This is a genomic window from Gordonia jacobaea (assembly GCF_001186365.1).
GTDB classification, from domain to species: domain Bacteria; phylum Actinomycetota; class Actinomycetes; order Mycobacteriales; family Mycobacteriaceae; genus Gordonia; species Gordonia jacobaea.
Genome location: NZ_LDTZ01000027.1, coordinates 1 through 51,622, shown reverse-complemented (window position 1 = coordinate 51,622; position 51,622 = coordinate 1). Strand labels below are relative to the sequence as shown.

Sequence of the window (51,622 nt, the reverse complement as noted above, 5' to 3'; positions counted from 1 at the left end):
AATCCGAACGCTCTCCATACACGCGAAACAGTTGACTGCGACATGCCGAGATGCTCAGCCATCGCCCGCGTCGACCAGTGTGTCGCATTCTTCGGAGTGGTCTCGAGAGTTGCGGTGATCAGGTCTTTGATCTGCTCGTCGTCGACGGTGCGAGGTCGCCCGGGCCGGGGTTCGTCGAGCAACCCCTCGCAGCGGTGCTCGACGAACCGGCCTCGCCATCGCCGCACGGTACCTCGGTTGAGGCCGAGTCGTTGTGCCACTTCGGTATTCGACCCGCCATCAGCGGCAGCGAGAACGATTCGTGATCGCATCGCCAAACCCGAGGCCGTCGTTCGCCGACGCGCCCACCCTTCGAGCTCACGGCGCTCGTCATCGGTCAGAACAACATCCACTGCTCGCGGACCCCGGGTTGCCATTCCCTAGCCTAACAACCGAACGAAATTAATGACTCAGGACACTAGCCACACACCGACACGGTACTCTCGTTCTCCACCGTCGCATCGGCCTCGAATTCAAGCGTTGTCGACACTCGACTCCCGTCTTGCTCTCTTCGTCCCATCCGCACACTTCTCTCCAATCAGCAGGGTTACGACCAATACTTGAGCCCGCCGCGTCGATTCCCCCATTCCATGACGGTAGGCACCGTTCTGGGCGATACTGAGAAGTGCCCCGGACCGAGTAGAGGCTAGGTACATGCAGAACTCACGCAATCCTGACGCGACAATTCTCACTGCGGCCGAACCGCATCGGATGACACTGGGACTGCCCCTACGCAAAACCCCAGGCATCCGCGGCAGCGGCACCACACGGAGATATTCTGGCCGGCCAACCCATCAGGCAGGGAGGTGATAGAGTCCAGTGGCGGGACTACCACGGTACGTCCGCACCGATCTGCCCCTCAAATATAGTAACGTTCGCCAACTTCGCCGAAACTGAAAACGACGTCGACGACCTCTCCGGCCAGCATTTCGCAGTAGGCAAACTAGCCATCGCGCGCCAGGACATCGAGCCGGTCGAATAGGTCATCGGCACACTGAACTACCGTTGGGCCGCGCCCGCGCCGCCGCGGGCGCGTGGACAGCTACACCATTAGGCTGGATTTTTGGATTACTCCACCGAGGCCGGCCGCCGTGTACACGCCTCGATCTCAGCTTCTACGCGCCGATCTTCGGTGCCGTTGTCGGCGCTCCGTTCGGCCTGCTCATGCACGCATCACAGGACAGGGCAGCCAGCGCGACTTCACCTCGTTCCCAGTCCTTACGACCATGTCCCTACACAACCACGTCACTACGAAGTCCTCGCCGACGTCGAGGTCGCGGACGAAGCCGTCCGCCTTCTCACCGGCCGGACCGATCGAAAGGAATGAATCATGGCAACTGCGGTAGGCATCGACTTGGGCACCACCAACTCGGTCATCGCAAGCTGGCAAGGCGGCGAACCGGTGGTGATCTCCAATGTCGAGGGTGCGCGGACGACGCCGTCGGTGGTCGCCTTCACTGAGAGTGGCGAGCGCCTGGTGGGTCAGCTGGCCCGACGACAGGCGATCTTGAACCCGAAGGGCACGATCTACTCGGCGAAACGCTTCATCGGGCGTCACTACGATGAGATCTCTGAGGAGGCCAAAGCGGTCAGCTTCGACGTCGTGCCGGGTGACAACGGTGAGGCGCGATTCGACGTGCGGGGCAAAAAGTACGCGCCGGAGGAGATCAGTGCACTGGTGCTGCGCAAGCTCGTCGACGACGCGAGCAGGTTCCTTGGCGAGAAGGTGAAGGAAGCGGTCATCACCGTTCCGGCCTATTTCAATGACGCGCAGCGCAACGCCACCAAGGATGCCGGCCGCATCGCTGGCCTCGAAGTTCTGCGAATCATCAACGAGCCGACCGCGGCGGCATTGGCGTACGGCATGGACAAGCAGGTCCATGAAACCGTATTGGTGTTCGACCTGGGCGGCGGCACGTTCGATGTGAGTCTGCTCGACGTCGGTGAGGGCGTAGTCGAGGTTCGGTCCACGGCCGGCGACTCCCACCTCGGCGGCGACGACTTCGACCGGCGCCTGGTGGACTACCTCGCCGACGAATTCCAGCGTGCCGAGAACATCGATCTGCGCAAGGATGCGCAGGCATTGCAGCGCCTCTTCGAGGCCGCGGAGAAGGCCAAGGTCGAGTTGTCCTCGGTGACGCAGGCGCAGGTCAACTTGCCCTTCGTCACTGCTGACGCGAACGGTCCCAAGCACCTCACCACCACGATCATGCGATCGAAGTTCGAGGATCTGACGGCGGATCTGGTGGAACGCTGCCTCGGTCCGGTGAAGCAGGCGATGAGTGACGCCAAGGTCACCGCCAACGATATCGACGAGGTGATCCTGGTCGGTGGTTCGACACGGATTCCGGCGGTGCAGGCGCTGGTTCGCCGGCTCACCGGCGGTAAGGATCCCCACATGGGCGTCAACCCGGATGAGGTCGTCGCGCTCGGTGCCGCCGTCCAGGCGGGCGTGCTCAAGGGTGAGGTTTCCGATGTGCTGTTGCTCGATGTCACCCCGCTGTCCCTCGGCGTCGAGACGCAGGGCGGGGTGATGACCAAGATCATCGAGCGCAACACGACGATCCCGGCCCGGCGCAGTGAAGTGTTCTCCACCGCGGAGGACAATCAGTCCGCCGTGGACGTCGTGGTCCTGCAGGGCGAACGCGAACGCGCCGCCGACAACCGGGTGCTGGGCCGGTTCCGGCTCGAAGACATCCGACCTGCGCCACGCGGCGAGGCGCAGGTCGAAGTCACGTTCGATATCGATGCCAACGGCATCCTCAACGTCACCGCTCGGGATAAGGACACCGGCAAGGAGCAGAGCATCACGATCAGTGAGCAGGGCAACCTGGATCAGGGTGAGGTCGAGCGGATGCTCGCGGAGGCCGAACGGAACCGGGGTGAGGACGAGGCGCTGCGCAAGGCTGTCGACGCGCGTAACGAGCTCGATTCGGTTGCCTATCAGGTGGAACGGCGACTGGCCGAACTCGGTGAGAGTGCGCCACCGCACGACAAGGCGCGCGCCGAGATGCTGGTCGCCGACGCCAGGAAAGCTGTGAAGGACGGTGCTTCACCCGCGGAGGTACAGCCACTGACCTCGGAGCTGCAGCAGCTGCTCTATGGGCTCGCCCCGGTCCAGGCCGGCGGCGGCGACGGACACCAGGCTGGCGGTGGAGACGCTGCGTCGTCGGATGACGACGACGTGATCGACGCCGAATTCGATCGAAGCTGAGGCACCTGATGGACAGATCTGCTGATCATTCGACGACCGAGCCGGCTACCGACGGTACCGACGGGGATCAGACCGAGACGGCGCCTGATCGCACCGACACGGGGGCTGAGTTCGCTCAACTCGAGGACCGCTGGCGCAGGGCCCTCGCAGATCTGGACAACCTGCGCAAGCGGTATGCCAAAGATCTCGACCGTGAACGCGCCGCGGAGACAGCGAGGGTATCGGCGGCGTGGCTGCCGGTGCTGGACAACCTGGAGCTTGCGCTGGCACATGCGGGTAGTGACCCGCAGACTGTCGTCGACGGTGTGAAGGCAATCCGGGACCAGGCGGTGCAGATACTGTCACGGCTCGGCTTCGAGCGCCACGACGAGGTCGGTGTGCCGTTCTCCCCGGAGCTCCACGAAGTGGTCAGTGTGGTGACCCAACCCGACCTTCCCTCCGGAACCGTGATCGAGGTCTTGCGGCCAGGTTACGGAGAAAACGGACAGCAGTTGCGTCCCGCCACCGTGGTCGTCAGCCGACCTGAGGAGTGAGCGCCATGGCGCGTGACTACTACGAAGCGCTCGGGGTCCCGCGCAGCGCCGACACCGACGAAATCCAGCAGGCCTACCGCCGACTTGCCCGCAAATATCACCCCGACATCAACAAAGACCCCACTGCGGAAGACAAGTTCAAAGAGATCAATGAGGCCTACCATGTGTTATCCGACCCGGACACCCGGAAACGCTACGACCGATTCGGTGACGACTTCCGGCGTGTGCCCGAGGACTACGACGAACGGGTCCGGGCAAGCGCCGGTGGGTACGGCGGCGGGTTCGGCGGCGGCGGGTACGGCGGTGGGGGGTACGGCGGTGGGGGCGGGGGCAGAAGGGTGCACTTCGGTCACGGTGTCGGTGGCGAGGGCGGCGTCGACTTCGAGGACCTCTTCGGACAGATGTTCGGCGGCGGTGGCGGGTACGGGCCGATTCCCGGCGCCGATCAGGAAGCGGAACTGGAACTGCCCCTGGAAGAGGCGTACCGGGGCGGCAAACGCACTCTCAGACTGGACGGCCGGCGATACGACGTCAACATTCCGGCCGGTGTCCTGGACGGCCAGCGAATCCGGCTGGCCGGGCAAGGAGGCCGGGGCAACGGCGACGCGCCGCCCGGGGATCTGTACCTCGTGGTCCGGATCAAACCGCATCCCCGGTTCCGCGTCCAGGGCCGGGACATCTACGTCGACCTGCCCGTCTCCCCCTGGGAAGCAGCCCTCGGCGCGACGGTCGCCGTTCCCACCCCGGGTGGCGAGGCGAAAGTCAAAGTCGTACCGGGCTCGTCGACAGGTAGGAAGCTGCGCCTGCGCGGAGAAGGAATGCCCAATCCGCGGGGCGCCAACGGCAACCTCTACGCCGAAATCAAGGTGATGGTGCCGCCGAAACCGACAGCACGCGAACGCGAGCTGTTCGAACAGTTGGCCACCGAATCGAACTTCGATCCGAGGAAACAGCCATGAGCACCCCGACCCCGGTCACCCAGTACATATTGGTTCGCCGTACCGGAATGTCGCTGGATGTCTTCGCCGAACGTACCGGGCTGCACCCCGACCTGGCACGAAAGCTTGTGGCTCTCGGCCTGCTCGACGCCCACCGCGACCCCGGCGGCGAAATATTGTTCGAACCGTCAGCAGTGGCCCACGCTGCCCGCATCCAACGGTTACGGACGGGTCTAGGCCTGAACTACTCGGCAATCGGGCTCGTGCTCGATCTGCTGGATCGAATCGAGAAACTCGAAGCAGCGTCCCACGGAAGGAAGACACCCCCATGGACACCGGCAGCCTGACTGAAAAGTCACGAGAAGCCCTGCAGGAAGCCCAGAACCTGGCGACCAGAATGGGCCACACAGAGGTCGACGGAGAGCACCTGCTGCTCGCGTTGGTCGATCAGCAGGACGGGCTGGTACCCCGACTGCTCGAGCAGGCCGGCGCGAACGTCGACGCCCTGCGATCCGATCTGGAACGTGAACTCTCGCGCAGGCCGAAGGTCAGCGGCCCCGGCGCGACGCCCGGTCAGGTGATGATCACCCAACGCCTGGCCAAGCTGCTCGACGCCGCGGAACGGGAGGCGAAGCGACTCAAGGATTCCTACGTGTCGGTGGAGCATCTCGTGATGGCTCTCTCCGAGGAGGGGTCGACCAGTGCGGCCGGACGGGTTCTCACCAGTCATGGGGTCACACGAGAGGCCTTCCTCACCGCCTTGACCACAGTGCGCGGCAATCAGCGCGTCACCTCGGCCACCCCGGAGGGTGCGTACGAGGCGCTCGAGAAGTACGGACGCGACCTCGTCTCCGAGGGGCGGGCAGGCAAACTCGATCCGGTCATCGGCCGCGATGCCGAGATCCGCAGGGTAACGCAGATCCTGAGCCGGAAGACGAAGAACAATCCGGTGCTGATCGGCGACCCCGGCGTCGGCAAGACCGCGATCGTCGAGGGCCTCGCCCAGCGGATCGTCCGCGGCGACGTGCCCGAGGGCCTACGCGACAAGACGATCTTCTCGCTCGACATGGGTTCCCTGGTGGCCGGCGCGAAGTACCGCGGCGAGTTCGAGGAGCGACTGCAGGCGGTGCTGTCCGAGGTGAAGGCGGCCGAGGGGCGCATCCTGTTGTTCGTCGACGAGTTACACACAGTGGTCGGCGCGGGATCGGTCGGCGGCGAGGGGTCTCTCGACGCCGGCAACATGCTCAAGCCGATGCTCGCCCGCGGCGAACTGCACATGATCGGTGCCACCACCCTCGACGAGTATCGCAAGCACATCGAATCCGATGCGGCACTGGAGCGACGCTTCCAGACCGTTCTCGTCGACGAGCCCGGCATCGAGGATGCGATCTCGATTCTGCGCGGACTTCGAGAACGCCTCGAGGTGTTTCACGGCGTGAAGATTCAGGACGGCGCACTGGTGGCCGCCGTGACCCTCTCGCACCGGTACATCACCGACCGTTTCCTTCCGGACAAGGCGATCGATCTGGTAGACGAGGCGTGTGCGCGGCTACGCACCGAAATCGATTCGATGCCCGCCGAACTCGACGAGCTCACCCGGAAGGTGACCCGGCTGGAGATCGAGGAGGCCGCGCTGTCCAAGGAAACGGACGCGGCCAGCAAGGCGCGTCTCGAAGAGTTGCGTAAGGAGCTGGCCGATCTGCGGGCCGAGGCCGACGCCCGGCACGCGCAGTGGGAGGCGGAGCGCCAAGCGATCCGTCGGGTGCAGGAGCTACGGGGGGAGCTGGAACGATTGCGCCACGAGGCCGAGGAGGCCGAACGCAATTACGACCTCAATCGGGCCGCCGAGCTGCGCTACGGCGAGATCACCGAACTCGAACGCAGGCTCGAGGCGGCGGAGGAGCAATTGGCCACCAGGCAAGGCCGCAATCCGTTGCTGCGTGAGGTGGTCACCGAAGACGAGATCGCAGAAATCGTGGCCGCATGGACGGGCATCCCGGTCGCCCGGCTACAGGAAGGAGAGCGGGAAAAGCTGTTGAAACTCGACGAAATCCTGCACGAGAGAGTCATCGGTCAGGACGAGGCTGTGCAACTGGTCGCAGACGCGGTCATCCGGGCGAGGTCCGGTATCCGTGATCCGCGCCGGCCGATCGGTTCGTTCATCTTCCTGGGCCCGACAGGTGTGGGGAAGACCGAGCTCGCAAAGACGCTGGCCAGTGCCCTCTTCGACAGCGAAGACAACATGGTGCGCCTGGACATGAGCGAGTACCAGGAGCGGCACACGGTGAGTAGGCTCATCGGTGCACCCCCCGGGTACATCGGGTACGACGAGGGTGGCCAGCTCACCGAGGCGGTGCGCCGCAAGCCGTACTCCGTGGTGCTCTTCGACGAGATCGAGAAGGCCCACGCCGACGTCTTCAATACCCTGCTGCAGGTGCTCGATGACGGCCGGATCACCGATTCTCAAGGCAGGCAAGTCGATTTCCGGAACACGGTGATCATCATGACCTCCAACATCGGATCCCAGCATCTCCTCGAGGGAGTCACAGCCGACGGCGAGATCAAGCCGGACGCCCGGGAGCGGGTGCTGGCGGAACTGCGCGGGCACTTCCGTCCCGAGTTCCTCAACCGGGTCGACGACATCGTGTTGTTCACCCCGCTCACGCTGCCCCAGATCGAGCACATCGTCGAGCTGCAGCTCGCCGATCTTCGGAACAGGTTGTCGGAGCGCCAGATACACCTGGATATCACGCCGGAAGCACGCCGGCTCATCGCCGAACACGGTTTCGACCCGGTCTACGGTGCGCGGCCGCTGCGGCGGTATATCGCCCATGAGGTCGAAACCAGGATAGGTCGTGCGCTGTTGCGCGGCGAAATCGAACCGGGCGGCACCATCAGTGTCACGGTGGACGGCGGCGAGCTCGCCGTCGCATATACGGAACCCGCCATCGCGGCCTGAGAAGAGGTGTCGTCATGGGATCCGACAAGGTGAAGTGCCCACACTGCGGCAAGGTCAACAAGGTGCCGGCGGCCGGGGACGGGAGACCCCGCTGCGGGAACTGCCACGAGCCGCTGCCCTGGATCGCCTCGGCAGGGGACGGCGACTTCGCGGAGGTCGCCGAGAAATCCTCGGTGCCTGTACTCGTTGACCTCTGGGCGACGTGGTGCGCTCCGTGCCGCATGGTCAGCCCCGCGCTCGCGCAGCTCGCCACAGAACGCGCAGGTCAGATCAAGCTGGTCAAGGTCGACGTGGACGCTGCGCCCCAGACGGCCGAACGGTTCACCGTCCGCGCCGTACCGACTCTGCTGGTGATGGACCGAGGTGAGGTACTCGCTCGTCAGGCGGGCGCAGCTCCGGTACCCCAGCTGCGCACGTGGCTCGATCAGGCGCTCTCGGAAAATGCAGGCAAGAAGGCGAAGCCATGACCTCGGTCCATGCCGACCCGCACGTGACCGCGATCCGGGCCGTGGTGCCCCGCACTCCACAGGGTTGCGAGGAATGTCTTCGCCTCGGCACCCCGTGGGTACATCTGAGGCTGTGCCTGACGTGCGGACACGTCGGTTGCTGCGACTCCTCGCCGGGCAAGCACGCGAGCGCACACGCTCACACCATCGGCCATCCGATCGTCCAGTCGATGGAACCCGGTGAAGATTGGCGCTGGTGTTATGTCGACCAGAACTTCGTCTGAGGACGCCCCACGCCTCGGCGACGGTCAGCTCGTCGACGACGAGACCCCGGATACAGTCGGAGCATTCCCGCGGCTGACGGACGACCAGATCACGACGCTCGAGGTCGGTGGCACGCGTCGATCGGTTCACGCCGGCGAGGTGCTGATCCGAGCGGGCGCGCCCAGCAACGACTTCTTCGTCATCCTCACCGGCAAGGTCGCGGTCATCGACGAGGGCGCCGAGGACGGCGAACGCCGGATACTGCGCGTGCACGGTCCGGGCCGATTCCTGGGCGAGCTCGGACTGCTGGAAGGCCAGGTGGCGTTCTTCACCGCCGAAGCGATCGAGAACGGCGAGGTCCTCGTCGTCCCGGCCGAGCGGGTGCGCGAGCTCGTCGCCCACGACCTCGTGCTCAGCGATCTGATCCTGCGCGCCTACCTGATCCGCCGGCACCTGCTGATCGGGCTCGGCGCGGGGTTCCGGATCATCGGCTCCTGCTATTCCCCGGACACGTTGCGGCTTCGCGAATTCGCCATACGAAACCGGCTGCCCCACAGGTGGATCGATCTGGAGCAAGACGAACGGGCGGAGCAGCTGCTGCAAAGCCTGGGTGTCGCCCCCGAGGACACTCCCGTCGTGATCTGGCACGGCGAGAAAGTGCTGCGCAATCCGACGAACGCCGAACTCGCCCGCATCGTCGGGCTCCCGGTCCCAGACTCGGTCCCGGACGCAGCCCAGGACGTGTGCGACCTCGTCGTCGTAGGTGCCGGACCGGCGGGTCTGGCCGCGTCCGTGTACGGCTCATCCGACGGGTTGAACACGGTGACACTGGAGTCGATCGCTGCAGGTGGGCAGGCTAGCACCTCCTCCCGGATCGAGAACTACCTGGGCTTCCCGGCGGGGATCTCCGGCGCCGAATTGGCCGAGCGCGCCCTAATCCAGGCCGGGAAATTCGGTACCCGCCTTCTCGTGTCGGCGGAGGTGACCGGTTTGGGATCCGAGGGCGGGCACCATGTGCTCCGGCTGGCGGACGGCGGCGAGATCCGCGCCCGGGCGGTCGTGCTCGCCACCGGGGCGCGATATCGCAAGTTGGAGGTTCCGGGAATCGAGGCACTGGAGGGGAGAAGCGTGTATTACGCCGCAACCCATCAGGAAGCGCGGCTGTGCGGCACCGACCCTGTAGCCATCGTCGGCGGCGGAAACTCCGCCGGCCAGGCCACCGTCTTCCTCGCAGACCATGTCTCCCACGTTCACCTCCTCATCCGCGGCCACGACCTCGGAAAGAGCATGTCCCGATACCTGGTCGACCAGATCGAACGGCATCCGCGGGTGACCGTGCACCGGAACACCGAGATTCGTCAGGTCCACGGCGACAAGCACCTCGAAGAGATTGTGGTCGAGGACAATCGCACGGGCGACCAGGACACGATCCGGGTGCACGCCCTGTTCGTCTTCATCGGGGCGACGCCGCACACCGGGTGGCTGGCCGACACGATCGCACTCGACGACCACGGCTTCGTCCTCACCGGCATGGACGCGGTCCACGCCCGAGGAGACGGCAACCGGCCGATCAGCGCCGGGCTGTCCAGGACGCTCGAAACCAGCCGGTCCGGCCTGTTCGCGGCGGGCGACGTCCGCAGCGGCTCGGTGAAACGGGTCGCATCCGCAGTCGGTGAAGGAGCGATGGCGGTACGCCAAATCCATGAATACTTCGAAAGGAGCTGACGACATGCCAGTGATGGGCACCGTCAAATTCCAGCGGTTCTTCCGGGCAGCGGCCGGACTACAGGTCGACCGGAACGACCTCAAGCGCTATACGGATTTCATCGACGACAAGATCTACGACCTGATCCTGATCGGCAAGGCCTCGGCAAAGGCAAACCTGCGGGACGTGATCGAACCGTGGGACCTGCCGATCACCAAGGGGCTGCAGGAGAGCATCCACCGGTTCGAGAAGCTGGACGAGGAGATCGAACTACAACCTCTGCTCGACCAACTGGCGGCCCGGCCATCCTTGGACGTGGCTCTCTCCGAGGAGACCGAGCAACGACTGCCGCTGATCGCCGGAGGCCTGAGCGTGGCGCTGGCGCATACCTTCGTCACGGTCGAGCCGGACCGCAAGAACCCCGGGACCGCCGAATGGAGCGTCGCCCTCGACATCTTCCATCAACTCCTCTGAACCCAGCCAGCGACCGGGCACTGATGGCGGACAAACGTGCCATCCTTGGCTTCGCCGAAAGGCACTGTCGTCATGCATTCAGCCTAGCCGCTAGACTGGCCAGAAACTAGCCATATGTTTAGCCGATAATAGCGATTATGTCAGGTTGAGCAGTTCGTGGGTGTTGAAGGGGAATTCGGACCCGGCCCTGCGAGGATTGGTAGGCCCTATATCAATCAGACGCACGCCTGATTGATGCGGCGCCTTGGCGCCCACGCAGATGATTTCGATTCCTATATCGAGCAGTTCGCGAGCCGAGTCCCAGCGCTCCTGGCGTATCCGGTGTCGGCAATCTGGTGATTCGACGAGATTCTCCGCCACTACTGTGAGTGCGGTACCGGCAACCAGATTCCACACTGTCGCCGATGTCGCGCGTGCTACCGGCGGTGTAGTCCCTGCTTCGACGAAGGCACTCGCTAACCAAGCCAGGCTTTGCTCCGACTCTGGAGATGCTGCGGTGCGGGGCGACGCTAGGGCCAGCACGAGCCACTGATGACGGTTGTAGAGAGCCCAGTCTATTTCCACGGCCGTCAGAACTCGTTGATACCATGGCGTTTCGGAAATTCTTGGATAGGGATGTCTGCGCGTGATCTCGAGCGTCATTGCTTGGATGAGCATGCCCTTGTCGTCGACGTATCGGTAGAGCGACATGGCGCCAACTCCTAACTCGTCGGCAAGCGAACGCATCGTCAACGCGTCCAGTCCGCCGGCGTCGGCAATCTCGATTGCCGCCTCGACGATCAAGGCGTACGACAGCCTGGTTCGGTTGTTCGGATTCGGCATGATCGGCGGGCTCACCCTTCAACGCAGCTCAATGGGACGCCCGGCGCAACGCCCGTCGAGTGCACAGACATACAACCACCGGCCTTCTGTCACGGTTCTGTTCTCAGTGGGTCTGGATTCGATCGGTTGCGCCCAGGCGCAGTCGGAGGTCGGCCTCGATTCGCGAAGCCGTATTGGTCATCGCTGTGATCAGCTCTGTTTCGGAGTCGTTGTGGGGTGTCGATGTGTGCATGATCGATAGATTTAGAGCTGCTATCGGTCGCGGCGACCTGTCATAGACCGGCACCGCATAAGCGCAGAGACGGTCATTGAACTCCTGGTCCATTACGCACCACCCGCGATCCGATACCCCACGAATACTTTTGCGCAGCTGCGCCTTTTGGCGTGTCCCCCGTGAACCGGTCCGGTTGGTTCTAGAGTCTTGATTGCCCTGATGAGGGCGCGAAGGGACGATAGGAATCATGGCGGGACGTAAGCGTCACTCGGCCGAGGACATCGTGCGCAAGCTGCGCCGAGCTGATGAGTTGGCCGCGGAAGGTAAGACCGGTGAGGAGATCGCCGCCGACCTCGAGGTGTCGGCCGCGACGTTGTACAACTGGCGCCGCCAGTACGGCGGCATGGACGGCGACGCCGCCAAGGAACTCAAAGAGTTGCGCGATCAGAACAGTCGGCTCAAGCGACTGCTCGCCGACGCCGAGTTGGAGAAGGACGCGCTGCGGGAGATTGCGCGGGGAAAATTCTGAGCCCAACTGCCAAACGCGCCGCCATAGACATGCTCAAAGCTCGCATGAACATGTCAGAACGTAAGGCGTGCAGGGTTGTTGGGCTCGCCCGCTCCGCCTATCGGCAGCTGCCGCAAGCTCAGACACCTGCAGATTCCGACGCTGGCCTGCGTGAGCAGCTACGGACCTATGCCCGCAAGAACCCTCGTCATGGGTTCCGTCGGGCGTGGGCGTGGTTGCGTTTCGACGAGGGCGACACCGTCAACAAGAAGAAGGTGCACCGGTTGTGGAAGGAGGAAGGGCTGCAGGTACGCCGGGCGCCTCGCCGCAAGCGGGCGGGCCAGTCGTCGGTGCCGGTCGTGGTCGCTGATGCGCCGAAAGTGGTGTGGGCATTGGACTTTCAGTTCGACTCCACCGTCGATGGACACAAGATCAAGATCGCCTCGATGGTCGATGAACACACCCGGATGTCGTTGCTGAACATCGTCGATCGCTCGATCACCGCGGAGCGGTTGATCGAGGAGCTTGAGAAGGTTTTCGCGATCTGGGGTGGCCCGCCGATGGTGCTGCGTATGGACAACGGCCCCGAGTTCATTTCAGAGGCCCTCCGAGCGTTCTGTGCAGGGTCGGTGGGGATCTCCTACATTCCGCCCGGCACACCGTGGAACAACGGGTTTATCGAGTCGTTCAACAACCGGCTGCGCGACGAATGCTGACACGCCTGGGAATCTTGGAGACTCCTGACCTTGGAAACGAGGATGCAGGTATGGCCACAGGATCGCCGTCAGGGAAGAAGCCGACCAGCCGTCGGTACAGCTCAGAAGAGAAGGCTGCCGCGGTCCGCATGGTCCGTAGTTTGCGGGCCGAACTGGGCACCGAGCAGGGCACCGTCTCACGGGTAGCTCATCAACTGGGCTACGGAGTGGAATCGGTCCGCTCCTGGGTGCGCCAGGCCGATATCGATGACGGACACACCCCCGGTGTCACCACCACAGAGGCCACCAGGGTCAAAGAGCTCGAACAAGAAGTCCGAGAGCTCAAGCGAGCCAACGAGATACTGAAACGAGCAGCGTCTTTCTTCGGGGCGGAGCTCGACCGCCAACACAAGAAGTAGTCACGTTCATCGATGATCAGCGGGCAGAATTCGGGGTTGAGCCCATCCTCGCCGTCCTGCGCAGCGCAGGTGTGCGGATGGCCCCGAGTACCTACTACGACATCAAGAGCCGCCGCCCCTCGGCGCGGTCGCAACGTGACGCTGTCCTCGCCCCTGCGCTACGACAGCTGTGGGAAGACAACTACCGGGTCTACGGTGCTCGCAAGCTATGGAAAGCTGCGCGTCGCGCTGGACACGATATCGGTCGTGACCAGGTTGTTCGACTGATGCACGCACTCGGAATCGAAGGCGCGCGGCGCGGCCGGCGGGTCCGCACGACCCGCCCCGATTCCTCGATGCCGCGCCACCCGGATCTGGTCAAACGGGAGTTCACCGCGACTACACCGAATCAACTGTGGGTCACCGATCTGACCTATGTCCCGACGTGGTCGGGCGTGGCGTACGTGTGTTTTATCATCGACGCCTACTCGCGGATGATCGTGGGGTGGCGAGTGGCCTCGCATATGAGGACTGCGATGGTCCTCGATGCGATCGGGATGGCCCGATGGAATCGGGGAAACATGTTGCCGGGCTTACGGTGTCACTCTGATGCGGGCGCGCAATTCACCTCCGTGCGTTACGGGGAACGTCTCGCCGAGATCGGGGCGACACCCTCGATCGGGACCGTGGGAGACAGTTACGATAACGCTCTGGCCGAGACGGTGAACGGCTACTACAAAGCGGAATTAATTTACGGACCCGCCCGCACCGGTCCATGGAAAACGGTCGACGACGTCGAACTGGCGACCCTGGGCTGGGTGCACTGGCACAACACCGAACGCCTCCACGGCTATCTCGGCAACATCCCACCCGTCGAGTTCGAAACCATCATCTACGATCAGTCACGGGCCGACCAACACCGGGTCGGAATCCCATAACCCGAGCCTCCGGGAAACCCAGGGCGCATCATGCCTCAACCGCAACTGCTGGCCGACGTTGCTCGAGGCCCGTGTAGTCATCGCCGACTTCAAAGACGACCACAACCATCGGCACCGCCACTCGGCACTGGGCTACCAGACCCCGGCCGAGTACAGTGCCGGATGCACCCACCGGCATCACCCCGTGGGCTGCGAGATCGACTGATCAACTGCAAGTTAGGAACTGGCTCTAGAACTGACTGGACCGGTTATCGGGGACCTGCCAACTCGAGCTCGGTCACATCGTCCAAGACGCGTCCCTCCAAGAAGCTGGACAAGTATGGACACCCGGTTCTCGATGGATGGCCGCGACGCCTGGTTCTTCTGGTCCAGTACACCGTCGACTGACATTCGAGCCGTGCGTGTCGTCGTGGTCGGCGCGTCCGACCTTTGCGGGGTCTGGTCACCCTGCCCGTCGGTACGGACCACGCCTAGTCTAGGGCCGGGCGAACCTGAGTCCGCTAGCGACCGACGAACACAGACACCCAAGGACACGTTTCCCGCAGCCGCGGCCTGACCCCCCTTGTCCCTGTTGTACGCAAGTGGGCGCAAGCATTGCTGCAGTAGTTGCAACCGGCACGTTTGTCAACCGGACCCGTGCCTGGCGCCGCCGTTAACCACCGTGCCGTCCTCTCGGCTCCAACCGCTACAGGGCCTGGTAGCACCGGCACATACCGTCAGGCGTTACCTCATCGGTTGTCGACAACAGATAAGGCGACCTACTGGCTTGCGGGAAGGCCAGTAGGTCCCCATCCGGAAGCCATGAGGCGGCTGGGTTATCCGTGACCAGCGATCCGGATAGTCTTGTTTTGCACGATGATGCTGCATCGCTCGCGTCGACAGTTTCGGCACCGTGGCGCGCGGGCTGCGGCGGCGAAGCATCCGGGATGTAACCGCCCCAATAGGAATGGCACTCACGTCGCCGGACTCATCCGGACCGACACCTCAGGTAGCGGACCAGTGCCGGCCCCACCGGCACTGTTGACCCGGATCGCGCGCATCCTCACCACCGCAGCCGAGCACACAAGCAACACCGACCTGGCCGCAACGCTGCGCCGCGATGTCATGCGCGCCTCGGGCTAGTGGGTGGCGTGTAGCCGCGTAGTGAGGCTACAATCGGAGCCGCAGCCAGCCCATTGCGGTGGGTTTGGAAGTGAGCCACAGGATTACTCGCCGGACGACGAGGCCTGTGGCTCGCGGTCTTTTAGGGGCCGATGGTGTGTATTTCGACACCGGCGCCGAGTATGTCGAGATAGTCCCCGCGGCCGCACCGCTGTTGCACCACGGCACCGCACACGATGTCGGCAACCCACAGCGCCGGTTCGTGACGGCCGATAGCGTGGTCAATTCGCAGAGTCGGGGCGACGGCTTGTCGGGCGCGGAGCTTTTGCAGCATGTCCATGTCGCTTGCGTCCTGTTGGCCTCGGGATTCCAGCGTGATCGTGGCGCAAGGCATGTCGGCCAGGTGCGGCAGTAGGAACTCCATGCATTTGCATCGGTGCCAGCGATCCGAGGATTCCTTGTCGACGTGCACGACGACGAACCCTGTCAGGGGTAGTTCGGCGATCGCGGTGACGAGTTCGGTTCGTCGTTGCTCGCTGCTGCCGTGCCAGTGCACCTTCGGCTCGGCCAAGCGCAGCGCTTCCATAGCTGCGCGGAGGGTGTCGACGTCGTCTTCGTCGCAGAGGGCTGCGGACATCAGGTACGCGCCGGGGTCCATGTCCGGGCGCGACCCGCTCTCGTCTGCCCACGCCGTCAACATGATGGAACACCCTATTGGTCTGGTACGACTCGACAGGGCTCAGGGGACACACATGGACGGCTTTCTGAGCCCCTCCTCTCGCTCAAACGTCACCACTCCGCTCATGTGGCAACCGACCGCGGGGAGGGCGGCAGCGCAGCGCAGCGGAGAAGCTGTTTGTGACTATTGGAGCCGGTCGGCCTGTCCCCCGGTCTGATCGGCGTACGCCTGGGCTTCGTCGAGCTCGTTGGCGGTGTAGGTGCGGATGCCGGCGGGTTGGCCGGCCGGACGCACGATGAGCGTCAGGTCAGGCAACTCGACGCGGCCGCGTTTGGGTGCGACGCGGTTGGTGGGGCCTGCCCCCGTGTCATTGTTGTCAGTCATTGCGGTGCTGGGCCCTCTCGCGGTTGCAGTGCTTCGGGCGGCACCCACATGGTGATGGTGGCCGAGGAGACGCGGTTGGCGCTCTCGACTGGCATCTGACATATCCCGCGCCAGAGGCCGTTTGAGGTTTGGAGCCACGCTAATAGCAGTGCGGGCATGGTCGGCTCGATCCGGGCTCCGAATGCGCGGACTCGCAGTGACACTCCCCCGCCGGCCGCATAGGAGCGGCCGCACGAGGGGGCCGCGATCGCGATGTCGACAACAACGGGCTTCGGCGGGTCGAACACGCGCAGTGTTCGGGTGTCGGGGCCAGTGGTCGAACATGCACAGAGTGTCATCTCGCAAGACATCGGTGACAGTTCTGCATCAGGCCATAGGTGACAGAGTGAGGGGTCTTGGTGGTGACACTTCTTCATTTGGTTTCCGCCACGCACCGCTATGTGCCTTGCGTTGCGTGGCGCGGTTGCCTATGAGGGGGGCCTGACGCAGGTGCTCAACTGACCGCGCCTGCGACGGTTCAGCAGCACCCCGTGATGGCGCTGAGAACGCTGCGCAGCGCTTCCAACGACTCTGGCCGGGCACGGTAGTAGACGGGTGATAGAGCTGCAGCCTTGTTGATCGCGCTGATCGTGGAGGGGGTCAAATCGATTCTCGGAACAGCCTGGGCGGCGATCCGCGCGGTAGCCGCCTGAACTTTCTTCGAGGAGTCGGTACTATCGCTCTCCGACGGACTCATGTCGCCCCCTTCAGTAGCCCTCCTGACTAGCCTACTGGGCAGTTCCGCCACACCCGGAGATTATGTGCGCCGCTGGCGATGCTTGCCACGCCTGCCTCGTCGGTGAGGTCGATTCTGGTGGCACCGATCCGCTCGCAGAGAGTCTCGACGTCGGGACAGCCGTCCCAGATCAGGTAGTAGCACTCGTCAGGGGTGGTGGTGTGACGGGTCAGATGTGTCATCGCGACACCGATCTGCCAGATCTCTGAGGGGCCGGGCTCGCCGAAGTCAGGGATGTGCGCCTCACTTTCCTTCTGACCTATGACCGGGGCCGACAGAACGCAAACGGCTCGATGCGGACTGGCAGTCTCTGTATCGTCGATCGAGGTTTCGCAGCGTTAGCCGACTGCGTGTCAGCCTGCCCCATGTTTTCTCAGGCGATCGGAGGGTTGTCGATCAATGACTGCTGCAGCGCGCTTCTGGGCAGTTGATCTGCACGTTCACACGCCCGGTTCTAGCGACGCCAAGGACGAGCATTACGGCACGCCCGGAGACATTGTCGAGGCCGCGCTTGCCGCCGGCCTTGACGCTATCGCCATCACAGACCACAACACGGTCTCCTGGTGTAGTCACATCGCCGACGCAGCGGTCGGCACTCCACTCGTCGTCCTGCCCGGGGTCGAGATCAGCACCAACGAGGGCCATCTGCTCGCCATCTGGGAGCAAGGAACTGACCCGGCGCTGATCGAAGAGGTCCTGGTGAAGCTCAACATCGGCCAAGCAGACCGCGGCAAATTGGACATCAGCGCCAACGCTGGCTTCGCCGACGCCGCGACGAAGATCGCAGCCTCCGGTGGGTTGGCCATACCTGCCCACATCGAGAAGGACAAAGGGCTGATGCGGTTGACGGTTCCGGCTCACGTCAGGGAGATCTTGCTGCACGACGACGTCTGCGCCGTTGAGATCGTTCACCTCGACACCGCAGACGACGTCCGTAACAAACTCGGCGAGCAACGAAACATGGCCTTCGTCCGCGGATCGGACACCTGGGACAAGGACGAAAGCCATCATGCGCTGTCCGGAATCGGTGCGCGCCGCACCTGGATAAAGGCCAGCCGCCCGGATCTGATTGGACTCCGCCACGCGCTCGCCGACCCGCAGTTGCGCGTCTTGCTGCAGCAGCCAGCTCCGACCACCTACACCCGCATCGAAGACATTGAGTTCCTGGGTGGATTCCTCGGCGGCGAACGCATCCGCTTCTCGCCAGACTTAAATTGCCTTCTTGGCGGCACGGGGGCGGGCAAGTCTTTGGTACTGGAGGCGATTCGATTCGTTCTGAGCCAGCAGGTCGACGCCATCGCTTTTCCTCACATTCGAACCGAGATCGACTCGCGGATGGACAAGGCGCTGATGAACAACAGCACGGTCGTCGTGCATGTCGCCGGCGACGGCGTGCGATACCGGATGGAGCGGACGTACAACGCCGGCGGATCGCCAGCTGCCCGCGTCCTGCAACAGACCGGAAGCGACTGGGCTGAAATCAACGACGACCCCGCCCTCATCTGCCCGATCGCGGCGTTCTCGCAAGGAGAGATCCTCGAGTACTCCCGAGAGCCGGTTGGTCGCATGGCCCTGGTTGACGCGTCGATCGACCTGGAGGCGGTCAACGCCTCCATCGAAGCCGCGATCGGGGGCCTGCGGGTCAACGCCGGAAAACTGATCGCGGCTCGGCAACGCGTCCAGCGATTAGAATCCGAGACCGCTGGCGGGGCGGAACTTGGCGAACAAGTTCGCCAACTCGAGGAACTGTTCAAAACCGAGACGGTGAAGGAGCAGTCGGGGTGGACCGCAGAGCAGACCAGCTTGCACGGCACACGGAACGACCTCGCCGACCTCGACGCGCCCGCGTTCAATCTGCCCGAAGCCGAATTGCACGAGTCAGTGGGCGAGAACGCTGGCTTGTTCCTCGAAGCCAATGCCGTGCTGGCACTTCTACGCGAACGCCTCGACACGGGACGCACGCAGATTCTCGAAGCGATCGCCGAGGCTGCGAAGGCCATGGCGCGCATTGAGGGTCAGTGGAGAACGCGGTTCGACGAGTTCAAGATCCGCCTCGATGAAGAACTCGACAAGATTGATCCGGAAGCATCTCTTACGGCTTTGCGCGCGAGCCTCGAACAGTTGCAGTCCAAACTCACTCAACTCCAGGCTGCCAGGGCCGCGCTTGAACATCGCGCTCGGCCCGATCTGGCTCGACTGGAGCAGGAAAGACATGACCTCACCGACGCCCTTCACGCTGCGCGACGCACACGGCGGGACATGCGCCGGGCGCGGGTCATAGACCTCAACGCGAAGGCGGCTGGCTTCGTCAAGCTCGACGTTCCCAACCAAGGGGACCAGTCTGAGTTTCGCCGTGCGCTCGACCTGATCAAGGTGGGCTCACGGGTCAGGGAGGACTTCCTGAATGAACTCGCGCTTCGGACGCATCCGCTGAGGTTCGTCCGCTCAATGTGGTCGCATAACCTCGCCGAACTCGTAGATATCGATCATGGAATCGACATGGCGAGTCTCGCCAAGCTGCTCACGAACATCGACGAACGCAATTTGTGGGAGGACCTACTGAATCTGCAGGCCATCGACCGTCCCGATGTCCTCACCATCAAGTTCAAGAAGCCCGGCGACCAAACCTACACGGCGATCGAACAACTCGCTCATGGCCAGCGATGCACGGCCATCCTGGTCATTTTGCTCGCCGACGGTGACACACCGGTGCTCGTCGATCAACCAGAGGATGCGCTGCACGCCCCGTGGATCGAGGAGTACCTCGTCGATCGTCTACGTTCGCTGCGCAGCAGCCGCCAATATCTGTTTGCCACCCGCAGTCCGGGCATAGTCGTGAGCGGCGATGCGGAGCAGATCGTGACGATGAAAGCAACCGCCGGACATGGCCAGATCGAAGCGGTGGGTTCACTCGAGCGGTACGAACTTAACGCCTTGGCGTTGGAACACCTTGAGGGAGGCCGGGTCCCATTCAGTAGACGTACGTTGAAGTTGAAAGTGTCCGTCGACCCACCAACGCCCTAAAGCGACCGTGCCCCGTCGAACTCGACCGGTTGCACCACGTCGATGCGTTCGATCCCGTGATTCCGGCACACTTTCGTCACTGGTGACGAAACATATTGCAGTGCAAAGCAATTCGCCGATAACGTATCTTATGTCAAGTAAGCCCCTGCATATTGCATCAGATGCAACACGTGGCCTGAGATCCGTCATTTGGATGTCAGTTGGCGACCTGGGGATTCGTCACTCGTGTCAGTAGCGCTCGTCACCGGAGTCATCTACCCGTGCGTATCTCGAGCGCGCACCGCCACCCTGACTCTCGATCTGTAGATCAGCGGATGCCTTCGGCCGCCAGGCCCTCGCGCTGCTGGGTGGCGTCGATGCTGAATGCGCCGCCGTGGATCAGCTCACCGAGGCCACTACCGAGGCATTCCAGCAGTACCCCGACTACGCGGTGATCACCAGTTTTCCTGGCCTGGCTGACCTCTCCGGCGCTCGGGTGCTCGGCGAGATCGGCGACGACCGCGAGCGGTTCACCGACGCCCGTTCGCTGAAGGACCTACGCCGGTTCTGTGCTGATCACGCGGGCCTCCGGGCGCAGCATCTCGATTACCCGCCGCGTGGTGAAGAACAACCGACTCAACGCTGCAGGATTCCTTTGGGCGTTCGCCGCGATGGCGAAAGCCGGCGCACCCCAAGACCATTAACGCCGAGGACGCGACCGCGGCGATCGGCACGCCGCTGCGCTTCGGCACCTCTTCGACCGCTTGCTCGGGCAGCTCCACTACTGCTTGCAAACCGGTCAGCACTACGACCCGATCAAGGCGTTCGGGCCCGCTCAGGACGCGTCCTTCGAGATCGCGGCTTGACCTCTTGGTGTGATCGGAGGTCTTCTTCGGCGCGTTCAAGACCGATATCGACGCCGAACTCGCCCAGCTCGGCCCGACCGGGTACCGGCCCTTGTGGGTGCGCGACACCCTGTTCTGAGTCAGCAGCACGGCGCCTCGCCGGCCGGGTCGATGAGCGCCTCGGCCAGTGGGCGTGCGAGCTGGGTGTAGGCGTCGGCGACCGGTAGCACGGTCATCCCAGGATGCTCGGATCGCCACTGCTCGGCGGCGTCGGGAGTGGCCAGGAACATCTGCGGATTGCAGCAGGTGGCGCGGACCTGCCCGCCCCGGATCCCGGCGGGGTCGACGAAGGCCACCATCGCGGCGGCCGGTTGCAGGTCGGTGACTCCCGTGACTGGATCGACGGTCAATCGCACGGCGCTGACGGTAACCGGGCACTCGGATTCGACGTGTGCGCTCGCCCCGATCACGGCGGGGAAGACGAGCGTGTCGGGCGCACACCAGGTGTAGAGCTGATGGCCTGCGACGGTGAATCGGTGCGGGGTCGGATTCAGGGTCAATCCCCACCCGAGGACCCGGCCCTGCTCGTCGTATTCGATGTCGGCGCCGATCGGTGTCTCTTCGAGATCTCCGGCGTCGACACCGGCTGCGGCCGCCAACTCCGTGACGGTGACCGGCGCTCCGTGGGCCAGCAGCCGCAGCGCGGCCCGCAGCAGCGCCCGGTCACGGTCGGCTGGTGCGATCGTGGCGAAAACGTCGGCGGGAATGGAGTCGGTGCTCATGAGAGTCAGCCTTTCCGAGAATGCGTCGGGTGCGATGTCGATGACGGTAGGGTCTGCCCCCGGGGGCAGAGTCAAGCCCGCGTCGGGCATCGGCACGGACCTCGGTCCAGCACACATCGTCGGCGGCCCACCGCGCACGGTGGATGCTGGTGAAGTCGTCGATGCGGTCGAGGATCTGCTGGGCGTCGCTGATCCGGCGGTGCAGCCGCTGTCGCGACCGCTCCAGTAGCTCGGCCAGACGCGCGCCGACCGCTCCGTCTCCACTATCGACGGCGTCATCGGTGAGCTGGCAGATCTCGGCGATGGTGAGCCCAAGCCCGCGCAGCTCGCCGATGAACCGCACACACCACAGTGCGTCATCGGTGTACAGGCGGTAGCCGGCCGCGCTGCGCCCCAGGGTGTGGATGAGCCCGAGGTCGGTGTATTCACGCAACGCCTTCACCCTCACCCCGGTCCGCGCCGACAACACGCCGATCGTCATGTGCCCGTTCATCTCGGCCTTTCCTGGAGGAGATCGTCAGCCTGCGCAGCAGGACAGTTTCGTCACGTCGGTGGTGAAGGTCTGGGCGGTCAGTTTCAACGCTTCGGCCATGGTCAGATACGGCGCCCAGCTGTGGGCGAGCCGGTCGACGGTCATACCCGCGGTCATCGCGTATCCGGCGGCGGTGATCAGGTCTCCGGCACCCTCGGCCAGCGCGTGCACGCCCAAGATCCGGCCGGTATCGGCGTCGGCGACGATCTTGGCCAGGCCACGGGTATCGCGATTGACCAGCGCCCGCGCCACACTCGACAACGCCAGCGTCCGGCACCGGCACCGGTATCCGGCCGTCACCGCCTCGGCCTCGGTGAGCCCCACGGCGGCGATGGCGGGGCTGGTGAACGTCAGCCGCGGCACTGTGGCGTAGTCCAGGACCCGATCCGCGTCGGCGAACGCGTTGTCGGCCACCAGCGTTCCCTGCGCGGCGGCCACATACACGAACTGCGGGCCCCCGGCCACGTCCCCGGCCGCCCAGATCCGGGCATTGTCGGTGCGCTGACGGTCATCGACGATCACCGCGCCGCGCCCGTCGACACCGACCCCGACCGCCTCCAGGCCCAGCCCCGCGGTGTTCGGGCGGCGACCGGTCGCGACCAACACGTGTTCGGCCCGCAGCTCGCTGACCCTGGCCCGAGTGCGCACGCTCACCAGCTTGTGGCCGCCACCGGCCAGGACCTTCTCGACGGTGGCCGCGGTCAACACGGCGATATGCTCATCGGCGAAGACAGCCTCGATCGCGGCCGAGATTTCCGGTTCCTCGCCCGGCGCCAGCCGCCCCAGGGCCTCGATCACCGTCACCCGGGTGCCGAGGCGGGCGAACAACTGGGCTTGTTCGAGCCCGACAGTGTTGCCGCCGATCACGATCAGCGACTCCGGGAGCCGCTTCAGGTCCATGGCGGTGGTCGAGGTCAGATACCCGGCCTCGACCAGACCGTCGATCGGCGGGATCCACGGCGTCGCACCGGTCGCGATCAGGTAATGGCCAGCCTCGATCACCCGGGTCCCGCCGTCGTTCGCTCCGACCCGCAACCCCGGCGCCGCACTCGTGCCGTCGAACACTGCCGTGCCGGAGACGATCTCCCACCCGTACTCGCCCGCCAGCTCGATGTACTTGTTTGCCCGCAGCTGCGCGACCAGCGCGTCCTTACCGGCGATCAGGCCCGGAAAATCCAGCGGCACCGCAGCGGCACCCAGGCCGGGAAACCGGTCGGCGGCGGCTGCGGCGTGGCGGGCCTCCGCGGCGGCCAGCAACGTCTTCGACGGCACACACCCGACGTTCACGCAGGTGCCACCGACGGTGTCGCGCTCGATCATCACCACGGACCTGCCGTGGCCGACCGCGGCGATAGCGGCGGCGAACGCCGCCGAACCGGACCCGACGATCGCCAGATCCGGACGGGATTGTGTCGTGGCCACGCCTGCCTCCTGAGGGGTTGAGCAACCGCGTCGCCAGCCAACGGCTGCTATTCGCATTGACGAATACCTACAGGGCTCATACTATGCGCTTAAGCGAATAGTTCAAGTGGTGTGGAGGTGCCCCATGTCCCGGTCCACGACCGCCGTGCCCGGCGACGAGCTGGCGTGCACACATCTGGATACGACGGCGAAGTTCTTTCGCGCCCTGTCGGATCCGACCCGGTTGAAGCTGCTGGAATACATCCTCGCCGGCGAACGCACCTCGGCCGACTGCGTCGCCCACGCCGGCATCTCCCAGCCGCGGGTGTCGGTGCACCTGTCGTGTCTGGCCGATTGCGGATACATCGTCGCGCGCCGTGACGGCAAGAAGCTGCGGTACACGGTCGGAGACCCGCGCGTGGCCGAACTGGTGCTGCTCGCCCGGTTGCTCGCGGCCGACAACGCCGCCGCCCTGACGTGCTGCACCCGCATCGACCAGGTACCGGACGGTGACCGGACATGAACGCCCTCGACAGCCCTCACGTCTCGGCAGCCGCTCACCGTCGGCGGGTTCACCGCGGCTGGGACTGGGTGTCAAGCTCGCCGAGGTCGATGCCGAGCTCGCCGAACTCACCGCGGTCCGGCGACACCCTGGCCGCCGCGCTGGCGGCCGGACGCGAAGACCTGCTCGAGCGCAGCGAATCCCCCTGCTGCCCTGTCCCATCGACACCGAACCCAGCGCCAGGCAGCGGTGGCTCGGCGAGCTGCGGGGGAGGCCGTTGTGGCTGCTGCGACCTAGACACGCCGCTGGCGGGCTTGCATCGGGACCGCGGCACTGCTGCCTGGGCTGTTGCGCGGTGGTGCCCCGCTGCTGATCGCGGCCGTAGCACTGAGCAGCGGCACGCTGCTGGTGAGCCTGTCATGGCTCCAACCGCTCGGATTCGCCCATCGGACTCGGGCTCCTCGGACTGATCTGGTCCCGCCAATGACTCGCGCCCGCGGCTGCGATGAGGGCTGCGCAGCCACACCTTCCGGCGACGCGGGCACTCCGGCCCGCACCACCGCCGCGACCTGGCTCAGGCCGTCACCGAGTTTGGCGCCTGCGAGGCCACCACGGTGATCAGCACCGTAGCCATCAACGGCGCCATCGCCGGTGCTCACCGCGCGCCGAGACCCGCTGCCCGGTCCCGGCGCGCGGTACACCTGGGGTGAGCCACGCCAGCGTCAGTGGGATGACGATCAACACGAGGAACGCTTCCAGGAACGGTCCGGCCTCCACGAACTCGGCCAGATCCGACGTAGAGCCGCAGCTGGTGGCAGGGACACCGCTCCGCCGCGCCAGCTGGGTAATACGCATCATCACCACCCCGCGACCCTGAACCTTCGACTCGACTCGAAGGTCAGACCGGCCGTGACGGTTGCCCCCGAGGGCGGTGTGGCCCCGGCGGCCGGTCCCGTGTCCGCGACGAATCAACCTGGTCTGATCGCCGCGCTACTCAGCGGCGGCCCGTGGTGCGCGAGTGTTGGGTGGGCGAAACCTGAGGGCGGGCAGCCACCAGTTCCAGCCGCCGAGCAGGCGCATGAGGGCGGGGACGAGGACGAGGCGGATGAGGACGGCGTCGATGGCGACGGCGACGGCAAGGGCGAGTCCGAGTTGTTTGAGTTCGAGGATGTCGGCGGTGAGGAAGCTTGCGAAGATGGCGATCATGATCGCGGCGGCCGCGGTGATGGGGCGTGCGGTGTGGGTGAGCCCGGCCGCGACGGCGCGCTGGTTGTCGCCGCTGGCGTCCCAGTATTCGCGGATGCGACGAATCAGGAACACCTCGTAGTCCATCGAGAGCCCGAACAGTAGCGCGAACACCACGGTGGGTAGGTAGACCTGCACGAATCCGGGGCTGGTGAAGTCGAGGACGTTCTCGCCCAGACCCCACTGGAACACCGCGACGGTGATACCGAGGGCGGCGCCGGTGGCGAGCAGGTTCATCGCGATGGCCTTGAGGGGTAAGGCGATACTGCGGAAAGCGGCGATGAGGAAGACCAGCGAGGCGGTCAGCACCAGGGCTACGACCAGCGGAAGTTTGGTGGTCATTTCGTCGGAGAGATCGACGAATTCGGCGGTGCTGCCGCCGATGCGGATCTCGGCTCCGGCTGCGCCGGCGGCTGTGTTGCGCAGGTCGCGGACGAGGTCGGTGGCGGCCATCGAGTCGAAGGTGACCGAGGGGATCGCCATCGCGAGCATTCGACCGTCATTGAGCTGGGCGGGCAGGACGGTGTCGATGCGGGCGTCGCCGTCGATCTCGGTCAGGAATCGGTTGACCCGTGCTTCGGCGTCTGCGGTGAGTGGGGTGTCGCTGGGGCCGGTGGCGATGATCTCGACCGGGGAGAGTGCTCCGGGCGGGAAGTTGGTGTTCAATGCGGTGCTGGCGCGTCCGGTCGGGGTGTCGTCGAGGGCGGTGGTGCCCATGTCGAGGCCGTAGCGGATCCCGAATACCGGCAGCGCGGCGAGGACCAGCACCGCTGCGGCCGCGGTGCCGAAGAGGACGGGTCGGCGCATGACGAGATACGCCCAGCGCGCCCAGCGGCCACCGAGAACGCCGGGAGCGTCGGTGGCGCTGTCGGCAGGGCGCCAGCGGGCCGGGAGACTACCGCGGTTGACAGCCGGGCCCAAGGCGGCGAGCAGGGCGGGTAGCAGGGTGACGGCGACGGTGAGCATACTGGTGACGGCGGTGGCGACGCCGATGGCGATGCCACGGAAGATCGGTGCCTGGATGATGATCAACGCGCACAGCGAGATCATCACCACCAAGCCCGAGACCAGAATCGTTTTGCCTGCTGTGGCGAGGGAGCGACCGACGGCGCCGCTGATCGCGGCATGGTCTGGCCCGGTGTGGTGGGTGAGTTCTTCGCGGAAGCGGCTGACGATGAACATCGCGTAGTCGATACCGACGCCGAGGCCCACCATGGTGGCCATGGCCACGGTCAGCGAATCGAACGCGGTCACAGCAGTGAGGGTGAACAACACTCCGACCGCGGTCAGCATCCCGGCGATGGCCACTGCGATCGGGACCGCCGCTGCGGCCAGGGCGCCGAGGGCGAGGACGAGCAGGACCAGCGCGACCGGGATGCCGATTGCCTCGGCGCGGGCCAGGTCGGCGTTCTGCAGTTCGGTGGCCGCGTTCTGTACCGCCGAGTACCCGGTGACCCCTACGTCGATGGAATCGTCGCCGGTGGTGGCGATGGCGTCTTGCAGGTCGCGCGCGACTTTCGCGCGTTCGGCCATGTCGCCGTCCATGCCGGCGAGCGCGATCGCGACGTGACCGTCGGCCGAGATCTGGGATCAGATCCGGGCAGCCCGTCGTAGGGGCCGACGACGTCGACCACGCCCTCGACCGCGGTGGCGGCGGTGATCGTGCGAGCCACCGCTGCACGGAACTCGGCGTCGGTGGCGGTGACCGCGCCAGACTGCAGCACGATGACCGCCTGTTCCGTACCGAACTGCGGGAAGTGCCGGGCAACCAGGCGATCCACCTCGGTGGACTCCGAGCCCTCGACACCGAAATCCATCGCACCGAGCCGGTTCTCGAGCAGCGGGTAGGCCACCGCGCACACCACCAGCAGCAGTCCCCAGACCGCCAGGACCGCACGTCTGCGCCGGGCCATCAGAACGCCCCACCGATATAGCACTCCGGGCGAGCCCGGCGGCGATGGTTGCTGAGGCGAGTTCTCGACGACGGCGGACTTCTGCTGGTTCACGCGTTCTCCCTCCGTAGCGACCACGAATTGATCGCCATATCACGATGTAATCGTTGAAACGAGATTAATCACACTCTCACTCGATATCAATAGCTTTCGCCGCTATCATCGCTTTATGGCGATTAATGACGGCGGGGGTTGCCTCGTCGAGACGCAGGGGTTGGATCCGGCGGTGGCCCTGTTCCACAGCCTCTCCGATGCGACACGGTTGGCGATCGTGCACCGGCTGGCGTGCGGGGAAGCGCGGGTCTTGGACCTGATGGCCGGGCTCGGACTGGCTCAGTCAACGGTATCGGCGCACGTAGCGTGCCTGCGCGACTGCGGGCTGGTCGTGGGCCGCCCGCAAGGGCGGCAGGTGTTCTACAGCCTGGCCCGCCCGGAGTTGATGGACCTACTCGCCTCGGCAGAGTCCTTGCTCGCGGCGACAGGCAATGCGGTGGCGTTGTGCCCGAACTACGGCACCGACTCCACCACCGAGACGGAGAGCGCGGAGGTACGAGCATGAGCGACGCATGCGGCTGCGGCCACGACGAACCCGCCGGTGACGGCGAGGCCGAGGAACGCGAACCCGAAAAGCTCTGGGAAGTCAGTGAACTGCGCGTCGCCGCGGTCGCCGGAGTGCTGCTGGTCGCGGCACTGATCGTCGGCTGGACCGGCGGCCCACGCGCCGTCGAGTTGGGGTTGGAGATCGCCGCACTGCTCGTCGGTGCATACACCTTCGTCCCCTCCACGCTCAAACGGCTGGCCAAGGGCAAGATCGGTGTCGGCACGCTGATGACGATCGCCGCGATCGGCGCGGTGATCCTCGGCGAGGTCGGCGAAGCCGCCATGCTGGCGTTCCTGTTCTCCATCAGCGAGGGCCTCGAGGAGTACGCGGTCGCGCGCACCCGCCGCGGGCTGCGCGCCCTGTTGAACCTGGTACCGGACCGGGCCACCGTGCTACGCGACGGCACCGAAACCGTCATCGCCCCTGCCGAGCTGCGCGTCGGGGATCGGATGCTGGTGCGCCCCGGTGAGCGGGTCGCGACCGACGGGGTGATCGTCGACGGGCGTAGCGCGCTGGATGTTTCGGCGATCACCGGCGAATCGGTACCGGTGGAAGCCGGGCCGGGCGCGGAGGTGTTCGCCGGGGCGATCAACGGCACCGGTGTGCTGACCGTCGAGGTCACCACGACCGCCGAGGACAACTCCCTGGCACGGATCGTGCGGATCGTGGAGGCCGAGCAGGCCCGCAAGGGCGACGCTCAACGCTTGGCCGACAAGATCGCCAAACCGCTGGTGCCCGGCATCATGATCGCCGCCACAGCCATCGCGGTGATTGGCGCGCTCTTCGGGGATCCGGTCACCTGGATCGAACGTGCGCTGGTGGTGCTGGTCGCCGCCTCACCGTGCGCGCTGGCGATCTCGGTGCCGGTGACCGTGGTCGCCGCGATCGGTGCGGCGAGCAAGCTGGGTGTGCTGGTCAAGGGCGGTGCCGCACTCGAGGCGATGGGCCGGGTGCGCGAGGTCGCGCTGGACAAGACCGGCACGCTGACGGCGAACAAGCCTGCCGTCGTCGAGATCGCCGCCACCGGCGGTGTGCACGGGGACCGGGTGCTGGCGGTCGCGGCCGCGCTGGAATCGCGCAGTGAACATCCCCTCGCCCGCGCCATCCTCGCCGCCGTCGACACCGTCACTCCCGCCACCGACGTCGAGGCGGTCACCGGTGCCGGGTTGACCGGCCGCGTCGACGGACGCCGGGCGCGGCTGGGCCGTCCGGGCTGGATCGAACCGGGTGTTCTGGCCGCCGATGTGGAACGGATGCAGCACGCGGGGGCGACCGCGGTGCTGATCGAGCTCGACGGCCAGGTGATCGGTGCGATCGCTGTGCGCGACGAACTGCGGCCCGAGGCACACGAGGTCATCGACCGATTGCACGCGCTGGGAATCCGGGTCTCGATGCTCACCGGTGACAACGCCCGCACCGCCGCCGCTCTGGCCGCTGAGGCGGGGATCGAGGACGTGCACGCGGATCTGCGCCCGGAGGACAAGGCCCACATCGTGGGCGAACTGCGCAGCGACCGGTTCACCGCGATGGTCGGCGACGGCGTCAACGACGCCCCCGCACTGGCAACCGCCGACCTCGGTGTGGCGATGGGCGCGATGGGCACCGATGTCGCTATCGAAACCGCGGATGTGGCGTTGATGGGTGAGGACCTGCGGCACCTGCCGCGGGCTCTCGAGCACGCTCGTCGGGCTCGCCGGATCATGTTGCAAAACGTCGGTTTGTCGTTGGGGTTGATCACGATCTTGATCCCGCTCGCGCTGTTCGGGATTCTCGGGTTGGCGGCGGTGGTGCTGGTGCACGAACTCGCCGAGATCGTCGTCATCGCCAACGGTGTCCGCGCCGGACGCACCAAACCCCTGGCCTCGCTGACCGATTCGGCGGCAAAGCCCGCACCGGTACTGGCCGGAGCGCCCGCGTGACCGCCACCGCGTCGTCTGCTCCCACCGTGTCGCGGTGGGGGCGGCGACTGCGGTGGGTCGCTGCCGCGGCCGCGCTGGCCGGTATCGACCTCACGCTCAAAGCGTGGGCGCAGACCACGCTGGCCGGGGCCCCGATCGAGGCGGGTCCGGTGGACCTTAAGTTGGCGTTCAACCCGGGAGCGGCGTTCTCGATCGCCGCCGACGCACCGAGCTGGGTGATGCTCACGCTCACCACGGTGATCACCACCGCGGTCGCGGTCGGCGGATGGGTGGTCGCGCCGCGCGCGAACCTGCTCACCCGCGTCGCGCTCGCCGCGATCCTGGGCGGTGCCGCCGCCAACGTCATCGACCGGGCCCCCGACGGTGTGGTCACCGACTACCTGCACACCGGCTGGTGGCCCACCTTCAACCTCGCCGACACCTTCATCGTGCTCGGCGCGACCGCCCTCATCATCGCCACTCTGATCGGAAACTCCGATGAGCGAGAACCACTCTCACCCGAACACCACGCCGACGACCGGGACTGAGCCGGGCCCGTCACGTCGGTGGGCAGGGCTGGCGGCGCTGGTCGTCGCCCTGCTCACCGTCGGGCTGGACCTGATGGTTCTCAACGTCGCCCTGCCCACCCTGGCCCAAGACCTCGGCGCGAGCACCACCCAGTTGCAGTGGATCGTCAACGCCTACACCCTGGTCTTCGCCGCGCTCATGCTGCCCGCCAGCGGCTTCGGTGACCGCTACGGTCGCAAACGGCTGCTGCTGATAGGTTTGGTCGCCTTCGTCGCCGCCTCGGCCTGGGCCGCTTTCAGCGGGTCCACCGGCTCGCTGATCGCCGCCCGCGCGGTCATGGGCATCGGGGCCGCGATCATCGTGCCGCTGTCGCTGGGGATCCTGCCGACCCTGTTCGGCCCCGACCAGCGTCGCCGCGCGATCGCGGTGTGGGTCGGTGCACTGGGTGTCGGGTTGCCGCTGGGGCCGATCGTCGGTGGCTGGCTGCTGCAGCATTTCTGGTGGGGCTCGGTGTTTCTGATCAACGTCCCGGTCGGTGTCGCCGCCCTGGTTGCCTGTGTGGTGCTGTTGCCCGAATCGGTCGACCCGCATGCACCGGCGTTGGACTGGCTCGGGATCCTCACCGCCGTGCCCGGTACGGCGGCGCTGGTATTCGGCATCATCCAGGCTCCCGCGTACGGGTGGACCGATCCCGTCGTGCTCGCGGCTCTGGCGGCCGGTGTGTGGCTGATCGCGGGATTTCTGGTGTGGGAAAGCCGTGCCCGCGACCCATTGGTCGATCTGGCACTGTTCACCAATCCGGCCTTCACCTGGCCCACCCTGGCCGCAACCGCGGGCACCTTCACCCTGGTCGGCGTGCTGTTCGTGCTGCCGCAATACCTGCAGATACTGCGCTACCACGACGCCTTCGGCACCGGCCTGCGCTTGGTGCCTCTGGTGCTGGCGATCATCGTCGCCGCAGCCGCTGTGGACAAGATCGTGACCCGACTCGGCGCCAAAATCCCGATCGCCACCGGCATGGTGATCGCCGCGGCCGGATTCGTGCTCGCATCCCGCATCACCGTCGACTCCGGCTACGGCTTCGTCGCGGTGTGCCTGGCGACCGTGGGCCTGGGAGCCGGGCTGGCGTTGGCGCCGGCTGTCGACGCGGTCATGGCGAGCCTGCCCGAGCATCGCAGCGCCGCAGGAGCTGGGTTGCTGATGGCCATTCGACAGGTCGGTGCCGCGTTCAGCGTCGCGATCCTGGGCACCCTGCTCACCGTCGTTTACACCCGCGACCTCGACCCCCACCTGAGCGGCCTGCCCGAACCAGTGGTCAGCGCGGCGCGTGACAACATCGCCGGAGCGCAACTTGCCGCGACCCAGATTCCCGGCCCAGCGGGCGCCGATCTGGCCGCGTCCAGCGCCCACGCCTACAGCCACGCCATGTCCGCAGTGTTCCTTGCCAGCGCCGCCATCAGCGCACTACTGGCCGCGGCCATCGCCGCCAAACTCCCCAACCACACTCCTGCGCCCGCGCCGACATCACCGGCGCGTGATCGAAACTGAAATAGCCACTCCCATGACAGCGGCTACGGCACGCGACACAACTGCGTGTCAGCCGAGCAGCAGTGCACTCCCAGAGAAAGGGCATCCGCCGGAATGGTTACCTCGATCCTGCAGGCCATCGGACTCTTCCTGGTGACCAACATCGACGACATCATCGTGCTTTCGCTGTTCTTCGCCCGCGGCGCGGGAACCCGCGGAACAACGGCCGCCATCGCGACCGGACAATATCTCGGTTTCGGAGCGATCCTCGCCGCGTCGGTCCTCGTAGCGCTGGGAGTCACGGCGCTGCTGCCCGAAGAAGCCATCGCCTACTTCGGGCTCATTCCTCTGCTGCTCGGTCTGCTCGCCGCCTGGAGAGCATGGCGCAACAACGGCGACGACGATGAACGGTTCGAGGGCAAGAAGGTCGCGGTCTGGACGGTGGCGGCGGTGACCTTCGCCAACGGCGGCGACAACATCGGCGTCTACGTCCCGGTCTTCGCGACCGTGGGTACAGCGGCGATCGTCGCCTACTCGGTCGTGTTCCTGCTCTTGGTCGCCGTGCTGGTGTTCACCGCGAAGTTCCTCACCACCCGCAAGGCCATCGCCGAGATCTTGGAACGGTGGGAACACATCCTGTTCCCGCTCGTGCTGATCGTTCTCGGAATCGTCATCCTCGTCAGCGGCGGCGCATTCGGCCTCTGACCGTCGTCCCGGTCTGCACGGCCCAGATCACGGAGGACAGCGGCGATCGGCTCCAAAGAATGAAGTGCTATTCGAGGCCGTAACCGGTAGACAGCCGTCCTTCGGTTGGTCCATGGTTGTGCTCAGGGGCGCTGCACCGTTGTGGCACTACTACCACTGTGGCACTACTACCATCGACGTAGTTCAAGGCCTCCGGCAACGTGGGGCTTCTACCGCGCCTAGCGGCGGCCGAACGATGATCGTCGTCGGCCGTCGGCCGAGATTGTCGGCTGGTTGTTGCGGTGCGATTGCGCCAGCCGGTCCAGTTCCGCGGTGTCGACCTGGACCGATCCGGTGCAGTGGGCGCGGGTGCCCTCAGCGTCCCTCGAGGACCTCGCCCGGCATCGCGTGTTCGCCCCCGACAGCGACGTCGATGCCGACGATCGGCCTGAGGTCGCGGAGGCCGCACGCGCGGTGTGGCAGCGTGACCATCTCGACCCTCTCGATGTCGAGGCCGAGATCCGCGCCGCCGCGGATGCCCGCAGGGAGGCTGACGCGCGACTCGACGTCGCGGTGGCTAGGGCTCGCCGTTTGGGCCGGTCATGGGCTGACATCGGGGCAGCGGCCGGGATGACACGGCAGTCGGCGAACGAGCGCTGGAGGGACAGGGTGTGACAAGCCTTCACGGCGTCGGGCGTGGGTGGCGTGTAGCCACGTAGTGAGGCTACAATCGGAGCCGTAGCCAGCCCATTGCGGTGGGTTTGGAAGTGAGCCACAGGATTACTCGCCGGACGACGAGGCCTGTGGCTCGCGGTCTTTTAGGGGCCGATGGTGTGTATTTCGACTCCGGCGCCGAGTATGTCGAGGTAGTCCCCGCGGCCGCAGCGATGTTGCACGACGGCGCCGCACACGATATCGGCAACCCACAGGGCCGGTTCGTTACGACCGACAGCATGATCGATCCGCAGTGTCGAGGCCACGGCGCGTTGCGCGCGGAGCTTTTGCAGCATGTCCATATCGCTGGCGTCCTGTTGACCGCGTGATTCGAGAGTGATCGTGGAGCACGGCATATCAGCGAGATGTGGGAGTAGGAACTCCATACACTTTCGTCGGTGTCGCCGATCCGAGGAGTCCTTGTCAACGTGCACAACAACGAACCCGGTCAGAGGGAGCTGCGCGACCGCAGTGACGAGCTCAGTTCGGCGTTGTTCGCTGCTGCCGTGCCAGTGCACTTTAGGCTCGGCTAGGCGTAGAGCTTCCATCCTGTGACGGAGGGCGTCTACGTCTTCTTCATCGCACAGGGCGGCCGACATCAAGTACGCGCCGGGGTCCATGTCCGGCCGCGACCCGCTTTCGTCGGCCCAGGCTGTCAGCATGGGGAACAACCTTATGCGAGGGGTCCGACGCGGCCTGAAAACGTCGAGACGGCTACCGGACGTGACGACGCCACTTCTGCGGCAACCGACCGTCGAGGGAGGGCGGCAGAGCGCACCGGAGACGGGTTTACGACTTACGCGAGCCGGTCGACCCGTCCTCCGGTCTGGTCGGCGTGCGCCTGGGCCTGGGCCTGGGCCTCGTCGAGCTCATCAGCGGTGTAGTACGGAGCTCCCGGCGGGTTGGCCGGGTGGCCGCCCGCACGATGAGGGCCAGGTCGCCAGCTCGACGCGGCCGCGTTGCCGAGGTTCCCACCGCAACACGATCCCGCCGCCTCTACATCAGCTACGGATCGGCGACCGGCTCCTCGCACTGATAGCGAGTCGCGAAGCGCACCGCCGGACGCCTACATGCCCAATCCGCCGGGTTACCAACGCCGGATCGACAGAAATCTGAGATCACCTCAATGGTCTTGTCGCGAAACAAGCGACTACGCGTATCTGCAAAATCGAGGTGTGGCATCTCGCATCAGCGTCGCATAAGTGTCGCACTTAGCATCGCACTAAGTATCGCATTCCCTATGAGATGGAACGGCACCGCAATCGGCAGGCTTCCGATCCGGATTCGATAGGTTCCCGTTTCGTGGCAAGCTGACGCTCATGGACAAGCAAATTCCGGCGTCTGGATCTGGCACGGTCCCCTCGCCTCCCCCACCCGCACCGAGCCCAGGTGCGACGCGGGAGAAGTTGCTCTCTTGGTCGCCGCGCAGGTACTCAGTCAACCGGTTTGTCCTCGTCCAACAGCCTGATGAGACGAAGCCGCGGCCGAGCACGGTGGGCGTGCTGACGAAGGGTCGGCATCACCGCGCGCTGGTCCTCTATCTGCTGCTGCTGACGTGGTGGCCGTGGCTCTCCTTGCGACACACTCCGCTGGCGGCCGAGGTGTGGGTTCGCGCACTGACCGCGGAGGGGCCGGGGACAGCGAACGCGCTCACCTGGTCGCCGTCTACGTTGTCGCGAACGTGGGGCGAGCTCGAGGAACTGGGACTGGTCGAACGTAAAAGGGAAGGGCGACTGACCCGCATCGTCCCGCGTCGCGAGGACGGGAAGGACGACTACGTTGCACCGGCTGGTCAGAAGAAGGATTGGTACAACGCCTACTTCACCCTCCCTCATGAGTTCTGGACAGAGCAGCACTTCGCGACGCTGAGTCCTGCCGCCCTCGCGGTGCTGCTGATCGTCTTGAAGGAGACAACGAAGAAGCCTGACGTCGAGCTCCTCCGGGAGAAGATGCAGGACTGGTACGGGATCTCAGGCAAGACGGTGACAAAGGGTATCCAGGAGCTGATGGCCGCTGGCCTGATAGAGGAGCGACTGCGGTGGGAGGAAGACCTGTCCGCGAAGCTCGGGTACGTCAAGCATCACCACTATGGGTTGACGGGTGTTTTCAGCACCGAGGAGAGGGCGGGGCGACGACGCGTAGCGCGGCGCAAGCGCAGGTTGAACGAACGCAAGAAGTCCAAAAAGGCTGCCCAGGAGGCGAAATCATGACTGCGAGCACACCGCCACCGTGGCCGCCGCACACGTGGTCGAAGTACGCATGGAAAACGATCGGCCAGGCGATGCGGTCGACGGCCACAACCGTCCGTTTCGTGGCGATCTTGGCAGCGATCTTCGTGCTGCCCAGCGTTGCCGCTGCGATCTCGTTCGTGATCGTCCGTTCCGTGTACTTCTAGGACTGGAACCGATGACGCTGATCCGGGGTGCTGATCGAGTGAGCTGGAGAGCTTCGAATGAGTAGTTATGAGGAGCGGTTCGAGGCCGGGCTCGCGCATCTGCATCGCTACGTCGCCGCGCACGGTTCGAGCTCGCCGCCGCACGGTTCGACGATCGACGGATTTCTGATCGGGAGTTGGGTCGGCAGCCGGCGCACCGAGTACCGCAGGGGCCGGTTATCGGCCGAGCGGATCCGCCGTATCGAGACCGAGTTCCCGGACTGGCGGTGGAACGTACGGGAGGCGATGTTCGACGTCGGCCTGGCGCATCTGCGCCGCTACGTCGCCACCCATGGGACGAGCCGCGTGGGTTACGACGAGGTGGTCGACGGATTCCCGTTGGGGCAGTGGACGAGGGATCGTCGCGCCGACTTCCGCACAGGCCGACTGTCTGCGGAGCGGATCGAGGTGTTTGAGCGCGAATTCCCTGACTGGCAATGGACCCCTCAGACCGCAGTATTCGCGGCCGCGTTCGAGACCGGGATCGGGCACCTGCATCGGTATGTCGCCGCGCACGGCACCCCCAACGCCCCCCGGCGTGATGTGATCGACGGATTCCCGATCGGCACCTGGATCCAGAGCCGCCGCGCCGACTACCGCAAAGGCCGGTTGTCGGCCGAGCGGATCCGCCGTATCGAGACCGAGTTCCCGGACTGGCAGTGGACCATCCGAACCAGCTCGACTCAGGGCACGATCGGTGGCCTGTAATGGGTGGTCCTGATGACCGACGGTTCGAGGTCGGGCTCGCGCATCTGCATCGCTACGTCGCCGCACAGGGTTCGAGCTCTCCCCCGCGCGGCGCAAGGATCGACGGGTTCCCGATCGACGTGTGGGTGGCCAGCAGACGCACCGACTACCGCAAGGGCCGACTGTCGGCCGAGCGGATCGAACGGCTCGCGACCGAGTTCCCGGACTGGCAGTGGAGTGTGCGCGACGCGCAGTTCGACGTCGGCCTGGCGCATCTGCGCCGCTACGTCGCCGCACATGGGACGAGCACCGTGAGTCAGCATGAGGTGTTCGACGGATTCGCCCTCGGACAGTGGGTGACGAATCGTCGCGCCGACTACCGCAAAGGCCGACTGTCGGCGGAGCGGATCGAGGTGTTTGAGCGCGAGTTTCCTGACTGGCAGTGGTCGCCTCAGGCCACGGCGGCGGCCGCCGCATTCGAGGTCGGGATCGCGCACCTGCATCGGTATGTCGCCGCGCACGGCACCAGCAACGCCCGAAATCGGGCGGTGATCGAAGGATTCGCGATCGGACAGTGGGTCGCCAACCGCCGCGCCGACTACCGTAGAGGTCAGCTCGCCACCGAGCGGATCCGCCGCATCGAGGCCGAGTTCCCGGACTGGCAGTGGACCGCACAACGCCGCTCCTGATCCGACATACGGCGCGCGGTGAGGCAACGGATTCAAAACCCGTCCAGTGTCAGTTCGAGTCTGACCGGGGGCACCAGGGCCCTCGCAGGCAAGCGCACATCGCTCGCACCAAATTCTCCTGGGAAACCTATTGATCTCCGGCATGTGACGTGCTAAGTTTCACATCCCTCTTTCTATGAGGGCTTCCCTCCAACTCTGAGGGTCTGATTGTGGTCACAGGTCCAGGCGGAGCTATATCCGCACCCAGGGCCCACGTGGTTCAGCCACTCAGACCTTCGGAAGGGGGTGAAAATGGAAGCGATGGTCATCCTCGGGATCATCCAGATCCTCATCGCAACAGCCCATCTCGTTGTAGACATCCTCAGCTAGCCCCAGCGAGGGGGCCGGGCACTCGCCCGGCCCCTCGCCTCGCCTGGCGGCATCCTTCGTGGAAAGGCTTGCGTACCGACAAAACCCCGGGCTGCGAATCGCCCACCTGCACAACGCAACCACGATGGCCCTGTGGCAACCGACCCGCCGGGGAGGGCGGCAGCGCAGCGCCAGCGGAGTCAGCTCGTGGCTTCCCCGAGTCGTTCGACCTGTCCGCCAACCTCGTCGGCGTACGCCTGAGCCTCGGTCGCCTCATTGTCGGTGTAGACCCGGACGTCTGCCGGCCTACCGGCCGGCCGCACGATCAACGTCAGCTCCCCTATCGCGACGCGACCGCGTTTAGGTGCGACGCGATTGGTGGGCCCGGCCCCGGCATCGTTGTTCTCGGTCATCGCTCGGCGGCGTCCTGTCTCGGTTGCAGCGCCTCGGGCGGCACCCACATGGTGATCGTGGCCGAGGAGACGCGGTTGGCGCTCTCGACTGGCATCTGACATATCCCGCGCCAGAGGCCGTTTGAAGTTTGGAGCCACGCTAAGAGAAGCGCGTTCATGGTGGGTTCGATCCGGGCACCGGATGCGCGGACTCGCAGTGACACTCCCCCACCGGCGGCATACGAGCGTCCGCAGGACGGGTCAGCGATCGCCATGTCGATCAGCACGGGCCTCGGTGGGTCGACCACGCGTAGTGTTCGGGTGTCGGGCCAGTGGTCGAACATGCCATCAGTGTCATCTCGCAAGACATCGGTGACAGTTCTGCATCAGGCCATAGGTGACAGAGTGAGGGGTCTTGGTGGTGACACTTCTTCATTTGGTTTCCGCCACGCACCGCTATGTGCCTTGCGTTGCGTGGCGCGGTTGCCTATGAGGGGGGCCTGACGCAGGTGCTCAACTGACCGCGCCTGCGACGGTTCAGCAGCACCCCGTGATGGCGCTGAGAACGCTGCGCAGCGCTTCCAACGACTCTGGCCGGGCACGGTAGTAGACGTTCATCCCTCGTCGGTCAGGTGCGACCATGCCGGCCTTGCGGAGCTGCCCCAGGTGGTGGCTCGTGGTGGCCTCGGTGAGGCTGACCGCGGTCGCGAGGTCGCAGGTGCAGATCCCCTCACCGGTGTCAGTGAGCAGAATCGAGACGAGTTTGATCCGGACCGGATCGGCCAGCGCCTTGAGCCGCAGAGCGATTTCTAGGGCGGTGTCGTCATCGAGAGGGGCCGCCGACACGGGCGCACAGCAGATCGGGGCACTGATGTCGACCATCGGCAGGGCCTTCGGCATGACCCGACCATACCCTGGTACTTGACATATGTCGAAAAGGTGGCACCCTGCAGGTGTCAGTAGTTCGATATATGTCTCACAGGTGAAGGTGATGGTCATGTCCCGTATGCAGCTCGCGCTCAATGTCGATGATCTCGATACCGCGATCGAGTTCTACTCCAAGCTGTTCAACACCACCCCGGCCAAGCGCAAGCCGGGATACGCCAACTTCGCGATCGTCGAGCCGCCACTGAAGCTGGTGCTGCTGGAGAATCCCGGCCAGGGCGGCACGATCAACCATCTCGGCGTCGAGGTCGAGTCGAGCGAGAAGGTGCACGCCGAGATCGCCCGGTTGTCCGGGGAGGGTCTGTTCACCCAGGAGGAGATCAACTCCACCTGTTGTTTCGCGACGCAGGACAAGGTGTGGGTGACCGGGCCGGCGAAGGAGAAGTGGGAGGTCTACACCGTGCTGGCTGACTCCGAGACGTTCGGGACCAGCCCGAAACTGTTGGAACAGAACGCCACCGAGGACGCCGAGCAGGGTTCGGTGTGCTGCGGCGGCAACGCCGCAGACCAGGCCGAGGCGCGCACAGCCTGCTGCTGACAGCCTCGGTTCGCGTTCTCGCCTACCGCGCGATGCGGTCGGCGAGGGCGCGGATCCGGTTGGTGATGTCGTCGCGGATCAGCCGCATTCGTTCGATACCGTCGATGCCCCGTCCGGAGGGTTCGTCGGTGTCCCACACTTCGAGGGCGACGCCGTCGGGTGGGGTGACCTCGGCGGTGCCGACCACCACGACCAGGTCCACGGCTTGCATCAGTTCATCGGTGAGTTGCCGCGGCTGATGTCCGACGACGTCGGCGCCGACTTCGGCGAGTACCTGGGCGGACAGTTCGTTGACCTGGCCGCCGATTTTCGCGTTGGTGCCGGCTGAGGATGGGGTGATCCGGTCGGTGACTGTCGGTGTGAGGTGTTCGGCCATCACCGATTTGCCGCGGTTGGACACGCACACGAACAACACCTGCGGTGGTGTGCTCATTGGCCGACCTGCTGGTCGGCGGGTACCAGTTCGTCGAGGAGGTTCGCGACGAGTCCGCGGATCTGATCGCGGATGGGGCGGACCGCGTCGATGCCTTGGCCGGCTGGGTCGTCGAGAGCCCAGTCCCGGTAGCTGACGCCGGGGAACACCGGGCACGCATCGCCACAGCCCATGGTGATCACGACGTCGGAGGATTCGACGGTGTCGGGGGTGAGGATCTTCGGTGACTGTGCGGAGATGTCGATACCGACTTCAGCCATCGCCTCGACCGCGGCCGGGTTGATGGAGTCGGCGGGAGCAGATCCGGCGGAGCGGACCTCGACGCTGCCCTGGCTCAAGGCGGTGAGGAAACCGGCGGCCATCTGCGAGCGGCCAGCGTTGTGGACACACACAAATAGCACCCTAGGTCGAGATGTAGACATGAGACACAAGCCCTTTCAGCTGTGAAGGAACATCAGATACGTCACACACGTTCGGTGGTGAGTTCGGTGAGAAGACCACGAACTCGGGCGTCAAGATCGTCGCGGATCGCGCGAACCTCGTCGAGGGGACGGCCCTGGGGGTCCGCGACCGTCCAGTCCAGATAGCGTTTGCCGGGATAGATCGGACACGCGTCGCCGCAACCCATGGCTACGACCACGTCGGCGGCGGCGACTACATCGTCGGTGAGCGGTTTGGGGTACTGCGTGCCCATGTCGACGCCGATCTCGGTCATTGCTTCGACGACGGTCGGGTTGATCGAGTGCGCGGGGGCTGACCCGGCGGAGCGCACGTGTACCCGCCCGGCGGCGTGGTGGGTCAACAATCCGGCGGCCATCTGTGAGCGGCCGGCGTTCTGGACGCAGACGAACAGAACTTCGGGCACATCCTTGGGCACCGATCCATCGGACTGGGCCAGGGCGCGTAACCGATCAGCCGCGAACCTGCCCGCCAAGGTCGTCAGGTGCGCATGCACCCGGGAGGTGCGCCGTAAGGCGGTGTAGGACTCGAACACACAGCGTTCCACCGTCTGGCGAGACACCACCCCCTCATACTTGGCGGCCAGGTCAGCGGCGGTACGGGCGAGCACGGCATGGGGCATCAACAGTTCGGGCTGCGCGCGGTGTTCACTGCGACTTAGCTGCTCGTCCAACAGATCCTCAGGCATCGCGAGCCGGCTCCTTCGACACATCCGGGCTGGAGGCAGTGGTTGGGGTGGTGAAGCGTTTCCGCAGTGCCAGGGACACGTACACGAGGGCGACGAGGACGGGGACCTCGATGAGTGGTCCGATGACTCCGGCCAGGGCCTGGCCGGATGTTGCACCGTAGGTGGCGATCGCGACGGCGATGGCGAGCTCGAAGTTGTTGCCCGCGGCGGTGAACGCCAGCGTGGTGGTTCGCGCATACCCCAGCCCCATCGCGGCCCCGAGCACGAACCCACCGCCCCACATCACCGCGAAGTAGATCAGCAGCGGCAGAGCGATCCGCACGACGTCCCACGGCTGCGACGTGATCTGCTCACCTTGCAACGCGAACAGGATGACGATGGTGAACAGCAACCCGTAAAGGGCCCACGGCCCGAGACGCGGCAGGAACGAGGACTCGTACCAGTCGCGGCCTTTGGTTCGCTCGCCGATGCGGCGGGTGAGGAAGCCTGCGACCAGGGGTATACCGAGGAAGATCAGCACCGACTTCGCGATCTGCCACGGCGAGGTGTCGATGGTGGTCTGCTCCAGGCCCAGCCATCCGGGCAACACCGAGAGGTAGAACCAACCCAGCACGGCGAACATGACCACCTGGAACACCGAGTTCAGTGCGACGAGAACAGCAGCGGCTTCGCGGTCGCCGCACGCCAGGTCGTTCCAGATGATGACCATCGCGATGCATCGGGCCAGGCCGACGATGATCAGTCCGGTCCGGTACTCCGGCAGATCCGGGAGCAGGAGCCAGGCCAGCGCGAACATCAACGCCGGTCCGATGATCCAGTTCAACGCCAACGACCCGAGTAGCAGGCGACGATCACCGGTGACCGAGTCGAGTCGGTCGTAGCGCACCTTGGCCAGCACCGGATACATCATGATCAGCAATCCGAGGGCGATCGGCAGCGAGATGCCGTCGAGCTCGACCGCCGCCAAAGTGTCACCCAGGCCGGGGACGACTCGACCGAGCAGCAGTCCGGCGACCATCGCGGCGCCGATCCACACCGGCAGAAACCGGTCCAGCGTCGACAACTTGCCCGCGACCGCGGTGTCGGTGGCGGTCACTGGTCGGCCTCACACGACCGCGTTTCCCCCACGACCGTGGCGAGATCGCCCAGCAGGCCCGACAGTTGTTGCAGCGCTTCGGTGTTCACCCGGTAGTACACCCAGGTCGCGCGGCGCTCGCTGGTCACCAGACCCGCCTGGCGCAGCACCTTCAGATGGTGCGAGATCGTCGGCTGCGACAGCTCGAACGGCCCGGAGATGTCGCACACGCACGCCTCGCCGCCCGGATGCGCAGCGACCTCCGACAGCAACCGCAGTCGAACCGGATCAGCGAGTGCCTTCAACAGTGGGGTGACAGCCTCGGTCTCGTCGCTACTGAGGCCGCGGCCGGGTGGCAGCAGGAGATTCTTATTCGACACGCGTCAATATTGACACACGTCGATGCAGGCGACAAGGTGGCCGACCTGGAAGCAGGCTTGCGCTTTCGCGTTGGTGTCCACGACAAGCAACCGGTTGGGCTCCGATCGAACCGCCATCCTCGGGTCAGCTCACGTGCCGCATTCAACGCTCAGACGGTGGCTGTTAATGAACCTATCGACCCTGTCGTCCGGCTAGCTATCTCGCAGTGGCCTGATGATGCACCCCGCGGAGCGGTCTCAACATTCTGCGTCGAACACGGAATTTCTCGAAAGTCGTTCTACGAGCTGCGTAAACGCGCCAAAGTCGAGGGGCCCGCGGCAGCCCTCGAACCGCGGACCCGCCGCCCAAAGTCGAGCCCGTCAGCGCTCAGTGACGAGGTCAAGTCACAAGCGGTGGCGGTGCGCGCCGCCTTGGAAAGGTCGGGTCTGGACCACGGACCGATCAGCGTGCACGACAAGATGCGGTCGATGGGCATGGCACAGGTCCCCTCGACAGCATCGCTGGCCCGCATCTTCCGCGATGCCGGAGTAGCCCGGCGTGAACCGAAAAAGAAGCCCCGCTCGGCGTGGCGGCGGTTCGTCTATCCCGCACCGAATGCGTGCTGGCAACTCGACGGCACCGAATACGTTCTGACCGGCGGACGTACGTGCGTCATCCTGCAACTGATCGACGATCACTCTCGCTACGCCGTGGGCTCCCACGTGGCCGCCGGTGAGACCTCCGACGCCGCGATCGCGGTGTTCGACAAGGCGGTGACCGCTCACGGCGTGCCCCAGCGACTCCTCACCGACAACGGGCCCGCTTTCAACCCCTCACGCCGCGGCCGCATCGGTCAACTCGTCGAACACGCCCACGCGCTCGGAGTCGAAACAATCACCGGCAAGCCCTACAAGCCCACCACGCAGGGCAAGAACGAACGCTTCCACCAGACACTGTTCCGCTACCTGGACAAACAGCCACTTGCCGACACCCTGGCCGAGTTGCAGGCCCAGGTCGACGCGTTCGACCACATCTACAACACCGAGCGGCCTCACCAAGGACTGCCCGGGCGGGTCACACCGTTGACCGCCTGGCAGGCAACACCGAAAGCCGACGCGCCACACCCCAAATTCGGTCGGCCGTTGCTCGATCCGCCGACACCACGCCCTCGGCCCGCACAGCGGCAACCCACCGACCTACCCGACGGCGTCCTGGCCAGAACTGTCAGCACCTCCGGCACCATCAGCGTGGACGCAGTCACCTACATGGTCGATGTGGACCACGCCTTCGACCAGGTCCTCGTTGTCACCGACGACAACACAATCGTCATCGCCAACACCGAAGGCGAAGTCCTCGTCGAACACCCCCGACCCGCCCCAGGAATCACCTACGTCGGAAATCGACAACCCCGCGGCCCACGCCCCACCAAGAAGACCGCACCGTCACCGAAGTCCTGACACACCAAGTGTCACCAATGTCCAGATGCAGAAACGTCACCGATGTCCCGATACATCACACGAACATGCACAGAGTCTAACCCCGGTTCTCGAATGGGTGTTCGATGCATGTGTAGTCTGTTCGGGTAGGTGGGGGTGTGCCTGGAACGGGAAGTCTGGGACCACACGCACCCCCGCCGACTCATGTATTCACGGCGTACTCACGAGACGATTGCCTGGCGTGCTCAGTGGGCGTGGGCGAGTGCGGGCTGATCCGCTGTGTGCACACGCTCGCTGCGCGGCGACGCGTCGGCGGTGCACTCGGCCGCGAGGTCGCGCCAACGGCCGATCGTGGTTCTGTGCACGCCGGTGAGGTCGGCGGTCTGCTCGCGGTGGACTCGGAGTCGTTCGGCGACGAGTACGCGCGCGACCACACGGTCGTCGTTGCGACCTCGGCTGCACACGAGTCGGGCCAGGTCGAGGTCGGAGTCGGTGATCTGTGCGTCGAGGTCCGTGAGGCTCAGTGGCGAGGTGTCTGCGTCGTCCTGTGCATTGTTGTGTTGCGGGTGCGGCTCTGTCGGTGCGCTGACCTGCGGGTGTGCATGGGGTGCACTGTCCACAGGGTCATGCTCGACGTCCGGCGTCCGGTTGTGCGCGGTTACTCCCCCGCCGGCCCAGACGTGCATGACCAGGCCGTGGATGCTTGCCAGCAGGGCCAGGGGCGCCACGATGGCGATGGCCACGGCCATCAGGCCGTGCATGACCCCTGGTCGCTGGCCAGGAATGCGTGGCCGGCATTGCCGGCGACACTGACTGTGCTGGAGATCGCCAGCATCGCGAAGTGGTATCGCTTGCCGGCGTCGTCGCGGCGTAGACGCACCAGGTGGCTTGCAGAATGAAGACGTCGATCACGACGGGTAGGAGCCAGGTCAGGCGGTCCGGGATGGCCCCGGACATGCGGGCGAGGTCGCTCAGTGCTGTGAAGCTCAGGGTGAATGAGGCCGCAACGACGATGATGACGGCGCTCATCGAAATTCCCCAGTGATGCTCATCTGAATTCCCCACCCGTGTGGCACCGCCAGAGTAGGCGGGCCTCCCGTGATGCTGATGGTCTCTGACCACTCACCAACTATCTCGGGAGGCCCGCTTTCATGTTGACACGGGAGAACGATGTGGAAGTACATGCACTACACAAACGGGGGTGGACGATCTCGGCGATCGCCCGCCACACCGGGCACGACAGGAAAACCATTCGCGCCTACCTCAAGGGTGAGCGCAGCCCGGGCGAGCGTAAGAAGTCGGCGGCGGATCCGTTCGAGCCGTTCCTGGCCTACGTCACCGCGCGTCTGGTTGAGGACCCACATCTGTGGTCACGGACGTTGTGCGACGAACTCGAGGACCTCGGCTACACCCAGTCCTATCCGACATTGACCCGCCAGATCCGGCAACGTGGCCTGCGTCCGACATGTGAGGCGTGCGCCCTGGTGACGGAGCGGGCGAACGCGGTCGTCGAGCATCCGCCGGGTGAGGAGACGCAATGGGATTGGGTGGAGTTACCGAACCCGCCGGACGAATGGGGTTGGGGTTCAACAGCATTCCTGCTTGTCGGGTCGTTGGCGCATTCCGGCAAATGGCGGGGCTACCTGGCGCCGGATATGACTCGCCCGCAGGTGATCGCCGGGATCGACCGCATCACCCGCCGACTCGGCGGGGTCACCAAGTCGTGGCGATTTGACCGGATGGCGACGGTTTGCCACCCGTCGACCGGCGCGTTGACCGCCGAGTTCGCTGACGTGGCCAAGTATTACGGGGTCTCGGTCGATGTGTGCCCACCTCGCAGAGGCAATCGCAAGGGTGTGGTGGAGAAGTCCAATCACACTGCTGCACAACGCTGGTGGCGCACCCTTCCCGACGAGACGACACCCGAACAAGCGCAAACCAGCTGCGACACCTTCTGCCGCACCCGCTCGGATGCACGGATGCGCCCGACCTCTGATGGTCGGGCGAGTGTGATCATGGTGGCCGCTCGCGAACCGCTCAGCGCCCCACCAGCGGCTCCGTATCCGGCCACGCTCACCGAGATGCGCACGGTATCGCGCCAGGCGCTGGTGGCGTGGCGCGGCAACCAGTACTCGGTGCCGCCGGAGGTGGCGATGAGTGAAGTCACCGTGAGCGAGCGGCTCGGGGACGGACACATCGACATCGCCACCGATTCGGGCATCGTGATCGCGCGGCACCGCCTCGCCACGCCCGGGTCGGGCGCCCAAGTGCGTGATCACGGGCATGTCGTCGCGCTGGAGACCCTGGCCAAAGCCGGCGCCTCCAGCAGCCGTCGGCCGCATCGCCGCAAAGAACGTATCCCACCCGGCCAGGCCGCCCGAGACGCCGCAAACACACTGCGCCACAACACAACCAACACCGACGATACCGGCCCGCAGGCATCGATCATCGACATGAGCGTGTACGAACGCGCCGCACAGAACAGGACCCACCTCCCATGACCACCAACACCAACACCGACACCGACACCGACAATGCTGGGCTGGACTCTTCGAATAGTGTTGGGCCACAGTCACAATCAGCGATCTCGGTCTACCAGCAACTACGCGGACATCTCGCCGTCCTCAAACTCGACGCCGCAGCCGAAGCCCTGCCCCAAGTCTTGGCGGCCGCCAGCGAGCACGAGTGGTCGATGACCCAGACTCTCGAGCACCTGCTGGGCATCGAGGTCGGGGTCCCGGTAGTAATGGCGCAAAAAACAACGAAGTTCGCGTAGTGCCTGGTCAGCGGCGATTTCTCGGTTCGGGCTGCGGGCCGGGGTGGTTGGTGCTTGGCTTGTCTGCCGATGAGGTTGGTCGGCGTGTTGGAGGCTGGGGTTCGTGGCGACGCGGGTATTCGCGGACGAGGAGTTGCAGCGCCTGCGGGAGTTCCCGGAGATCAGTCGTGAGGAGTTGTTCCGGTACTTCACGCTGACCCCGGCGGATCTGGCGTTTGTTGCTCCGCAGGGCAGGGGCCCTGCGGTCCGTCTGGGCCTGGCGGTGGCGTTGTGCACCTTGCCGTGGCTGGGGTTCGTGCCGGACAAGGTGCCGTCGGCGCCGCCGGTGGCGGTGGCCCGGCTGGCGGATCAGCTGAATATCGATGCAGCGCAGCTTCGTTCGTATGGCAAGCGGGCGCAGACGCGGACCGAGCATGTGCGGCTGGTGGCCCAGTATCTGGGGTGGCGGCCTGCCGGGGCGATGGAGTTGAAGGAGCTGGATGAGTTTCTGCTGGCGCGGGCGATGGAGCACGATTCGCCGACGCTGTTGTTCCGGCTGGCGTGTGAGTACCTGATCTCGGCGCGGGTGATCCGGCCGGGCCCGGAAACGGTGGTCCGCCGGGTCGCGCACGCTCGCACGCGGGCGCAGCGGGAGACCTACGACCGGTTGGCGCGCGAGTTCACGCCGCAGCGGTGTAAGGAACTGGATGCGTTGCTGGTCGTCGACCCGTCGATCGAGATGTCGCGGTTGCGGTGGTTGTCGACCGGCCCGGTGGAGGCGTCGGCGACCGCGGTGAAGGCCGAGGTCGAGAAGCTGGTGTTCCTGCGCAACCTGGGCGCGGATGAGCTGGACATGTCGGTGCTGCCGGCGGAGCGGCGGCGGTTCCTGGCGACGGTGGGCCGCCGCTTGACGGGCCAAGCCCTCGAACGCCGGGATCCGGTCGGGGTCGACGAAGGCCACCATCGCAGTGGCCGGTTCCAGGTCGCTGACCCCGGTGACGGGGTCGATGGTCAGGCGCACGGTGGTGCCCGTGATCGGGCAGTCGGATTCGATGCAGGCGGGTGCGCCGATGACGGCGGGGAAGATGAGGGTGTCGGGGGCACACCAGGTGTAGAGCTGGTGGCCACCGACGCTGAACCGGTGCGGGGTCGGGTTGAGGGTCAGGCCCCAGCCGACGATCCGGCCGGCCTCGTCGTATTCGACGTCGGCGCCGATCGGCGTCTGCGCGGGGTCGAGGTCGGGCACTCCCGCGGCGGCGGCGAGTTCGGTGACGGTGACCGGGGTGCCGTGGGCGAGCAGCCGCAGCGCGGCGCGCATCAGCGCCCGGTCCCGGCCGGCGGGCAGGATCTTGGCGAAAACGTCGGCAGTGAGGTTGTCGGTACTCATGGGATCGGACTCCTCGAGGGCGATCGGACAGTGACGGTGCCGACGGTAGGGTCTGTCCCCGGGGTGAGGGTCAAGCCCGTAGCTCGCATCCGCACGGGTCACCGGCCCAGCACAGGTCGTCGGTGGCCAGATGCGCACGGTGTGCGGTTTCGAAGGCGTCGATGCGGTCGAGGATCTGCTCGGCATCGGCGATGCGCTGGCGCAGCCGCTGCCGCGACCGCTGCAGCAGCTCGGCGAGATGGGCGCCGACCGAACGGCCGTGGTCGTCACGGTCGGTGGAGGTGAGCTGGCAGATCTCGGCGATGGTGAGCCCGAGGCCGCGCAGCTCGCCGATGAACCGCACGCACCACTCCGCGTCGTCGGTGTAGAGGCGGTAGCTGGCCGGGCTGCGGCCCAGGGTGTAGATCAGGCCGAGGTCGGTGTACTCGCGCAGCGCCTTCACCGGCACCCCGGTGCGGGCCGAGAGGTCCCCGATCGTCATGTGTCCGTTCATCACTGCCTCCCGTCCGACGGCGTCAGCCTGCGCAGCAGGACAGTTTGGTGACGTCGGTGGTGAAAGTCTGCGCGGTCAGTTTCAGCGCTTCGGCCATGGTCAGGTACGGCGCCCAGGTGTGGGCGAGCCGGTCGACGGTCAGACCCGCGGTCATCGCATAGGTGGCGGCGGTGATCAGGTCCCCGGCGCCGTCGCTGAGGGCGTGCACGCCCATGATCCGGCCGGTGCCGGCTTCGGCGACGATCTTGACCAGGCCGCGGGTGTCCCGGTTGACCAGCGCCCGCGGCACGCTCGACAACCCCAGCACCCGGCACTGGCAGGCCAGCCCGGCCGCGGCGGCTTGCGCGTCGGTCAGTCCGACCGAGGCGATCGCGGGGCTGGTGAACGTCACGCGCGGCACCGTGGTGTAGTCCAGGACGCGATCGGCACCGGCCAGGGCGTTGTCGGCGACCAGGGTGCCCTGCGCGGCGGCCACGTACACGAACTGCGGATCCCCGGCCACGTCCCCGGCCGCCCAGATGCGCGGATTGCTGCTGCGCTGGCGGTCGTCGACCACGACCGCGCCCCGCTCGTCGACGGCGACGCCGACCGCATCCAGGCCCAGCCCGGCGGTGTTGGGGCGGCGGCCGGTGGCCATCAGCACCTGCTCGGCCCGCAGCTCGGTGCTGGCGCCGCCGCCGGTGCGCACGGTCACCACCTTGTGCCCGTCGTCGGCGAGGACCTTCTCGACGGTGGCGGTGGTGAGCACGTCGATGCGCTCGTGGGCGAAGACGGCCTCGAGCGCGGCCGAGATTTCCGGTTCCTCACCCGAGGTCAGCCGGCTACGCGCGATCACCGTGACCTTGCTGCCCAGGCGGGCGAACAGCTGGGCCTGCTCGAGCCCCACATAGCCCGCACCCACCACGATCAGCGACTCCGGCAGCTGCTGGAGGTCCATGGCGGTGGTCGAGGTCAGATACCCGGCCTCAACGAGGCCGTCGATCGGCGGAGCCCAGGGCGCGGCACCGGTGGCGATCAGATACTGGTCGGCCTCGATCACCCGTACACCGCCCTCGGCGCGCGCGACCCGCAGCACGGGTGCCTCGGCGCTGCCGTCGAACACCGCGGTGCCGGAGACGATCTCCCACCCGTAGTCGGCGGCCAGGTCGACATACTTCTCCGCCTGCAGCTGCCCGACCAGCGCGTCCTTGCCCGCGATCAGGGCGGGGAAATCCAGCGGCACCTCGGCGGGGGTGAGCCCGGGGAACCGGCCCGCCGCCTCGGCGGCGTGGCGGGCCTCGGCGGCGGCCAGCAGCGCCTTCGAGGGCACACACCCGACGTTCACGCACGTGCCCCCGACCGTCCCGCGCTCCACCATCACCACCCGTTTGCCGAGGTTGACCGCGGCGATGGCGGCGGCGAACGCCGCCGAGCCGGAACCGATGATCGCCAGATCGGCGCGGGAATCTGTCAAGGTCACGAGGGTGCCTCCTGGTCGGGCAACCGCTGAACCGACAACGGCTGCTATTCGTGTTGACGAATATCTACCGGAACCATATTATGCGCTTATCCGAATAGTTCAAGTCTCGTGGAGGCGATCCCATGGCCCGGTCCACCACCGCCACTGTCACCGTGCCCGGTGCCGAGTCGGCGTGTACGCATCTGGATACGACGGCGAAGTTTTTTCGCGCCCTGTCGGATCCGACCCGGCTCAAGCTCCTCGAATTCATCCTCGCCGGGGAGCGCACCTCCGCCGACTGCGTCGAACACGCCGGCATCTCGCAGCCCCGGGTGTCGGTACACCTGTCCTGCCTGGCCGACTGCGGGTATGTCCTCGCGCGCCGCGACGGGAAGAAACTGCGGTACTCCGTGGGTGATCCGCGGGTAGCTGACCTGGTGATGCTGGCGCGGTCGCTGGCGGCCGACAACTCCGCCGCGCTGGGCTGCTGCCCGCGCATCCCCGCCGCGGACGGTAGTGGGCGGCGATGAACACACCCGACAACAAGGCGATGAACACACCCGACAACGACTCGGGCGGGTTCGGTGGTCTGCTCGCAGTGGCCGGTGGCGTGCTGGTGATGGTCGCCTGCTGCGCCGGTCCCGCCCTGATCGCCGGCGGCGTGCTCGCCGGTCTCGGCGGTGTCTTGACCAGCCCGTGGCTGCTTGCCGCAGGCGTGCTGGTCGTGGCCGCCGCCGTCGGCTACACCCTGCGGCGCCGCGCCCGTAAGGCCACGGGGTGTTGTCCGCCCCGACCCGGATCCCCTCGGTCGGCTCCGGCCGACCGCGACCGGACGGAAACCCCGGCATGACCGTCTCGAACTCTGACACCCCGATGAGCGGTCGCGAGACCGCGCTGACACTCCCTCGCCCCCGCACGAAAGGCCACTGTCCTCGAATGGCCACTCTGCCACGCTTTCGCCGCCCCGCCCTCGCCGCCGCCGCGCTGGCGCTGTCCGCAGCCCTGGCCCTCACCGGGTGCACCTCGACCGACACGACGGCGCAGGATCCGGTGGCGCCGGTGCAGGTCGACACCGTCACCGGCACCTCCATCAGCGTGCCCGGTGACAAGCCGACCGCGTTGTTCTTCTTCTCCGTCGGCTGCGGCGAATGCGTGGGCGGCGCGAAATCGGTGGCGCAGGCGGCCGGACAACTCGGCGACAAGGCGTCGTTCGTGCTGGTCGACATGGATCCGGGTGAATCCGCGCAGACGGTGGCCGGGTTCCAGGACTTCACCGGCACCCAGGCGCTGCCCGCCGTGATCGACACCGGCGCCACCCTCACCACACGACTCTCGGTGGCGTCGCTCTCGACGCTGGTCGTGGTCGATCCGGCGGGCAAGGTCACCTACCGCGCCACCGACCCGTCCGCCGACCAGATCACCACCGCACTGCGCGACGCGGGAGCGGCGTGATGGGCGGACTGCTGGCGCTGGCGTTCACCGCCGGGATGCTCGCCCCGGTCAACCCGTGCGGATTCGCGCTGCTGCCCGCCTGGATCACCCACACCCTCGGCGACACCACCACCGACGCGTTCCCGGTCCGCATGGCGCGCGCCCTGCGCGCCGGGACCGCGCTCACCCTCGGATTCGCGGGCACCCTCGCCGCGGCGGGCCTGGCCGTCAGCGCCGGCGCCCGCGCGCTCATCGCCGCGGCCCCCCCGCCTCGGCCTGGCCGTCGGCGCGGCGCTGGCGGTGCTCGGGCTGGTCATGCTCACCGGCCGTGGCC

General features: G+C 65.9%; 56 protein-coding genes, 1 tRNA gene, 5 pseudogenes and 1 other annotated feature. Of the genes and pseudogenes, 37 read left to right on the top strand and 25 right to left on the bottom strand.

Annotated features, from left to right (window positions below; all coding sequences use genetic code 11):
* On the bottom strand, window positions 1-416 hold a 416-nt coding region (locus ABW18_RS21635; RefSeq protein ID WP_049701018.1), incomplete at its 3' end, for a helix-turn-helix domain-containing protein.
* A 429-nt stretch (window positions 417-845) separates the two neighbouring features.
* Between ABW18_RS21635 and ABW18_RS23540 the strand changes: the two are divergent.
* From ABW18_RS23540 to ABW18_RS21590, 10 genes and pseudogenes are all read left to right on the top strand, one after another.
* Window positions 846-1,366, top strand: a pseudogene (locus ABW18_RS23540) (general stress protein).
* Between the two features lie 3 nt (window positions 1,367-1,369).
* Complete coding sequence (gene dnaK, locus ABW18_RS21630; protein ID WP_005180078.1) at window positions 1,370-3,253, top strand: molecular chaperone DnaK; 1,884 nt, start codon at window positions 1,370-1,372, stop codon at window positions 3,251-3,253.
* Between the two features lie 8 nt (window positions 3,254-3,261).
* Window positions 3,262-3,786 carry a nucleotide exchange factor GrpE gene (locus tag ABW18_RS21625; protein ID WP_005180075.1) on the top strand — a complete coding sequence of 175 codons (525 nt, stop codon included), beginning with the start codon at window positions 3,262-3,264 and terminating at the stop codon, window positions 3,784-3,786.
* 5 nt (window positions 3,787-3,791) lie between these two features.
* Window positions 3,792-4,745, top strand: a complete 954-nt coding sequence (locus ABW18_RS21620; protein ID WP_005180074.1) for a DnaJ C-terminal domain-containing protein — start codon at window positions 3,792-3,794, stop codon at window positions 4,743-4,745.
* Window positions 4,742-5,071, top strand: coding sequence for a chaperone modulator CbpM (locus tag ABW18_RS21615; protein ID WP_005180070.1), 330 nt, complete (start codon window positions 4,742-4,744; stop codon window positions 5,069-5,071). The genes ABW18_RS21620 and ABW18_RS21615 overlap by 4 nt, the downstream gene beginning before the upstream one ends.
* The gene (gene clpB / locus ABW18_RS21610) at window positions 5,053-7,683 is read left to right on the top strand and encodes an ATP-dependent chaperone ClpB (protein ID WP_005180068.1); all 2,631 of its coding nucleotides are present in this window, start codon (window positions 5,053-5,055) and stop codon (window positions 7,681-7,683) included. Before ABW18_RS21615 ends, clpB begins: the two co-directional genes overlap by 19 nt.
* A gap of 14 nt (window positions 7,684-7,697) precedes the next feature.
* Window positions 7,698-8,150 carry a thioredoxin gene (trxA, locus tag ABW18_RS21605; protein ID WP_049701016.1) on the top strand — a complete coding sequence of 151 codons (453 nt, stop codon included), beginning with the start codon at window positions 7,698-7,700 and terminating at the stop codon, window positions 8,148-8,150.
* A complete protein-coding gene (locus ABW18_RS21600) occupies window positions 8,147-8,413 on the top strand; it encodes a UBP-type zinc finger domain-containing protein (protein ID WP_005180064.1) in 267 nt (88 codons plus the stop codon). Before trxA ends, ABW18_RS21600 begins: the two co-directional genes overlap by 4 nt.
* Window positions 8,391-10,118 (top strand): FAD-dependent oxidoreductase, encoded by a 1,728-nt coding sequence (locus tag ABW18_RS21595; RefSeq protein WP_005180062.1) that lies wholly within the window; start codon window positions 8,391-8,393, stop codon window positions 10,116-10,118. The genes ABW18_RS21600 and ABW18_RS21595 overlap by 23 nt, the downstream gene beginning before the upstream one ends.
* A gap of 13 nt (window positions 10,119-10,131) precedes the next feature.
* A complete protein-coding gene (locus ABW18_RS21590; RefSeq protein ID WP_174320862.1) occupies window positions 10,132-10,572 on the top strand; it encodes a DUF1931 family protein in 441 nt (146 codons plus the stop codon).
* A gap of 135 nt (window positions 10,573-10,707) precedes the next feature.
* Here ABW18_RS21590 and ABW18_RS21585 read toward each other — a convergent pair whose 3' ends face one another.
* Together ABW18_RS21585 and ABW18_RS22590 are read right to left on the bottom strand one after the other, a co-directional pair.
* Entirely contained in the window at window positions 10,708-11,394 is a 687-nt protein-coding gene (locus ABW18_RS21585; RefSeq protein WP_053117551.1) for a TetR/AcrR family transcriptional regulator, read from the bottom strand.
* A gap of 103 nt (window positions 11,395-11,497) precedes the next feature.
* Window positions 11,498-11,857, bottom strand: coding sequence for an IclR family transcriptional regulator domain-containing protein (locus tag ABW18_RS22590; RefSeq protein ID WP_083444496.1), 360 nt, complete (start codon window positions 11,855-11,857; stop codon window positions 11,498-11,500).
* On the opposite strand from ABW18_RS22590, the gene ABW18_RS23295 reads away from it, so the two are divergent.
* From ABW18_RS23295 to ABW18_RS23385, 5 genes are all read left to right on the top strand, one after another.
* On the top strand, window positions 11,856-12,137 hold the full coding sequence (locus ABW18_RS23295) for a transposase (RefSeq protein WP_005180712.1): 282 nt from the start codon (window positions 11,856-11,858) through the stop codon (window positions 12,135-12,137). The genes ABW18_RS22590 and ABW18_RS23295 overlap by 2 nt on opposite strands.
* Window positions 12,131-12,832, top strand: coding sequence for an IS3 family transposase (locus tag ABW18_RS21575; protein WP_227923720.1), 702 nt, complete (start codon window positions 12,131-12,133; stop codon window positions 12,830-12,832). The genes ABW18_RS23295 and ABW18_RS21575 overlap by 7 nt, the downstream gene beginning before the upstream one ends.
* A 50-nt stretch (window positions 12,833-12,882) precedes the next feature.
* Window positions 12,883-14,147, top strand: a protein-coding gene (locus tag ABW18_RS21570; protein WP_227918568.1) for an IS3 family transposase whose coding sequence is annotated in 2 segments (ribosomal slippage) — window positions 12,883-13,189 and window positions 13,189-14,147 — 1,266 coding nt in all. Because the reading frame shifts where the segments join, the coding sequence is not laid out codon by codon here.
* Window positions 13,185-13,316, top strand: a sequence feature (AL1L pseudoknot). Its footprint overlaps the gene before it by 132 nt.
* Window positions 14,062-14,352, top strand: coding sequence for an integrase core domain-containing protein (locus ABW18_RS23535; RefSeq protein WP_083444495.1), 291 nt, complete (start codon window positions 14,062-14,064; stop codon window positions 14,350-14,352). The genes ABW18_RS21570 and ABW18_RS23535 overlap by 86 nt, the downstream gene beginning before the upstream one ends.
* Window positions 14,353-15,146: 794 nt before the next feature.
* The gene (locus ABW18_RS23385; protein WP_265416843.1) at window positions 15,147-15,269 is read left to right on the top strand and encodes a hypothetical protein; all 123 of its coding nucleotides are present in this window, start codon (window positions 15,147-15,149) and stop codon (window positions 15,267-15,269) included.
* A 121-nt stretch (window positions 15,270-15,390) separates the two neighbouring features.
* Here ABW18_RS23385 and ABW18_RS21560 read toward each other — a convergent pair whose 3' ends face one another.
* The 3 genes from ABW18_RS21560 to ABW18_RS21545 all read right to left on the bottom strand — a co-directional run bounded on the left by ABW18_RS21560 (window position 15,391) and on the right by ABW18_RS21545 (window position 17,268).
* On the bottom strand, window positions 15,391-15,948 hold the full coding sequence (locus tag ABW18_RS21560) for a hypothetical protein (protein WP_005179606.1): 558 nt from the start codon (window positions 15,946-15,948) through the stop codon (window positions 15,391-15,393).
* Between the two features lie 162 nt (window positions 15,949-16,110).
* Window positions 16,111-16,311: a hypothetical protein gene (locus ABW18_RS21555; protein WP_040519378.1), complete on the bottom strand. Its 201-nt coding sequence runs from the start codon at window positions 16,309-16,311 to the stop codon at window positions 16,111-16,113.
* 762 nt (window positions 16,312-17,073) lie between these two features.
* Window positions 17,074-17,268, bottom strand: a complete 195-nt coding sequence (locus ABW18_RS21545; RefSeq protein ID WP_005179596.1) for a hypothetical protein — start codon at window positions 17,266-17,268, stop codon at window positions 17,074-17,076.
* Window positions 17,269-17,485: 217 nt separating this feature from the next.
* Here ABW18_RS21545 and ABW18_RS21540 point away from each other — a divergent pair, with 217 nt between their 5' ends.
* Window positions 17,486-20,110, top strand: a complete 2,625-nt coding sequence (locus tag ABW18_RS21540; protein ID WP_005179594.1) for an AAA family ATPase — start codon at window positions 17,486-17,488, stop codon at window positions 20,108-20,110.
* 964 nt (window positions 20,111-21,074) lie between these two features.
* On the opposite strand, the gene merB (ABW18_RS21530) is transcribed toward ABW18_RS21540, so the two are convergent.
* Genes merB (ABW18_RS21530) through merA (ABW18_RS21520) form a run of 3 tightly spaced genes read right to left on the bottom strand, consistent with a single transcriptional unit; the run spans window position 21,075 to window position 23,670 of the window.
* On the bottom strand, window positions 21,075-21,716 hold the full coding sequence (merB, locus tag ABW18_RS21530; RefSeq protein WP_005179592.1) for an organomercurial lyase MerB: 642 nt from the start codon (window positions 21,714-21,716) through the stop codon (window positions 21,075-21,077).
* On the bottom strand, window positions 21,658-22,209 hold the full coding sequence (locus ABW18_RS21525) for a MerR family transcriptional regulator (protein WP_005179589.1): 552 nt from the start codon (window positions 22,207-22,209) through the stop codon (window positions 21,658-21,660). The genes merB (ABW18_RS21530) and ABW18_RS21525 overlap by 59 nt, the downstream gene beginning before the upstream one ends.
* A gap of 24 nt (window positions 22,210-22,233) precedes the next feature.
* The gene (gene merA, locus ABW18_RS21520) at window positions 22,234-23,670 is read right to left on the bottom strand and encodes a mercury(II) reductase (RefSeq protein ID WP_005179588.1); all 1,437 of its coding nucleotides are present in this window, start codon (window positions 23,668-23,670) and stop codon (window positions 22,234-22,236) included.
* Window positions 23,671-23,794: 124 nt separating this feature from the next.
* Here merA (ABW18_RS21520) and ABW18_RS21515 point away from each other — a divergent pair, with 124 nt between their 5' ends.
* A complete protein-coding gene (locus tag ABW18_RS21515; protein ID WP_005179587.1) occupies window positions 23,795-24,172 on the top strand; it encodes an ArsR/SmtB family transcription factor in 378 nt (125 codons plus the stop codon).
* 612 nt (window positions 24,173-24,784) lie between these two features.
* On the opposite strand, the gene ABW18_RS21505 is transcribed toward ABW18_RS21515, so the two are convergent.
* The 3 genes from ABW18_RS21505 to ABW18_RS23285 all read right to left on the bottom strand — a co-directional run bounded on the left by ABW18_RS21505 (window position 24,785) and on the right by ABW18_RS23285 (window position 27,402).
* Window positions 24,785-25,006, bottom strand: coding sequence for a hypothetical protein (locus ABW18_RS21505; RefSeq protein ID WP_005179582.1), 222 nt, complete (start codon window positions 25,004-25,006; stop codon window positions 24,785-24,787).
* A 135-nt stretch (window positions 25,007-25,141) separates the two neighbouring features.
* Window positions 25,142-26,929, bottom strand: a complete 1,788-nt coding sequence (locus tag ABW18_RS21500; protein WP_235434486.1) for an MMPL family transporter — start codon at window positions 26,927-26,929, stop codon at window positions 25,142-25,144.
* Window positions 26,854-27,402, bottom strand: coding sequence for a hypothetical protein (locus ABW18_RS23285; protein ID WP_005179572.1), 549 nt, complete (start codon window positions 27,400-27,402; stop codon window positions 26,854-26,856). The genes ABW18_RS21500 and ABW18_RS23285 overlap by 76 nt, the downstream gene beginning before the upstream one ends.
* Window positions 27,403-27,517: 115 nt before the next feature.
* Here ABW18_RS23285 and ABW18_RS21495 point away from each other — a divergent pair, with 115 nt between their 5' ends.
* From ABW18_RS21495 to ABW18_RS21470, 6 genes are all read left to right on the top strand, one after another.
* The gene (locus ABW18_RS21495) at window positions 27,518-27,907 is read left to right on the top strand and encodes an ArsR/SmtB family transcription factor (protein WP_049701015.1); all 390 of its coding nucleotides are present in this window, start codon (window positions 27,518-27,520) and stop codon (window positions 27,905-27,907) included.
* Complete coding sequence (locus tag ABW18_RS21490; protein ID WP_005179568.1) at window positions 27,904-29,868, top strand: heavy metal translocating P-type ATPase; 1,965 nt, start codon at window positions 27,904-27,906, stop codon at window positions 29,866-29,868. Before ABW18_RS21495 ends, ABW18_RS21490 begins: the two co-directional genes overlap by 4 nt.
* Window positions 29,865-30,395 carry a signal peptidase II gene (lspA, locus tag ABW18_RS21485; protein WP_005179567.1) on the top strand — a complete coding sequence of 177 codons (531 nt, stop codon included), beginning with the start codon at window positions 29,865-29,867 and terminating at the stop codon, window positions 30,393-30,395. Before ABW18_RS21490 ends, lspA begins: the two co-directional genes overlap by 4 nt.
* Window positions 30,346-31,923 (top strand): DHA2 family efflux MFS transporter permease subunit, encoded by a 1,578-nt coding sequence (locus tag ABW18_RS21480; RefSeq protein WP_049701014.1) that lies wholly within the window; start codon window positions 30,346-30,348, stop codon window positions 31,921-31,923. Before lspA ends, ABW18_RS21480 begins: the two co-directional genes overlap by 50 nt.
* A gap of 93 nt (window positions 31,924-32,016) precedes the next feature.
* The gene (locus ABW18_RS21475; RefSeq protein ID WP_005179560.1) at window positions 32,017-32,607 is read left to right on the top strand and encodes a cadmium resistance transporter; all 591 of its coding nucleotides are present in this window, start codon (window positions 32,017-32,019) and stop codon (window positions 32,605-32,607) included.
* Window positions 32,608-32,919: 312 nt separating this feature from the next.
* Window positions 32,920-33,261 (top strand): hypothetical protein, encoded by a 342-nt coding sequence (locus tag ABW18_RS21470; protein WP_005179558.1) that lies wholly within the window; start codon window positions 32,920-32,922, stop codon window positions 33,259-33,261.
* 143 nt (window positions 33,262-33,404) lie between these two features.
* Here ABW18_RS21470 and ABW18_RS23280 read toward each other — a convergent pair whose 3' ends face one another.
* Window positions 33,405-33,962 (bottom strand): hypothetical protein, encoded by a 558-nt coding sequence (locus ABW18_RS23280; protein WP_005179554.1) that lies wholly within the window; start codon window positions 33,960-33,962, stop codon window positions 33,405-33,407.
* Between the two features lie 837 nt (window positions 33,963-34,799).
* Between ABW18_RS23280 and ABW18_RS21460 the strand changes: the two genes are divergently transcribed.
* The 5 genes from ABW18_RS21460 (at window position 34,800) to ABW18_RS22825 (ending at window position 37,186) form a co-directional block, all read left to right on the top strand.
* A complete protein-coding gene (locus ABW18_RS21460; RefSeq protein WP_235434485.1) occupies window positions 34,800-35,510 on the top strand; it encodes a helix-turn-helix transcriptional regulator in 711 nt (236 codons plus the stop codon).
* The gene (locus tag ABW18_RS21455) at window positions 35,507-35,695 is read left to right on the top strand and encodes a hypothetical protein (protein WP_005179548.1); all 189 of its coding nucleotides are present in this window, start codon (window positions 35,507-35,509) and stop codon (window positions 35,693-35,695) included. Before ABW18_RS21460 ends, ABW18_RS21455 begins: the two co-directional genes overlap by 4 nt.
* 57 nt (window positions 35,696-35,752) lie before the next feature.
* Window positions 35,753-36,442 carry a helicase associated domain-containing protein gene (locus tag ABW18_RS21450; protein WP_005179533.1) on the top strand — a complete coding sequence of 230 codons (690 nt, stop codon included), beginning with the start codon at window positions 35,753-35,755 and terminating at the stop codon, window positions 36,440-36,442.
* Window positions 36,442-37,110 (top strand): helicase associated domain-containing protein, encoded by a 669-nt coding sequence (locus tag ABW18_RS21445; protein ID WP_005179528.1) that lies wholly within the window; start codon window positions 36,442-36,444, stop codon window positions 37,108-37,110. Before ABW18_RS21450 ends, ABW18_RS21445 begins: the two co-directional genes overlap by 1 nt.
* Window positions 37,065-37,186: transfer RNA gene (locus ABW18_RS22825), tRNA-Leu, on the top strand. Before ABW18_RS21445 ends, ABW18_RS22825 begins: the two co-directional genes overlap by 46 nt.
* Before the next feature lie 472 nt (window positions 37,187-37,658).
* Here the strand turns inward: ABW18_RS22825 and ABW18_RS21440 are convergent.
* Together ABW18_RS21440 and ABW18_RS21430 are read right to left on the bottom strand one after the other, a co-directional pair.
* On the bottom strand, window positions 37,659-37,871 hold the full coding sequence (locus ABW18_RS21440; RefSeq protein ID WP_005179525.1) for a hypothetical protein: 213 nt from the start codon (window positions 37,869-37,871) through the stop codon (window positions 37,659-37,661).
* A gap of 516 nt (window positions 37,872-38,387) precedes the next feature.
* A complete protein-coding gene (locus ABW18_RS21430; RefSeq protein WP_005179521.1) occupies window positions 38,388-38,750 on the bottom strand; it encodes an Rv2640c family ArsR-like transcriptional regulator in 363 nt (120 codons plus the stop codon).
* Between the two features lie 97 nt (window positions 38,751-38,847).
* Between ABW18_RS21430 and ABW18_RS21425 the strand changes: the two genes are divergently transcribed.
* The gene (locus ABW18_RS21425) at window positions 38,848-39,333 is read left to right on the top strand and encodes an ArsI/CadI family heavy metal resistance metalloenzyme (RefSeq protein WP_005179519.1); all 486 of its coding nucleotides are present in this window, start codon (window positions 38,848-38,850) and stop codon (window positions 39,331-39,333) included.
* 22 nt (window positions 39,334-39,355) lie between these two features.
* Here the strand turns inward: ABW18_RS21425 and ABW18_RS21420 are convergent, their stop codons facing one another.
* From ABW18_RS21420 to ABW18_RS21400, 5 genes are read right to left on the bottom strand one after another with little or no spacing between them, the layout of a single operon-like run.
* The gene (locus tag ABW18_RS21420) at window positions 39,356-39,766 is read right to left on the bottom strand and encodes an arsenate-mycothiol transferase ArsC (RefSeq protein ID WP_005179518.1); all 411 of its coding nucleotides are present in this window, start codon (window positions 39,764-39,766) and stop codon (window positions 39,356-39,358) included.
* Entirely contained in the window at window positions 39,763-40,188 is a 426-nt protein-coding gene (locus ABW18_RS21415) for an arsenate reductase ArsC (RefSeq protein WP_012834432.1), read from the bottom strand. Before ABW18_RS21415 ends, ABW18_RS21420 begins: the two co-directional genes overlap by 4 nt.
* A 41-nt stretch (window positions 40,189-40,229) precedes the next feature.
* A complete protein-coding gene (locus ABW18_RS21410; RefSeq protein ID WP_005179509.1) occupies window positions 40,230-40,913 on the bottom strand; it encodes an arsenate reductase ArsC in 684 nt (227 codons plus the stop codon).
* On the bottom strand, window positions 40,906-42,009 hold the full coding sequence (gene arsB / locus ABW18_RS21405; RefSeq protein WP_005179505.1) for an ACR3 family arsenite efflux transporter: 1,104 nt from the start codon (window positions 42,007-42,009) through the stop codon (window positions 40,906-40,908). The genes ABW18_RS21410 and arsB overlap by 8 nt, the downstream gene beginning before the upstream one ends.
* Window positions 42,006-42,368 carry an ArsR/SmtB family transcription factor gene (locus tag ABW18_RS21400; RefSeq protein WP_005179499.1) on the bottom strand — a complete coding sequence of 121 codons (363 nt, stop codon included), beginning with the start codon at window positions 42,366-42,368 and terminating at the stop codon, window positions 42,006-42,008. The genes arsB and ABW18_RS21400 overlap by 4 nt, the downstream gene beginning before the upstream one ends.
* A 156-nt stretch (window positions 42,369-42,524) precedes the next feature.
* Here ABW18_RS21400 and ABW18_RS21395 point away from each other — a divergent pair, with 156 nt between their 5' ends.
* Window positions 42,525-43,805, top strand: coding sequence for an integrase core domain-containing protein (locus ABW18_RS21395; RefSeq protein WP_174299167.1), 1,281 nt, complete (start codon window positions 42,525-42,527; stop codon window positions 43,803-43,805).
* 224 nt (window positions 43,806-44,029) lie between these two features.
* On the opposite strand, the gene ABW18_RS23275 is transcribed toward ABW18_RS21395, so the two are convergent.
* Window positions 44,030-44,404, bottom strand: coding sequence for a hypothetical protein (locus ABW18_RS23275; protein WP_227918563.1), 375 nt, complete (start codon window positions 44,402-44,404; stop codon window positions 44,030-44,032).
* 4 nt (window positions 44,405-44,408) lie between these two features.
* Window positions 44,409-44,813 (bottom strand): DUF2637 domain-containing protein, encoded by a 405-nt coding sequence (locus ABW18_RS23270; RefSeq protein WP_227918562.1) that lies wholly within the window; start codon window positions 44,811-44,813, stop codon window positions 44,409-44,411.
* 122 nt (window positions 44,814-44,935) lie between these two features.
* On the opposite strand from ABW18_RS23270, the gene ABW18_RS21385 reads away from it, so the two are divergent.
* The 3 genes and pseudogenes from ABW18_RS21385 to ABW18_RS23440 all read left to right on the top strand — a co-directional run.
* Window positions 44,936-46,285: a Mu transposase domain-containing protein gene (locus ABW18_RS21385; RefSeq protein ID WP_005180194.1), complete on the top strand. Its 1,350-nt coding sequence runs from the start codon at window positions 44,936-44,938 to the stop codon at window positions 46,283-46,285.
* A pseudogene (locus ABW18_RS21380) lies at window positions 46,282-46,515 on the top strand (IS21-like element helper ATPase IstB); the annotation flags it as partial. The gene ABW18_RS21385 and the pseudogene ABW18_RS21380, both read left to right, overlap by 4 nt.
* Before the next feature lie 148 nt (window positions 46,516-46,663).
* A pseudogene (locus ABW18_RS23440) lies at window positions 46,664-47,479 on the top strand (DUF4158 domain-containing protein); the annotation flags it as partial.
* Between the two features lie 57 nt (window positions 47,480-47,536).
* Here the strand turns inward: ABW18_RS23440 and merB (ABW18_RS21375) are convergent.
* From merB (ABW18_RS21375) to merA (ABW18_RS21365), 3 genes and pseudogenes are all read right to left on the bottom strand, one after another.
* A pseudogene (gene merB, locus ABW18_RS21375) lies at window positions 47,537-47,857 on the bottom strand (organomercurial lyase); the annotation flags it as partial.
* A gap of 139 nt (window positions 47,858-47,996) precedes the next feature.
* Window positions 47,997-48,407: a MerR family transcriptional regulator gene (locus ABW18_RS21370; RefSeq protein ID WP_235434484.1), complete on the bottom strand. Its 411-nt coding sequence runs from the start codon at window positions 48,405-48,407 to the stop codon at window positions 47,997-47,999.
* A 34-nt stretch (window positions 48,408-48,441) separates the two neighbouring features.
* Window positions 48,442-49,878, bottom strand: a complete 1,437-nt coding sequence (gene merA / locus ABW18_RS21365; protein WP_004018625.1) for a mercury(II) reductase — start codon at window positions 49,876-49,878, stop codon at window positions 48,442-48,444.
* Window positions 49,879-50,000: 122 nt separating this feature from the next.
* Between merA (ABW18_RS21365) and ABW18_RS21360 the strand changes: the two genes are divergently transcribed.
* From ABW18_RS21360 to ABW18_RS21345, 4 genes and pseudogenes are all read left to right on the top strand, one after another.
* Window positions 50,001-50,387 carry an ArsR/SmtB family transcription factor gene (locus tag ABW18_RS21360; RefSeq protein WP_004018626.1) on the top strand — a complete coding sequence of 129 codons (387 nt, stop codon included), beginning with the start codon at window positions 50,001-50,003 and terminating at the stop codon, window positions 50,385-50,387.
* Entirely contained in the window at window positions 50,384-50,707 is a 324-nt protein-coding gene (locus ABW18_RS21355; RefSeq protein WP_005180211.1) for a hypothetical protein, read from the top strand. The genes ABW18_RS21360 and ABW18_RS21355 overlap by 4 nt, the downstream gene beginning before the upstream one ends.
* 86 nt (window positions 50,708-50,793) lie before the next feature.
* Window positions 50,794-51,309, top strand: coding sequence for a TlpA family protein disulfide reductase (locus tag ABW18_RS21350; protein WP_005180213.1), 516 nt, complete (start codon window positions 50,794-50,796; stop codon window positions 51,307-51,309).
* Window positions 51,309-51,622, top strand: a pseudogene (locus ABW18_RS21345) (hypothetical protein); the annotation flags it as partial. The gene ABW18_RS21350 and the pseudogene ABW18_RS21345, both read left to right, overlap by 1 nt.

Coding starts and splice junctions, on each gene's coding strand:
- ABW18_RS21425 (WP_005179519.1), top strand. CDS start 38,848: ATGTCCCGTATGCAGCTCGCGCTCAATGTCGATGATCTCGATACCGCG.
- clpB (WP_005180068.1), top strand. CDS start 5,053: ATGGACACCGGCAGCCTGACTGAAAAGTCACGAGAAGCCCTGCAGGAA.
- ABW18_RS21595 (WP_005180062.1), top strand. CDS start 8,391: ATGTCGACCAGAACTTCGTCTGAGGACGCCCCACGCCTCGGCGACGGT.
- ABW18_RS21585 (WP_053117551.1), bottom strand. CDS start 11,394: ATGCCGAATCCGAACAACCGAACCAGGCTGTCGTACGCCTTGATCGTC.
- ABW18_RS21430 (WP_005179521.1), bottom strand. CDS start 38,750: ATGCCGAAGGCCCTGCCGATGGTCGACATCAGTGCCCCGATCTGCTGT.
- ABW18_RS21600 (WP_005180064.1), top strand. CDS start 8,147: ATGACCTCGGTCCATGCCGACCCGCACGTGACCGCGATCCGGGCCGTG.
- ABW18_RS21495 (WP_049701015.1), top strand. CDS start 27,518: ATGGCGATTAATGACGGCGGGGGTTGCCTCGTCGAGACGCAGGGGTTG.
- ABW18_RS21615 (WP_005180070.1), top strand. CDS start 4,742: ATGAGCACCCCGACCCCGGTCACCCAGTACATATTGGTTCGCCGTACC.
- trxA (WP_049701016.1), top strand. CDS start 7,698: ATGGGATCCGACAAGGTGAAGTGCCCACACTGCGGCAAGGTCAACAAG.
- ABW18_RS22590 (WP_083444496.1), bottom strand. CDS start 11,857: ATGATTCCTATCGTCCCTTCGCGCCCTCATCAGGGCAATCAAGACTCT.
- ABW18_RS21620 (WP_005180074.1), top strand. CDS start 3,792: ATGGCGCGTGACTACTACGAAGCGCTCGGGGTCCCGCGCAGCGCCGAC.
- ABW18_RS21415 (WP_012834432.1), bottom strand. CDS start 40,188: ATGTCTACATCTCGACCTAGGGTGCTATTTGTGTGTGTCCACAACGCT.
- ABW18_RS21590 (WP_174320862.1), top strand. CDS start 10,132: ATGGGCACCGTCAAATTCCAGCGGTTCTTCCGGGCAGCGGCCGGACTA.
- ABW18_RS21560 (WP_005179606.1), bottom strand. CDS start 15,948: ATGTTGACGGCGTGGGCAGACGAGAGCGGGTCGCGCCCGGACATGGAC.
- ABW18_RS21440 (WP_005179525.1), bottom strand. CDS start 37,871: ATGACCGAGAACAACGATGCCGGGGCCGGGCCCACCAATCGCGTCGCA.
- ABW18_RS21410 (WP_005179509.1), bottom strand. CDS start 40,913: ATGCCTGAGGATCTGTTGGACGAGCAGCTAAGTCGCAGTGAACACCGC.
- ABW18_RS21420 (WP_005179518.1), bottom strand. CDS start 39,766: ATGAGCACACCACCGCAGGTGTTGTTCGTGTGCGTGTCCAACCGCGGC.
- ABW18_RS21500 (WP_235434486.1), bottom strand. CDS start 26,929: ATGGCCGAACGCGCGAAAGTCGCGCGCGACCTGCAAGACGCCATCGCC.
- ABW18_RS21555 (WP_040519378.1), bottom strand. CDS start 16,311: ATGACTGACAACAATGACACGGGGGCAGGCCCCACCAACCGCGTCGCA.
- ABW18_RS21540 (WP_005179594.1), top strand. CDS start 17,486: ATGACTGCTGCAGCGCGCTTCTGGGCAGTTGATCTGCACGTTCACACG.
- ABW18_RS21370 (WP_235434484.1), bottom strand. CDS start 48,407: ATGACGATCGGGGACCTCTCGGCCCGCACCGGGGTGCCGGTGAAGGCG.
- ABW18_RS21480 (WP_049701014.1), top strand. CDS start 30,346: ATGAGCGAGAACCACTCTCACCCGAACACCACGCCGACGACCGGGACT.
- ABW18_RS21350 (WP_005180213.1), top strand. CDS start 50,794: ATGGCCACTCTGCCACGCTTTCGCCGCCCCGCCCTCGCCGCCGCCGCG.
- ABW18_RS21545 (WP_005179596.1), bottom strand. CDS start 17,268: ATGACACATCTGACCCGTCACACCACCACCCCTGACGAGTGCTACTAC.
- ABW18_RS23270 (WP_227918562.1), bottom strand. CDS start 44,813: ATGAGCGCCGTCATCATCGTCGTTGCGGCCTCATTCACCCTGAGCTTC.
- ABW18_RS21360 (WP_004018626.1), top strand. CDS start 50,001: ATGGCCCGGTCCACCACCGCCACTGTCACCGTGCCCGGTGCCGAGTCG.
- ABW18_RS23280 (WP_005179554.1), bottom strand. CDS start 33,962: ATGCTGACAGCCTGGGCCGACGAAAGCGGGTCGCGGCCGGACATGGAC.
- ABW18_RS21625 (WP_005180075.1), top strand. CDS start 3,262: ATGGACAGATCTGCTGATCATTCGACGACCGAGCCGGCTACCGACGGT.
- ABW18_RS21505 (WP_005179582.1), bottom strand. CDS start 25,006: ATGCGTATTACCCAGCTGGCGCGGCGGAGCGGTGTCCCTGCCACCAGC.
- ABW18_RS21445 (WP_005179528.1), top strand. CDS start 36,442: ATGGGTGGTCCTGATGACCGACGGTTCGAGGTCGGGCTCGCGCATCTG.
- ABW18_RS21450 (WP_005179533.1), top strand. CDS start 35,753: ATGAGTAGTTATGAGGAGCGGTTCGAGGCCGGGCTCGCGCATCTGCAT.
- ABW18_RS21475 (WP_005179560.1), top strand. CDS start 32,017: ATGGTTACCTCGATCCTGCAGGCCATCGGACTCTTCCTGGTGACCAAC.
- merB (WP_005179592.1), bottom strand. CDS start 21,716: ATGAGCACCGACTCCATTCCCGCCGACGTTTTCGCCACGATCGCACCA.
- ABW18_RS21490 (WP_005179568.1), top strand. CDS start 27,904: ATGAGCGACGCATGCGGCTGCGGCCACGACGAACCCGCCGGTGACGGC.
- ABW18_RS21525 (WP_005179589.1), bottom strand. CDS start 22,209: ATGAACGGGCACATGACGATCGGCGTGTTGTCGGCGCGGACCGGGGTG.
- ABW18_RS21355 (WP_005180211.1), top strand. CDS start 50,384: ATGAACACACCCGACAACAAGGCGATGAACACACCCGACAACGACTCG.
- ABW18_RS23295 (WP_005180712.1), top strand. CDS start 11,856: ATGGCGGGACGTAAGCGTCACTCGGCCGAGGACATCGTGCGCAAGCTG.
- ABW18_RS21515 (WP_005179587.1), top strand. CDS start 23,795: ATGTCCCGGTCCACGACCGCCGTGCCCGGCGACGAGCTGGCGTGCACA.
- ABW18_RS21455 (WP_005179548.1), top strand. CDS start 35,507: ATGACTGCGAGCACACCGCCACCGTGGCCGCCGCACACGTGGTCGAAG.
- dnaK (WP_005180078.1), top strand. CDS start 1,370: ATGGCAACTGCGGTAGGCATCGACTTGGGCACCACCAACTCGGTCATC.
- ABW18_RS21385 (WP_005180194.1), top strand. CDS start 44,936: ATGTTGACACGGGAGAACGATGTGGAAGTACATGCACTACACAAACGG.